General features: G+C 41.5%; 54 protein-coding genes, 1 tRNA gene and 1 pseudogene (2 of these 56 running past the window's edge). 28 read left to right on the forward strand and 28 right to left on the reverse strand.

Annotation, left to right across the window (positions count from 1 at the left end; translation table 11 throughout):
* Window positions 1-437 carry the 3' portion of an FMN-binding negative transcriptional regulator gene (locus NPE20_RS03205; RefSeq protein ID WP_256537155.1) on the forward strand. Its footprint begins 181 nt before the window's first position, so only the last 437 of its 618 coding nucleotides appear in the window; its start codon lies off the left edge, out of view; its stop codon occupies window positions 435-437.
* On the opposite strand, the gene NPE20_RS03210 is transcribed toward NPE20_RS03205, so the two are convergent.
* A complete protein-coding gene (locus NPE20_RS03210) occupies window positions 434-1,684 on the reverse strand; it encodes a cation:proton antiporter (protein WP_256537156.1) in 1,251 nt (416 codons plus the stop codon). The genes NPE20_RS03205 and NPE20_RS03210 overlap by 4 nt on opposite strands.
* Before the next feature lie 37 nt (window positions 1,685-1,721).
* Window positions 1,722-3,020, reverse strand: a complete 1,299-nt coding sequence (locus NPE20_RS03215; protein WP_256537157.1) for an NAD(P)/FAD-dependent oxidoreductase — start codon at window positions 3,018-3,020, stop codon at window positions 1,722-1,724.
* A gap of 215 nt (window positions 3,021-3,235) precedes the next feature.
* On the opposite strand from NPE20_RS03215, the gene argB reads away from it, so the two are divergent.
* Window positions 3,236-4,027, forward strand: coding sequence for an acetylglutamate kinase (gene argB, locus NPE20_RS03220; RefSeq protein WP_256537158.1), 792 nt, complete (start codon window positions 3,236-3,238; stop codon window positions 4,025-4,027).
* A 2-nt stretch (window positions 4,028-4,029) separates the two neighbouring features.
* A complete protein-coding gene (gene proC, locus NPE20_RS03225; protein WP_256537159.1) occupies window positions 4,030-4,845 on the forward strand; it encodes a pyrroline-5-carboxylate reductase in 816 nt (271 codons plus the stop codon).
* Between the two features lie 56 nt (window positions 4,846-4,901).
* Here the strand turns inward: proC and NPE20_RS03230 are convergent, their stop codons facing one another.
* Window positions 4,902-6,083 (reverse strand): threonine aldolase family protein, encoded by a 1,182-nt coding sequence (locus NPE20_RS03230; RefSeq protein ID WP_256537160.1) that lies wholly within the window; start codon window positions 6,081-6,083, stop codon window positions 4,902-4,904.
* Window positions 6,084-6,177: 94 nt separating this feature from the next.
* Between NPE20_RS03230 and NPE20_RS03235 the strand changes: the two genes are divergently transcribed.
* Entirely contained in the window at window positions 6,178-6,951 is a 774-nt protein-coding gene (locus NPE20_RS03235; protein WP_256537161.1) for a GDSL-type esterase/lipase family protein, read from the forward strand.
* A gap of 4 nt (window positions 6,952-6,955) precedes the next feature.
* Here NPE20_RS03235 and NPE20_RS03240 read toward each other — a convergent pair whose 3' ends face one another.
* Window positions 6,956-7,156, reverse strand: coding sequence for a hypothetical protein (locus tag NPE20_RS03240; protein WP_256537162.1), 201 nt, complete (start codon window positions 7,154-7,156; stop codon window positions 6,956-6,958).
* Between the two features lie 383 nt (window positions 7,157-7,539).
* Between NPE20_RS03240 and NPE20_RS03245 the strand changes: the two genes are divergently transcribed.
* Both NPE20_RS03245 and NPE20_RS03250 read left to right on the forward strand, forming a co-directional pair.
* On the forward strand, window positions 7,540-7,665 hold the full coding sequence (locus NPE20_RS03245) for a hypothetical protein (RefSeq protein ID WP_256537163.1): 126 nt from the start codon (window positions 7,540-7,542) through the stop codon (window positions 7,663-7,665).
* 4 nt (window positions 7,666-7,669) lie between these two features.
* On the forward strand, window positions 7,670-7,993 hold the full coding sequence (locus NPE20_RS03250; protein ID WP_256537164.1) for a hypothetical protein: 324 nt from the start codon (window positions 7,670-7,672) through the stop codon (window positions 7,991-7,993).
* Window positions 7,994-8,053: 60 nt separating this feature from the next.
* Here NPE20_RS03250 and NPE20_RS03255 read toward each other — a convergent pair whose 3' ends face one another.
* Window positions 8,054-9,403: a PhoH family protein gene (locus tag NPE20_RS03255; protein WP_256537165.1), complete on the reverse strand. Its 1,350-nt coding sequence runs from the start codon at window positions 9,401-9,403 to the stop codon at window positions 8,054-8,056.
* Between the two features lie 1,335 nt (window positions 9,404-10,738).
* On the opposite strand from NPE20_RS03255, the gene NPE20_RS03260 reads away from it, so the two are divergent.
* Window positions 10,739-11,617, forward strand: a complete 879-nt coding sequence (locus tag NPE20_RS03260; RefSeq protein WP_256537167.1) for a diiron oxygenase — start codon at window positions 10,739-10,741, stop codon at window positions 11,615-11,617.
* A 61-nt stretch (window positions 11,618-11,678) separates the two neighbouring features.
* Window positions 11,679-11,960: a UBP-type zinc finger domain-containing protein gene (locus NPE20_RS03265; protein ID WP_256537168.1), complete on the forward strand. Its 282-nt coding sequence runs from the start codon at window positions 11,679-11,681 to the stop codon at window positions 11,958-11,960.
* On the opposite strand, the gene NPE20_RS03270 is transcribed toward NPE20_RS03265, so the two are convergent.
* The 7 genes from NPE20_RS03270 to ribD all read right to left on the reverse strand — a co-directional run bounded on the left by NPE20_RS03270 (window position 11,961) and on the right by ribD (window position 18,549).
* A complete protein-coding gene (locus NPE20_RS03270) occupies window positions 11,961-12,827 on the reverse strand; it encodes an SAM hydrolase/SAM-dependent halogenase family protein (RefSeq protein ID WP_256537169.1) in 867 nt (288 codons plus the stop codon).
* A 300-nt stretch (window positions 12,828-13,127) separates the two neighbouring features.
* The gene (locus NPE20_RS03275; protein WP_256537170.1) at window positions 13,128-13,442 is read right to left on the reverse strand and encodes a ferritin family protein; all 315 of its coding nucleotides are present in this window, start codon (window positions 13,440-13,442) and stop codon (window positions 13,128-13,130) included.
* Window positions 13,443-13,507: 65 nt separating this feature from the next.
* Entirely contained in the window at window positions 13,508-14,524 is a 1,017-nt protein-coding gene (bioB, locus tag NPE20_RS03280) for a biotin synthase BioB (protein ID WP_256537171.1), read from the reverse strand.
* Between the two features lie 27 nt (window positions 14,525-14,551).
* Entirely contained in the window at window positions 14,552-15,901 is a 1,350-nt protein-coding gene (gene mgtE, locus NPE20_RS03285) for a magnesium transporter (protein ID WP_256537172.1), read from the reverse strand.
* A gap of 105 nt (window positions 15,902-16,006) precedes the next feature.
* Complete coding sequence (locus NPE20_RS03290) at window positions 16,007-16,621, reverse strand: IMPACT family protein (protein WP_256537173.1); 615 nt, start codon at window positions 16,619-16,621, stop codon at window positions 16,007-16,009.
* Window positions 16,622-16,629: 8 nt separating this feature from the next.
* Entirely contained in the window at window positions 16,630-17,487 is an 858-nt protein-coding gene (locus NPE20_RS03295; protein WP_256537174.1) for a DMT family transporter, read from the reverse strand.
* A 9-nt stretch (window positions 17,488-17,496) separates the two neighbouring features.
* Window positions 17,497-18,549 (reverse strand): bifunctional diaminohydroxyphosphoribosylaminopyrimidine deaminase/5-amino-6-(5-phosphoribosylamino)uracil reductase RibD, encoded by a 1,053-nt coding sequence (gene ribD, locus NPE20_RS03300; RefSeq protein WP_256537175.1) that lies wholly within the window; start codon window positions 18,547-18,549, stop codon window positions 17,497-17,499.
* Between the two features lie 33 nt (window positions 18,550-18,582).
* Here ribD and prmC point away from each other — a divergent pair, with 33 nt between their 5' ends.
* The gene (prmC, locus tag NPE20_RS03305; protein ID WP_256537176.1) at window positions 18,583-19,455 is read left to right on the forward strand and encodes a peptide chain release factor N(5)-glutamine methyltransferase; all 873 of its coding nucleotides are present in this window, start codon (window positions 18,583-18,585) and stop codon (window positions 19,453-19,455) included.
* A gap of 106 nt (window positions 19,456-19,561) precedes the next feature.
* Here the strand turns inward: prmC and NPE20_RS03310 are convergent.
* A pseudogene (locus tag NPE20_RS03310) lies at window positions 19,562-19,843 on the reverse strand (GIY-YIG nuclease family protein); the annotation flags it as partial.
* Window positions 19,844-19,971: 128 nt separating this feature from the next.
* Window positions 19,972-20,877: a site-specific tyrosine recombinase XerD gene (gene xerD / locus NPE20_RS03315; protein ID WP_256537177.1), complete on the reverse strand. Its 906-nt coding sequence runs from the start codon at window positions 20,875-20,877 to the stop codon at window positions 19,972-19,974.
* 40 nt (window positions 20,878-20,917) lie between these two features.
* On the opposite strand from xerD, the gene aroQ reads away from it, so the two are divergent.
* Entirely contained in the window at window positions 20,918-21,340 is a 423-nt protein-coding gene (gene aroQ / locus NPE20_RS03320; RefSeq protein ID WP_256537178.1) for a type II 3-dehydroquinate dehydratase, read from the forward strand.
* Between the two features lie 63 nt (window positions 21,341-21,403).
* Window positions 21,404-23,965 (forward strand): mechanosensitive ion channel family protein, encoded by a 2,562-nt coding sequence (locus tag NPE20_RS03325; RefSeq protein ID WP_256537179.1) that lies wholly within the window; start codon window positions 21,404-21,406, stop codon window positions 23,963-23,965.
* A gap of 224 nt (window positions 23,966-24,189) precedes the next feature.
* On the opposite strand, the gene NPE20_RS03330 is transcribed toward NPE20_RS03325, so the two are convergent.
* Together NPE20_RS03330 and NPE20_RS03335 are read right to left on the reverse strand one after the other, a co-directional pair.
* A complete protein-coding gene (locus tag NPE20_RS03330) occupies window positions 24,190-25,248 on the reverse strand; it encodes a glycosyltransferase family 2 protein (RefSeq protein WP_256538666.1) in 1,059 nt (352 codons plus the stop codon).
* Window positions 25,248-26,132 (reverse strand): lysophospholipid acyltransferase family protein, encoded by an 885-nt coding sequence (locus NPE20_RS03335; protein WP_256537180.1) that lies wholly within the window; start codon window positions 26,130-26,132, stop codon window positions 25,248-25,250. Before NPE20_RS03335 ends, NPE20_RS03330 begins: the two co-directional genes overlap by 1 nt.
* Before the next feature lie 35 nt (window positions 26,133-26,167).
* Here NPE20_RS03335 and NPE20_RS03340 point away from each other — a divergent pair, with 35 nt between their 5' ends.
* Both NPE20_RS03340 and corA read left to right on the forward strand, forming a co-directional pair.
* Entirely contained in the window at window positions 26,168-26,779 is a 612-nt protein-coding gene (locus NPE20_RS03340) for a WbqC family protein (protein ID WP_256537181.1), read from the forward strand.
* The gene (gene corA, locus NPE20_RS03345) at window positions 26,779-27,900 is read left to right on the forward strand and encodes a magnesium/cobalt transporter CorA (RefSeq protein ID WP_256537182.1); all 1,122 of its coding nucleotides are present in this window, start codon (window positions 26,779-26,781) and stop codon (window positions 27,898-27,900) included. The genes NPE20_RS03340 and corA overlap by 1 nt, the downstream gene beginning before the upstream one ends.
* A 118-nt stretch (window positions 27,901-28,018) precedes the next feature.
* On the opposite strand, the gene NPE20_RS03350 is transcribed toward corA, so the two are convergent.
* Together NPE20_RS03350 and NPE20_RS03355 are read right to left on the reverse strand one after the other, a co-directional pair.
* On the reverse strand, window positions 28,019-29,134 hold the full coding sequence (locus tag NPE20_RS03350; protein WP_256537183.1) for an acyltransferase family protein: 1,116 nt from the start codon (window positions 29,132-29,134) through the stop codon (window positions 28,019-28,021).
* A gap of 163 nt (window positions 29,135-29,297) precedes the next feature.
* Complete coding sequence (locus tag NPE20_RS03355) at window positions 29,298-30,722, reverse strand: ATP-dependent DNA helicase (RefSeq protein ID WP_256537184.1); 1,425 nt, start codon at window positions 30,720-30,722, stop codon at window positions 29,298-29,300.
* Window positions 30,723-30,787: 65 nt separating this feature from the next.
* On the opposite strand from NPE20_RS03355, the gene NPE20_RS03360 reads away from it, so the two are divergent.
* The 4 genes from NPE20_RS03360 (at window position 30,788) to coaD (ending at window position 33,357) form a co-directional block, all read left to right on the forward strand.
* A complete protein-coding gene (locus NPE20_RS03360; protein WP_256537185.1) occupies window positions 30,788-31,600 on the forward strand; it encodes a DUF3822 family protein in 813 nt (270 codons plus the stop codon).
* Window positions 31,576-32,109, forward strand: a complete 534-nt coding sequence (gene rsmD, locus NPE20_RS03365) for a 16S rRNA (guanine(966)-N(2))-methyltransferase RsmD (protein ID WP_256537186.1) — start codon at window positions 31,576-31,578, stop codon at window positions 32,107-32,109. The genes NPE20_RS03360 and rsmD overlap by 25 nt, the downstream gene beginning before the upstream one ends.
* 15 nt (window positions 32,110-32,124) lie before the next feature.
* Window positions 32,125-32,706 carry a GDP-mannose pyrophosphatase NudK gene (gene nudK, locus NPE20_RS03370; RefSeq protein ID WP_256537187.1) on the forward strand — a complete coding sequence of 194 codons (582 nt, stop codon included), beginning with the start codon at window positions 32,125-32,127 and terminating at the stop codon, window positions 32,704-32,706.
* 189 nt (window positions 32,707-32,895) lie between these two features.
* Window positions 32,896-33,357 (forward strand): pantetheine-phosphate adenylyltransferase, encoded by a 462-nt coding sequence (coaD, locus tag NPE20_RS03375; protein ID WP_256537188.1) that lies wholly within the window; start codon window positions 32,896-32,898, stop codon window positions 33,355-33,357.
* On the opposite strand, the gene NPE20_RS03380 is transcribed toward coaD, so the two are convergent.
* The gene (locus NPE20_RS03380) at window positions 33,326-33,913 is read right to left on the reverse strand and encodes an NUDIX hydrolase (protein ID WP_256537189.1); all 588 of its coding nucleotides are present in this window, start codon (window positions 33,911-33,913) and stop codon (window positions 33,326-33,328) included. The genes coaD and NPE20_RS03380 overlap by 32 nt on opposite strands.
* A gap of 49 nt (window positions 33,914-33,962) precedes the next feature.
* Here NPE20_RS03380 and pyrE point away from each other — a divergent pair, with 49 nt between their 5' ends.
* The 6 genes from pyrE to NPE20_RS03410 all read left to right on the forward strand — a co-directional run bounded on the left by pyrE (window position 33,963) and on the right by NPE20_RS03410 (window position 39,582).
* On the forward strand, window positions 33,963-34,604 hold the full coding sequence (gene pyrE, locus NPE20_RS03385; protein WP_256537190.1) for an orotate phosphoribosyltransferase: 642 nt from the start codon (window positions 33,963-33,965) through the stop codon (window positions 34,602-34,604).
* 7 nt (window positions 34,605-34,611) lie between these two features.
* Window positions 34,612-35,007 carry an SRPBCC family protein gene (locus NPE20_RS03390; RefSeq protein WP_256537191.1) on the forward strand — a complete coding sequence of 132 codons (396 nt, stop codon included), beginning with the start codon at window positions 34,612-34,614 and terminating at the stop codon, window positions 35,005-35,007.
* 359 nt (window positions 35,008-35,366) lie between these two features.
* A complete protein-coding gene (locus tag NPE20_RS03395) occupies window positions 35,367-36,995 on the forward strand; it encodes an ABC-F family ATP-binding cassette domain-containing protein (protein ID WP_256537192.1) in 1,629 nt (542 codons plus the stop codon).
* Window positions 36,996-37,026: 31 nt separating this feature from the next.
* Window positions 37,027-37,851 (forward strand): carboxypeptidase-like regulatory domain-containing protein, encoded by an 825-nt coding sequence (locus NPE20_RS03400; RefSeq protein WP_256537193.1) that lies wholly within the window; start codon window positions 37,027-37,029, stop codon window positions 37,849-37,851.
* Window positions 37,852-38,098: 247 nt separating this feature from the next.
* A complete protein-coding gene (locus tag NPE20_RS03405) occupies window positions 38,099-39,208 on the forward strand; it encodes an NHL domain-containing protein (RefSeq protein ID WP_256537194.1) in 1,110 nt (369 codons plus the stop codon).
* Between the two features lie 301 nt (window positions 39,209-39,509).
* Window positions 39,510-39,582, forward strand: a tRNA-Lys gene (locus NPE20_RS03410).
* Here NPE20_RS03410 and NPE20_RS03415 read toward each other — a convergent pair.
* Both NPE20_RS03415 and NPE20_RS03420 read right to left on the reverse strand, forming a co-directional pair.
* Window positions 39,548-41,095, reverse strand: a complete 1,548-nt coding sequence (locus NPE20_RS03415) for a recombinase family protein (RefSeq protein ID WP_256537195.1) — start codon at window positions 41,093-41,095, stop codon at window positions 39,548-39,550. The two genes, NPE20_RS03410 and NPE20_RS03415, sit on opposite strands and share 35 nt — an antisense overlap.
* Window positions 41,092-41,265 (reverse strand): hypothetical protein, encoded by a 174-nt coding sequence (locus NPE20_RS03420; protein ID WP_256537196.1) that lies wholly within the window; start codon window positions 41,263-41,265, stop codon window positions 41,092-41,094. The genes NPE20_RS03415 and NPE20_RS03420 overlap by 4 nt, the downstream gene beginning before the upstream one ends.
* A 528-nt stretch (window positions 41,266-41,793) precedes the next feature.
* Between NPE20_RS03420 and NPE20_RS03425 the strand changes: the two genes are divergently transcribed.
* Window positions 41,794-42,750: an exonuclease domain-containing protein gene (locus tag NPE20_RS03425; protein WP_256537198.1), complete on the forward strand. Its 957-nt coding sequence runs from the start codon at window positions 41,794-41,796 to the stop codon at window positions 42,748-42,750.
* 28 nt (window positions 42,751-42,778) lie between these two features.
* On the opposite strand, the gene NPE20_RS03430 is transcribed toward NPE20_RS03425, so the two are convergent.
* The 3 genes from NPE20_RS03430 to NPE20_RS03440 are packed head-to-tail and all read right to left on the reverse strand — an operon-like array spanning window position 42,779 to window position 49,983.
* The gene (locus tag NPE20_RS03430; RefSeq protein ID WP_256537199.1) at window positions 42,779-46,453 is read right to left on the reverse strand and encodes an AAA family ATPase; all 3,675 of its coding nucleotides are present in this window, start codon (window positions 46,451-46,453) and stop codon (window positions 42,779-42,781) included.
* On the reverse strand, window positions 46,450-47,676 hold the full coding sequence (locus tag NPE20_RS03435) for an exonuclease SbcCD subunit D C-terminal domain-containing protein (protein ID WP_256537200.1): 1,227 nt from the start codon (window positions 47,674-47,676) through the stop codon (window positions 46,450-46,452). Before NPE20_RS03435 ends, NPE20_RS03430 begins: the two co-directional genes overlap by 4 nt.
* A 12-nt stretch (window positions 47,677-47,688) precedes the next feature.
* On the reverse strand, window positions 47,689-49,983 hold the full coding sequence (locus tag NPE20_RS03440) for an AAA family ATPase (RefSeq protein WP_256537201.1): 2,295 nt from the start codon (window positions 49,981-49,983) through the stop codon (window positions 47,689-47,691).
* A gap of 255 nt (window positions 49,984-50,238) precedes the next feature.
* On the opposite strand from NPE20_RS03440, the gene NPE20_RS03445 reads away from it, so the two are divergent.
* Window positions 50,239-50,964 (forward strand): hypothetical protein, encoded by a 726-nt coding sequence (locus NPE20_RS03445; protein ID WP_256537202.1) that lies wholly within the window; start codon window positions 50,239-50,241, stop codon window positions 50,962-50,964.
* A 362-nt stretch (window positions 50,965-51,326) separates the two neighbouring features.
* On the opposite strand, the gene NPE20_RS03450 is transcribed toward NPE20_RS03445, so the two are convergent.
* From NPE20_RS03450 to NPE20_RS03465, 4 genes are all read right to left on the reverse strand, one after another.
* Entirely contained in the window at window positions 51,327-51,758 is a 432-nt protein-coding gene (locus NPE20_RS03450; RefSeq protein ID WP_256537203.1) for a hypothetical protein, read from the reverse strand.
* Between the two features lie 2 nt (window positions 51,759-51,760).
* Window positions 51,761-52,324: a hypothetical protein gene (locus NPE20_RS03455; RefSeq protein ID WP_256537204.1), complete on the reverse strand. Its 564-nt coding sequence runs from the start codon at window positions 52,322-52,324 to the stop codon at window positions 51,761-51,763.
* Between the two features lie 95 nt (window positions 52,325-52,419).
* Entirely contained in the window at window positions 52,420-53,715 is a 1,296-nt protein-coding gene (locus NPE20_RS03460; RefSeq protein ID WP_354003217.1) for a sigma-70 family RNA polymerase sigma factor, read from the reverse strand.
* Entirely contained in the window at window positions 53,712-54,710 is a 999-nt protein-coding gene (locus NPE20_RS03465; RefSeq protein ID WP_256537205.1) for an NAD-dependent epimerase/dehydratase family protein, read from the reverse strand. The genes NPE20_RS03460 and NPE20_RS03465 overlap by 4 nt, the downstream gene beginning before the upstream one ends.
* Before the next feature lie 298 nt (window positions 54,711-55,008).
* On the opposite strand from NPE20_RS03465, the gene fbp reads away from it, so the two are divergent.
* The 3 genes from fbp to NPE20_RS03480 all read left to right on the forward strand — a co-directional run.
* On the forward strand, window positions 55,009-56,052 hold the full coding sequence (gene fbp / locus NPE20_RS03470) for a class 1 fructose-bisphosphatase (RefSeq protein ID WP_256537206.1): 1,044 nt from the start codon (window positions 55,009-55,011) through the stop codon (window positions 56,050-56,052).
* Window positions 56,053-56,057: 5 nt separating this feature from the next.
* Entirely contained in the window at window positions 56,058-56,525 is a 468-nt protein-coding gene (locus NPE20_RS03475) for an Lrp/AsnC family transcriptional regulator (RefSeq protein ID WP_256537207.1), read from the forward strand.
* A gap of 804 nt (window positions 56,526-57,329) precedes the next feature.
* A protein-coding gene (locus NPE20_RS03480) for a TraR/DksA family transcriptional regulator (RefSeq protein WP_256537208.1) crosses the window boundary here: on the forward strand, window positions 57,330-57,671 show its 5' portion. Its footprint extends 45 nt past the window's final position; only the first 342 of its 387 coding nucleotides appear in the window; the start codon lies at window positions 57,330-57,332; its stop codon lies beyond the right edge, outside the window.

Genomic DNA, 57,671 nt, shown 5'->3' on the forward strand with positions numbered 1-57,671 from the left:
ATCCACAGGCTTTAGCAGCTTTTAACGAGACCTCGCTGGTGATCTTTACCGAACCACACGCTTATATTTCTCCATCCAATTACGAGAAAGAACAAAACGTACCCACCTGGAATTATCTCTCTGTACATGCTTATGGCAAAGCCACTTTAATAGACGATAAAACGCAGGTGGCCGCCCTGCTTGAAAAGATGATAGGCTTTTATGAAGCTGATTACAAGAAACAATGGGATAAACTACCGGATGATTATAAATTAAAAATGATGAATGGCATTACTGCTTTCGAGATAGTGGTGACCGATCTGCAGGCGAAGAAGAAACTAAGCCAAAACCGCACAGAGATTGAGCGTGAGAACATCATTGCATCACTCCGTAATTCGACAGATAAAAATGAGCAGGAAATAGCCGCTTATATGTCATCGCTTAAAAAGGAAGCTTAATCTTTAGGGTTATTTTTATAAGCCACATTTATCACTCTGTTTAAGGTTAGGCCTTGTATAATGATAGAGAATATCACGATAAAATAAGTCCCCGATAAAATAAAATGCCGGTATGGCGACGCCGGTAAAGCCAGTGCCAGGGCAATAGAGATCCCACCGCGCAAGCCTGCCCAGGTTAATATATTGATGCTGTTATAATTAATATTTAATGACCGCCTCAGGAATGTAAGTGGCAGCATAATACTCATCCATCTTGCCCCTAACAAAACCAGTATTCCTATAGCACCGGTAAACCAATAATTTTGTATAAAAGGTAAATTGACCATTTGCAGGCCTATCATCACAAAAAGCATGGTGTTCAACAGCTCGTCTATCAGTGTCCAAAATTTTTCGAGTGCCTGGTGTGAGTGATCTTTATTGTCGACATTAATAGAACGCCCTCCGGCAAGTAAACCTGCCGTTACTACCGCCAACGGGATAGATAAATGTAACAGTGTCGCTACTACCGAGTTCAGCATTACTAATGACAGCGATACCAATACAATGGTCTGGAAATGATCTATAGATTTCATTAATTTGAAAGCCATATACCCGGTTATTGCCCCCATCGCTATTCCGCCAAATACTTCTTGCACAAACAAAATAGCTGCTTTTGCAAAATCTATATTGTCAGTTCCTGATTGTGTTATCTCTAATAACGTAATAAATAATACCAGCCCTATGCCATCGTTAAATAACGATTCGCCGGAGATAATGGTTTCGAGGTTATTGGGCAGCTTAGAACCCGTAATAATGGCTGCAACAGCTACAGGGTCGGTTGGTGATACCAGAGCACCAAACAGTAGGCAGTAGATATAGGGGATCTTAATGTCGATTAATCCGGTCACCCAGTATAGCAGCGTACCAAAAATTGCTGTAGATACAATAACCCCTAACGTGCTTAATATGAAAACAGGGCGCATCTCTTTTTTCAGCTTGCGCACATCTAAATTAAACGCGCTTGCAAAAAGTAGGAAGCCCAGCATAATATTCAAAACCGTGGTAGAAAAGTTTATGTTTTTGGCTAACACCGTTAGGTGATCTGCAATACTTGGGTTAAGGCGATCAACAATTATGGTAAGTACCGATCCAATAATGGCCAGCGTCATGATGCCGATAGTACCGGGTAGCTTTAGCCATCGCGCATTTATGTAAGAATAAATTGCACTTAATATTACAAGAAGCGCGATAATTAAAAACAGGGGCATTTCTGTCGAGTCGGATTAATTTAATTATGTAATATATTTATCGTGCTACAGGGTCGGTCATCATTGTATCTGTTTTAAAATAATGTATGATCAGCCTGTTATCGCTATTGCGGGTAAGGTAATTTATGGCCCAGTTAAAAAATACAATAGCCTTATTGCTAAAGCCCGCTAACGACATCAGGTGAACGAACATCCACAACAACCATGCAAAAAATCCCTGGAAGCGCAGTTTGTGCAGATCGGCCACGGCTTTATTGCGACCAATGGTTGCCATTGTACCCAGATCGGTATATTTAAATGGTGTTGTAGGTTTGCCCTTTATAATGTTGGTAATATTTTTAGCCAGGCATTTACCCTGCTGCAATGCTACCTGCGCCACACCGGGGAAACCTAAAGGATTTGCCTCGGTAATAACAGCTGATACATCGCCAATAGCAAATACATTCTGGAAGCCTTTAACACGGTTTATTTCGTCGGTTTGTAAGCGGCCACCTTTCATAACAGTTTCTTCGGGCATGCCATCGGGTACCTCTCCCCTAACACCCGCGGCCCAAAATACATTGCGAGTATTTATAGTTGTGCCGTCATCTATCTTCAGGATTATACCATTATAACTTTCTACATGTACGCTGTTAAAAATGGTAATATCCATATCGGTTAAAAACTTTTTAGCTTTTATAGATGCCTGCGGCGACATGGCAGCTAACAGTTCTGATTTGCCCTCCACTAAGAATACTTTCATATCCGAGTTGCAAAGGCCTGGGTAATCTTTACACAAAATAAATTCTCGCAGTTCTGATATTGCACCGGCCAGCTCCACCCCCGTTGGCCCGCCGCCTACAATTACAAAGGTGAGCAGTGCATCGCGCTCAGCTTTATCATTGGTAACCAAAGCTTTTTCCAGGTTCTGCAATAAAAGGCTGCGTATGTTTAAAGCTTCGGCAATGTTTTTCATAGGCATTGTGGAATGCTCCAGTTCTTTGTTGCCAAAGTAATTGGTGTTGGCACCCGTAGCAATTACCAGGTAATCGTATTTTATATCGCCTATGTTGGCAGTAATGGTATTGGTATCGGTATTTATTTTTTGTACCTCGGCTAAATGGAAGGTGAAATTCTTTTGCCTGTTAAATATGCGCCTGATGGGGAAACCTATTGAATCGCCCTCTATGGCGCCGGTAGCCACCTGGTAAAGTAAAGGCTGAAAGGTGTGATAGTTATGCTTATCGAGCAATAAAACCTCTACAGGTGCATTTTTTAGTTTTTTAGCCAGTTGTACGCCGCCAAAACCACCGCCAATTATTACAACACGTGGTATAGCGTTTTTTTGTTTATCCATATATAATTAAAAGGTGCAATATAAATATTATACAACCGCTGCTGTATCCTAAGTAACAGGATAAAGTAAATATGTGTTTTAATGATGGATGTTTTTTAACCGGATACACGATCTGTAAAAAATCTCTGTGCCCTCTGTGGTTAAAGTTCGCCTGCTATGCCACCACCCAACCAAATTTTGACTATAATTGCCATCGAACTTATATATAATAAAAAATGCAAGCCCTGCACATTATAAAAATAGGCGGAAACGTAATTGATAACTCAGAGAACCTGCACCGTTTTTTGAAGGATTTCACCGCGCTTGATGGTTACAAGATACTGGTACATGGCGGTGGTAAAGTTGCTACGCAGATCTCGGAAACCATGGGGATCGAAGCCAAATTGGTTGATGGCAGGCGTATAACCGATATTGATACCCTGCGTATCGTTACCATGGTTTATGCCGGATTGATCAATAAAAATATAGTAGCCCAATTACAACGCTATGGTAATAACGCCATAGGCCTTACCGGTGCCGACGGCGATTTTATCCGTGCAAAAAAACGCCCGGTTAAAACTATTGATTATGGTTTTGCAGGCGATCTGTTCGAAGGATCTATCAATCCGCAAAACATTAGTAAACTGCTTGATGGTGGCTTCACCCCTGTTTTTTGCGCCTTAACGCACGATGGCGAGGGTCAGCTGTTAAACACCAACGCCGATACTATTGCTTCTGCACTGGCGGTGGCATTATCAGCATTATTTGAAACAACACTGGTATACTGTTTTGAAAAGAAAGGTGTATTGCAAGATATTAATGACGAAGACTCGCTTATAAGAGAGATAAACCCCGAACGCTACGAGAAATTAAAGACCGAGCAGATCATTCATAGTGGTATGCTCCCCAAAATGGATAACGCTTTTACAGCTATATCTTGCGGGGTAAAGGCCGTTATCATAGGGCATTCTGACGATCTGGGGCAAATAAAAAATAAACAGGGTTTTGGTACACGTTTAAGTAAATAACAATGGAAACACAACAGCATATAGCCATTTTAGGCAGTGGTAATATTGGCCTTGCATTGGCAAAAGGATTAGTAAAAGCAGGAATATTTACCCCGCAGCAAATTACGCTTACCCGCCGTAATATAGCAGCCCTTGCTGCACTGGCAGATGAAGGGTACAACGTAACCAGTAACAATGCCGAAGCCGTTACCAAAGCGGATATTGTAGTACTGGCCATCCTTCCGCAACAATTAAACAAATTACTGGACGAGATAAAACCTGCCGCTAATCAAACCAAACACCTGCTTATATCCGTAGTGTCGGGTGTTAGTTGCCAGGATATTCGCAATCAGCTGGGTTTAGATGTGCAGGTGATCCGCGCCATGCCTAATACTGCTATAGCCATAGGACACAGTATGACCTGTATTGCTACCGATAATGCCTCTGCAGCTAACGTAAGCCTGGTATTATCGTTGTTTGATACAGTCGGTGTAAGCATCCAGATAAACGAGGAGTTGATGACATCGGCAACAGCGCTTTGCGCTTGTGGTATCGCGTTCTTCCTGCGTTCTATTCGTGCCGCATCGCAAGGTGGTACCGAAATAGGTTTCCATGCGCATGATGCCCTTAAAATGGCTGCCCAAACAGCCAAAGGCGCGGCAGACCTGTTATTACAACTGGCATCGCACCCCGAGCAGGAAATTGATAAGGTTACATCGCCAAAAGGCTGTACCATAGCCGGCCTTAACGAGATGGAACACAACGGATTTAGTTCGGCTATGATAAAGGGTATCAAAGTTTCTGCAGAAAAAGCAGGCGCGCTTTATAAAAGCGAGTAATCTTATATCAAAATGTGGTGCGATAGCGAAGATCCTTCGTTATCGCACCACAGAGTTTAAACCTTCGCCACCTTCAAAGCATCGTCAAAGGCACTTATAATTCGCTGGTTATCCTGCCTCAACAAGGTTTCGTTAACGCGGATCTGGGTTGTGCCTTTTTGTGCCCTCAACATTACCTGATACTTATCTGCCAGTGTTTTACTAAACAGCCTGGCATCAACGCCTGTAAGTTCCATATTGAAAATATTAGAACCATTTGGTATGGCGGTAATCTTCACTCCCGGTAACTTATTCAATCCCGCAAAAAGCTCTTTTGATTTATCTGCCGATCTTTTCAGTCGATCCTCCAATCCGTTTAAATTGTGCAACGCCATTGCCGCGTTACCCCAGCTGCTAAAAGTTGTACCGCCATGTATTTTTATAAGGTGTTCCATGTGGCTTATGGTTTCTTTATCGCCACATAAAACAGCGCCGCCGGCCGCGCCCAGATATTTGTAAAGAGATATGTAAACGGTATCAAAGTAAGAGGAATACTCTTTTAGCGATACTCCGTTAAAAGCCATTGCCAGGAATATACGCGCACCATCTAAATGCAGCTTGTATCCCTTCTGGCGGCACCACGCCGATATCTTCCTGATCTCTTCTAATGGCACAAACTTACCATCGCACCTGCGAACCGGATTTTCAATAGCAATAGTGCCTATGCCGCTTTTAAACACCTCACCCTGGTTGTGATAATTAACTGCCTGCTGCAATTGCTCCAACGTGAAATGGGCCTCGCCCTGCGCTACTGGTATTAAACGTTTATTAAAAACAGATTGCGCCGAATCGCCCTCATCACGATAAATATGGCTGGTTTCCTGCACAAATATTTTAGTGTTTTCGCCGCTAAGCACAGATATAGCTAACTGATTAGCCATTGTGCCCGATGGCATGTAGATACTGGCGGGCTTACCGGTCAAACCAGCAAATTGTTCGCATAGTTGTGCAACCGCCCCACCGCCACCATAAAAGTCCATTTTTATGGGTTGGGCAGCGTTTATTTCCTGTAACTTGTTAATGTATTCGGCGGGTTGGTAAAATGGCCCATCATCATTAAAGCTTACGGTTTCATTTGCGGCAGGCTGCAAGTTTGGGCTTTCACTTGCGAATGCCTTTGCGGCAATGCCTGGCAAAAGAGTAGGTAAAACTGTTAAGCCGGATAGCTTCAAAAAGTTTCTTCTTTTTAAGTCGTTCATTGTGCAGGTAGTTTGGGTTAATTGCTTGCTTCTAATATAATGCTTTTGATTGTAAATGATTATTATTGCCCTAACCATTATACAACAACCTATTATGAAAATAAGATGCTCGCAATACATAAAAGTTACTTTACTGCTAAGCATTATTTTATTTAGCGCTTTCCAGTTAAATAAATTCAAAAAAGTAAATATTGTATTCATTGGCGATAGTATTACCGCCGGCTCCGAAAACAAGACCGAAATGCAGCCATCTGTTTATGTGATCGCCTATTTAAAGGACCAAATGAAGATTGATGCTACCCAAAGTAACCAGGGAGTAAGCGGGCATACCACACTTGATTTTTTACCCGGCGACAATGATTTTAAAAACACTATACAAGCGGCAGATGCTTTTTATACCGATAAAGACGCACAACTGATGTTTTCGATAATGTTGGGCACCAATGACAGTGCCGTAAAAGGCACACACGGCGCACCTGTTTCACCAGATCAATATCGTACAAACTTAAATACTATTATTACCGAACTGTTAAAGCGTTATCCAAATAGTAAAGTGATCATTAACCACCCTTTATGGTATAGCCCTAATACGCAAAACAATTCTGTTTATTTAGCCGAAGGATTAGAAAGGCTACAAACTTATTTCCCACAGATTGATTTGCTTGTTAAAAATTATAGCACAATAAACCCAGGCCACGTGTTTGTAGGAGATACACAGGGTTTTGATTACTTTAAGAAAAACTATAAAGATGCTGCGTTACATGAACAAGGACGGCAAGGTATTTTTTACCTGCATCCTAACCAGAAAGGCGCTGCCCGTTTAGGGAAACTTTGGGGCAAGGCCATCTACAAGGTGTTGTATAAGTAACAGGTTAATCCTGCTCGTTTTGTTTTTTATCGGGCGGGGTAGAAACTATCTCGCCAAATTCGTTTACGTAAGCCATCATGCCATCCATATCGCCGCCTGACGAGTTTTCCTGGCGCTCCTGTTTACGCTGAGCCTTGTCCTCTTTCTTTTTTTGCCGGTTTTTTTCCAATTGTTTTTTCATGAAGGTTGCCTGCGATTTTGCCATATTTTATCTGGATTAGTGAATAAAAAAAGCATCCGCTTGGGAAAGCGGATGCTTTGTAAGGTGACAATATAGTCATTTTAAACGGATTTTCGTTTAAATAAAATCCTTTAAGCTTAATTTAAAACCATACTAGGCTGTATATCAGCGCATAGCAATGCGTAACAAATAGCTATTTATAATTTACATTTATTAAATATCTTAAAATCCACCGATTTTAAATAAATAAAGGTTAGCTTTAAGAAATTCCTTCCCATACACAAAGTAATTTATTTAGGCATTGCCAATTTCTGATAAGGTAATATTAAGCTTTGGCTAATGAATACCTGCAGATGATTGCCATTACAAATATTAGCAGATCATAACATCAATTAACACACAATACAATGAGTAAAGACAGAAAAACGGTTAAGGAAACAAAAAAGGCACCTACCGTAAACGTAAACAAAAAGCAATCAGCATATCAATCAGGTAAAGGTTCGGCTTCTTCGGATCTATCAAGCAAAAAATAATTAAATGAGTGAACAAACTATCGAGACACAAACCAAAATGTATCTTTATGATCTGACCAACCTTGCCAAAGAGCATGGTTTTAAGGCAGATGATAATTGGGAATTTAGCATGGTTACCAATGCCGACAGGATAAAGATCCAAAAGAACTACTACCCTACTAATGCAACCAAAATAGTCCCGGAAATATTGCTGCAGGTATTAAATTCGGTTAAAGCCGGGCTTAAACAATCGTATACCCGTGATGATAGCCAAATTGATAAACGGACTATCATTGCCGATGAATTGGATTATCTGGTTGCGTTTAACCCTAAAAGACCAAGAACGTAAGCAGTGCCCTTGTGCACAAGTCTTCGACAAGCTCAGACTGACATTGACGCTGTCAAAATATTACAGCAACTCCGTGGCTAAATTAGCCAGCTCGCTCCTTTCACCTTTTTGCAAGGTGATATGAGCGTAAAGCGGATGCCCTTTCGCCTTATCTATAAGGTACGATAAACCATTACTCTCTGCATCAAGGTACGGGGTATCTATCTGGTAAATATCACCGGTGAACACAAATTTACTGTTTTCGCCTGCGCGGGATATGATGGTTTTCACCTCGTGCGGGGTTAAGTTCTGCGCCTCATCAACAATAAAGAAGATCTTGCTTAGTGTACGCCCACGGATGAATGCCAGCGGGGTAATAGATATTTTATCATTTGCCACTAACTCATCAAGTTTGGCCTGCATCTTTTCATCGTCGACAAACTGATCTTTAATAAATTTCAGATTGTCCCATATCGGGGCCATGTATGGGTCTATTTTTGATTTTATATCGCCCGGCAAAAAGCCAATATCTTTATTACTTAACGGTATTATAGGCCGGGTTACAAATATCTGTCGGTAATGTTTACGTTGCTCCAAGGCACTGGCTAAGGCTAATAGGGTCTTACCAGTACCGGCGTTGCCCTGTATAGTTACCAGCTTAATATCGGGGTGTAGCAGCGCATGTATAGCAAAAGCCTGCTCTGTATTACGTGGAAATATATTCAACACCGGCTGCTCGGTAACTTTTTCCAGTTGCCCGCTTTGGGAATTGTAAAAGCCCGATGCCGACCCATTTTTGCTGTTTAATACATAGAACTGATTTCCAGCCTTGGGGTCGATGCCCAGGTCATTGATGGGCAAGCTATCGTTTTTATTGAGTTTGCCTAATAGCTTTTCGGTAATTTTATTTAAAACGGTTTTGCCGGTATAAAGCTCTTCCAGATTTTTTACCTTACCTGTTTCATAATCTTCTGCATACAGGTTAAGCGATTTTGCTTTCAGCCGCAAGCATATGTCTTTCGATACCAGGATCACTTTCCTGTCGGGATGTTCAAACTGAACACCCAGGGCGGCGTTTAGTATGCGATGATCTATCTTATCAGATCCAAAAACAACTTCGGCATCGGCGCTGGCATTTTTAACATCCATTATCACCTTAAAACAACCTTTGCTTTTACCGTTAAGTGGTAGCCACTGGTTTATAAGCCTGTTGCGCGACATGTCGTCCATTATCCTTATAAAGCTGCGTGCCTCAAAATTGCGGGTATCATTACCGCTCTTCATGTTGTCCAGCTCTTCCAGTACCTGTATGGGTATGGCTACATCATGTTCCTGGAAGTTCTCAAAGGCGTTGTGGTCATAAAGTATAACCGAGGTATCCAGCACAAATATTTTCTTCTTTCCGTCTGTTTTTCCTGTAGATTCCATCATCAAGGCTAAATTAGGTATTTTGGATTGAAAAGCCTCATTCAAAGCCTTTCTCAGCGGTGCAAACGCGTAAAATACTTTCAGCTTAATTAGGAGACTCCTATGGAGCCAAGGGAGAATTCTGATAACCTATAAACAGGATGCTCCCCCGGAGCAAATACGCCAGTTTAAGCGACTACGCTTGAATGAATGCAATTAAGAGTGTCCACGTTCTCATAACAACAAATGATCATTCAGCGTGGACGCTGAATATATTTAAAGTTAAGCGAGGACGCTTGACTTGGCGGGGAAAGAATCGCACAGGCCCATACTTTGCAGAATAAAAAAAGCCCTTAAAATAGGAAAACGGAAGCCTCTTCTTTCGAAATGACTCCCGTTTTTCCCGACTCTATGAATGACCGTAGCCATCATAAAGCATCAAGTTTTGTGTAAAATTAACCGACCCGATCTCCTCTTTGTTGTTGCGAACGCTGATGTCTCTTTATTCAAATGAATTCCGACTCTCAATTGTTAACACGTCTGCTGATTTTGTCTGTCTCCTTGCGGATGTGACGCCTTCAAATTCGTTCCGTATGTATTCTTCTTTCCTCTTGCGAGTGCTGATGAGTCATTACATCTGCGAATATTGATCTTGTCCTTCTCCCTTGGGGAAGTCGACTCTGTCGTTATTCGTGCAACGCTGATCCTCTTTATTCTTATGAATGCCGATGTCTCTTTGTTACGCTAACGCTGATTGCTTCAAGGTCATTATTTTGTTTGCCTTTCTCCGTAGAGTTTTGCAAAGCCCATAATACCTATCTAATCACTTTCCGGGATAAATTGCTTTCGCATTTTATTCCCTTCATGTAATTCAGGTACTTCCCTGATCTTTAGTTCCCCCGAAGGTTCACCCGATTCAGTTTCTGTAATCCTGTAAGGCTGTCAAAGTACGTCGTTCTTGATAAATACAATATCGGGACTATTATTCTTTTTGTCAAGTGTTTTTTGAAATTTCTTTTTAACACGTTATTAACATTTATTAAAGGTTTATCCACAGGTTATATATAGCAATTTACACTTCAAGTAATAGATTTATAAACATCGCCCTTATCCACAGCGACCGGTTTAAACCAAATAATTACTTAAATTAAAAAAGGCGTAAGATTAAGATAAATCAGATTTTTTCAGTCAAATACGTACCATTCTTTAGTTTTGAAAACGGATAAAAGCCTCCAATTCTAAAAAGAAGTATATAGATCAGGACATATTAATAACGGGAAAGTATCGTTTAAAACAAAACGGACTACATCTTATTAAACATGTAGTATCTTTAGATAAAGATTGAATCGCCATAAAAATATGGATACCAGCGAGGTTGAGCGTTTAATAAAAATAAGCAGAGAACACCCTTTACTGCCCGAAACTTATATCCCCTGGCAACTGGAACCCATGCCCGATGATATTTTTTTGCCCGAACTGCTCACCTCTTTACAAGGCCTCGAAATTTATGACACCCTTACCCCCACCCAAAAGCTGGAATTGGGCCGGCACGAACTGGTTCAGGTAATAGCATCATATGCCTGGGGCGAAGGCTTGTTTTGTGTATTTATGACCAGGCACCTGCTTACATTATCGGCCGATAATGTAGAACATCAATTTTTGCTGCGGGAGTTGATAGAAGAGTTTCGCCACCAGGAAATGTTTGCGCAGGCTATAGCCAAATTAGGTGGTAAGCCTATCCAACAGAACCGGATGCATAAGTTTTTAGGTGAGTTTAGTAATAAATACCTGCCGGCAGACTACCTGTTTATGGGCAGTGTAGCGGTTGAACTGGTTACAGATGTTTATGGTAACCATGCCCGGAAATCGCCGTCTGTTTACCCGGTTATAAAGAAGATGTTTGATCTGCATAATATTGAAGAGGCCAGGCATATACTTTTTACAAAAAGCCTGTTAAAAACATACGCCGCAAAAGCGGGGTACATTAAGCGGACCATGTATAGTTATATCATACTATTCAATATTTTATTTGTGCGTACCATGTACGTAAAAAGAGAAATATACGAGCGCATTGGCATGAAGGACCCGGATGCTGTTTATAAAATAGCTGTCACCAACTTTAAACAAAAGTTCGCCGATACCTGCCTTGAAGATATTATAGATTTTGTGGGCGAGTGGAAAGGATTTAATACAACCACGCGCTGGGCATGGCGGTTACTATTGAATGCCAAAGTTTAATTTAACCACAAATAATCTTGTTTTCAACCAGCATTATTATCTTAGCTTTAAATAAATAACAATGACGCCGGATATAGACCCAAGCTTTTGCGAACACTTACAAGCCATAACAGAAGTTAAACTGAGCGATGAGCATGTATGCGAAGAATGTATAAAACAAGGCACCCAATGGTTCCATTTGCGCACCTGCCAAACCTGTGGCATTACACTATGCTGCGATCAAAGCGACGAGACCCACATGACCAAACATTATCATGCCGAGCGTCACCCCGTAATAGCATCGGCACAGCCCGACGAGCGCTGGCTTTGGTGTTATGTAGATGAACAATTTGTGGAGTATTAACTACTTCTTAGTGACTTCCACGCTCCAATCACTACCGCTTCCAATTTTATAGGTATCGGCAAAGCTGCCCATGTTTAACGCGAAGGATAGTTGCATCAGGCTGTTTAGATAAGCTAAGGGCTTACCCTCGGGTACACTGCCAAAAGTTTCGCTATAAGGCGCATCGCTTTCGTGTACCAGTACACCTTTATTAAAAACTTTTAGATGCAGCATATCGCCGTATTTGAGGTTTAGCTTTTTAACCAGTTCGTCGCTGATGTCTGTCCAGATGTTTCCGTACTGCACATCGTGAATATCGATAGTCCCCTTTAGTTTGCCATTTTCAAATACCGATCTTTGGTAAGGAATCTTTATTACCTGCTTTGGCAGCTCGGGCCCAACCTGTTCAAACGTGATCACACCTGAGGCCAGGCGTGCGGCGGTGTATGAATAAACATCCCTGCCATGAAAAGTATAGGATTTACCAGAACCCGGGCGACGGTTTTTTACTTCATCAATTTCCCTTACACCTGCTATGCCATAGGTTTCGGCAACCAAGGTTAGTGTGCCGTTATCTGGCGTAACAATAAACTGGCCTGTATTGGTTTTCAATACTATCGATTTACGCGATGTGCCTACCCCCGGGTCAACTACCGAAACAAACACGGTTCCCTTTGGCCAGTAGCTAATGGTTTGGAATAAACGGTACGATGCCTCCCATATATTATAGTTAGGGATCTCGTGGGTTAGGTCGTAAAGTTTAAGATCGGCAGATACACCGATGGCCACGCCTTTCATTTCGGATACGGCGCCATCTTTTAATCCAAAATCAGATTGGTAAACGATGATCTTGTTTTGCGAGAAAGATGTATTAATGCCAAATAGCATTAATATTAAGACTAAGGGTTTTAGGAGTTTCATTTTGAAAATATTGCGTTTACTTTGGCGCGAAAGTGTTGTGTTAAATTATTCCGAGGGATTACTGCGCAGACGCATACCTTTTATAACCCCATCGGGGTTCAAGGTCGGTAGAAAAAATCAAGTAACATAATTTATGTGCCGTGGGTACATAACCTTTAGTTAAGATATTATTTGTGCAAGGGTATAGTTCTGTACCTACGGCACAGAGCAGATAATCAATTTCTGTGCTACCGACCTTTTGCTACTACGGAGCAAGTAATCTAAAAATTATCCCGATGCTTCTTCTCCCTTTTCGCCCAATTTAACAATATCACCTTCCTTAAATAAAATGGCTTGCAAAGTTTCTCGCCATGCGGGTTTCTTACGCAATAGAAACTCCAGGTCCATGCCAAAGTGTTTAAACTCTTCGTGCTGGGCGTTCTGCATAATGGCTTTAGCCTGCGGGTCTTTCTCTACAGATATGCGTTGCTCGTACCAGTTGATAGCCTCTGCTTCTTCGCCCAGGGATACGATCATGCGTGCAAAGGTCCGGGTTTCGTCCGATAGCTCGCTGGCCGGTTCGTGATATTGATCAAATGCCATGTTATACTTTTAGGTTATAAAAGAATAACATGGCATTTTTGTTTTATGAAGCTTATGGGATGATATTATATCACCTCATTAATACTCATTTCCTTTATCTCTTTTGAAACATTGGGACGACCGTTTTTGAATGCCTTACGTGGCGTTAAGCCCAAAAGTTGGAACATGGCCATGTCCTCATCAAACGATGGGTTTGGTGTAGTTAGTAATTTTTCGCCGGCAAAAATGGAGTTAGCACCCGCCATAAAACACATAGCTTGTTCAACAGTGCTCATTTCGGTACGACCGGCAGAAAGCCTTACAACCGTTTTAGGCATAATAATGCGGGTGGTTGCAATCATCCTCACCATATCCCAAACAGAAACACGTGGCTGATTGGCCAGCGGTGTACCCTGTACAGGTACCAATGCATTGATCGGCACAGACTCTGGGTGCTTTGGCATGTTTGATAATGTTTTCAGCATAGAGATACGATCCTGAGCGGTTTCGCCTAAACCGATGATACCACCGCTGCAAACAGAGATCTTTGCCTTTCGCACATGATCAAGCGTTTGTAAACGATCGTCATAAGTACGGGTGGTGATGATACGTTTATAATCATCCTCAGAGGTATCTAAATTATGATTGTAGGCATACAGGCCTGCATCGGCTAAACGTTGAGCCTGGCTTTCGGTAAGCATACCCAGTGTGCAGCATACTTCCATATCCATGGCGTTAACCGCTTTCACCATATCAATCACCTTGTCAAAGTCGCGGTTGTCGCGTACTTCGCGCCATGCAGCACCCATACAAAGCCTTGAAGCGCCGCCATTTTTAGCCTTTTGTGCTACTGCGATAACTTCTTCTTTAGGCATAATAGCATGCACATCAACCCCGGTATTGTAGCGCGCCGCCTGAGGGCAGTAAGCACAATCCTCGGGGCAACCGCCTGTTTTGATGGAGATCAACGAGCTTATTTGTACCTCGGCATAATCCTTATTCTCGCGGTGAATAGTTGCCGCGCGGAATATCAGATCAAGCAATGGTGAATGGTATATTTTTGAGATTTCTTCCTGTGTCCAGTCGTATCTTACTTCAGTCATATTCGTATTCGTTTTGATGGGTCAAAATTATAATAAAAGCTTGCTTGCCAACCATAATGGCAGAAAAAATCCAATACAATCTGTAAATGTAGTAATGATAATTGACGATGCCACAGCCGGATCAATCCCTACCCTTTTCAAAATCAGCGGGATAGATGCACCTGTTAAACCAGCAACGATCAAATTACCTGTCATAGCTAAAAACAGCACCAGGCCCAGCATAGGGTTGGCATCGTAAAAATAGGCCACCGCGAAAACGATTAATCCGTTGCAGGCACCATTTACCAGGCCTACTAAAAGCTCTTTTAAAACAGTATTATAGGCTTGTCTATCGCTTAGGTCGCTTAACGAGATACGCCTTACGGTTACCGCTAATGCCTGTGTAGCTGTGTTGCCACCCATACCTGCAATAATGGTCATATAGGCTGATATTACGGCCAGGTTCTTTACCGTAGCATCAAAATTACGAATGATAGATGCCGCTAAAAACGCGGTGCCGAGGTTAATTACCAACCATGGCAAACGGCTTTTTACAGCATCGCGCCAGTTACCGCTTAGTTCCTCATCTTCTGATACGCCCGAGATCTTCAAGATATCCTCGGTGTTCTCGGCCTCCATAACGTCGATGATATCATCAACCGTAATGCGGCCCAGCAATTTCATATGATCGTCAACCACGGGTATGGTAGTCAGGTTGTACTGCGATATCAGTTTGGCAACCTCTTCCTGATCAAGCTCAGCTTTTACGTATACAAAGTCGGTTTGTACAAGGTCACGCACCCTAGCTTCGCCACGGGCCTTTATAATATCTTTTATGGATAGGATGCCCTGCAAAGTTTTATGATCATCTACTACGTAAATGGTATAAAACTCTTCCATTTCTTCAGATTGGCGGATGATCTCGTCCAGCGCGTCTTTTTTGTCCAGGTTAATGTTTACACAAATAACTTCCGAGTTCATCAAACCACCGGCGGTATCCTCGTGGTAATTTAACAGGGCACGGATACTGGTAGCATCTTCCTGGTCAATGTCCTCTAAAATTTCTTGCTGGTCTTCTTTGTCAAGCTGCGAAATAATATCCGTGGCCACGTCATAATCCATCTCCTCTACTATCTCCGACCGTTTTTCGGGATGCAGGCCCACCAAAAGATCTTCCGGGTGCGATTCCTCGGTCATCTCCGAGATGACCTCTGATGCAATATCAGTAGGCAGGATATTGATGATACGTTCTTTTGCTTCCTGCGGGAGTTTCTCGAATAGTATGGCAATCTCCGAAGCGTGGTAGTCGTTCAAAACAACCTGTAATTCAGCATCATCCCCCTCAAGGGCGGTTTTAATGCGGAGCAGGTCGGTTTTATCTATTTCAAAAGATTGCATATGCAGGCAAAATAAGCAATTTTACTGAAAAGTTGAGGCTGGAACTGGGATTAATTGGGTTAAATTCCCGTATTACTTCACACATTGTGCTGACTTAATAACTACCTACCCGCTGTATTTATAAACCGCCTTTACACCGTTTACTTTGTTTAGCTTACTCATCACCTGCTCTATCTGTGTTTTACGGACGGAGAATTTTATCTGACAGTTCAACTCTGATACCTGCTCTAAAATTTGCAGCTGGTCATCTTTAATAATGCGCATTACATCATTCATCTGCACATAATCAAATGTGATGGTGTAGATATCGTTAACGGTTTTTTCTATCACCTGCGCCGCGTCCAACGCCATTTCGGTAGCGGTTTTGTAGGCGTTTATTAGTCCCGGTACGCCCAGTAAGGTACCGCCAAAGTAACGGACAACCACCACAAGCACATTGGTAATGTTTCGGGATAGCAAAGTATTTAATATCGGCCTGCCTGCCGTGCCTGAGGGTTCACCATCGTCGTTTACACGGAAAACGGAGCGGTCTATCCCCAGCCTTATAGCCCAGCAGTGGTGATTAGCTTTTGGATGTTCCGATTTTAAGTTTGCTACTATGGCTTTTATATCATTATCAGAAGTAACCGGGTAGGCAAAGCCCAGGAACTTGCTGCCCCGATCGCGAAAGATGCTTTCAACAGGCCGGGCGATGGTTTTATAGGTATCGTCAAATAACATATCACAGATCAGGAAATAGTAATTACTACAATGGCTATAACCGCCAGTGCCACGCCTACTTTGTTGAGGATGCTTAGCCGCTCGTTAAACACCACCAGGCCAACAAGCGTGCCCAAAGCAATTACACCGATATTCATGGCAGAGAATACCGTTGACGGGCTTTTAGATAAGGATGTATGTGCTTTTAAATAAAATAGGATGTTTCCGAAATTAGCTACCCCCAGTATCCAGCCAAACATAATATGCGGCCATGAGAACTTTGTCTTTTTTGTGGCTACCCTAAATATCAGTACAATTAAGGCAATAACAAATGCCAGTATGTAGATCAGGAAAAGCGAAGTGGTGTAGGGTACTTCTTTAAATAAAGCAACCTGTTTAAACAGGATATCAATTATACCTATCCCAAAAAATACAATCAGCAGAAAGATCCATGCGTTTGAATAAACCTTGCGGTTAGCTGTTTTCTTTTGCCACGGTATAGAGCAAAGTATTGCCGCGAAACCAATTATCAACCCAATAACTTTCAGCTTGTTTAAACTATCGCCAAATATTAAGAACGAGGCCAGCAGCGGGATAAACAACGAAAGCCTTTGTGCAACATCGGTACGTACAATACCGGCTACCCTAACGGATGTAGCCATCACCATAAATAGCAGCGGTAATAATACCCCAAGGCCTAAGTAAATATGTATCGGTGCATTTTGCAGGCTGGGTATTGTGGGTTTAAAAAAGAACCAGGTAAGCAGGATAGCCATCGAGTAATTCCATGTAATGGCCTGAAAAACATCTATCTGATAGCGTTTGGCAAGTTTTAGCAATACGGAAACGATAACGCTGCAGCAAATACTTAAAAAAACGTATAACATTATAATAGGTTATGTAGGTAGATTTGTAAAGATCTGTAAACTATTTGCCCCCACTGTATATTCACCAGTATTTGTACCGCTTACAACCGGCGCTTTAATACCATCTTTTAAAACAGATGAGCCGGTAAAAATACGTGCTTCATCCCATAAACCGGCATTAATAAACGAGTTTAGTGTATGTGCACCGCCCTCAATAATTACCGACTGGATATCCTGCAAATACAACTGAAACAAAATATACTGTGGTACAAAGCGATCAAAGTCTTCCAGCGCAATGTACTTGTTCTTTCCGTCAATATCTGTTTTCACCTCGTTAAATATCAACGTTTCAACAGATTGGTCAAACGCGTTCAAAGTTTTGCTTAATTCCAGCCGGCGATCTATCACTACTCGTTTTGGGGATTTCCCTTCCACATACCGTACGTTTAATTGCGGGTTGTCGGCCAGTACGGTATTCTTGCCAACCAATATGGCATCTTCTTCGGCACGCCATTGATGCACCAGTTTCCTTGCTTCGGGGCCGGTTATCCAATGCTGTGTGCCATCTGCCGGGGCAAAAAAGCCATCAGCAGTTTGCGCCCACTTTAGTATGATGTATGGCCTTTGCTTTTGTACACGGGTAAAAAAGCGACGGTTTAGCCATTGACATTCTTTTTCTAATACCCCTGTAGTTACTTCTATGCCTGCGGCCTGCAGTTTTTCAATGCCTTTGCCATCCACCTGCGGGAACGGGTCGCGGCAGCCTACCACTACTTTTGGTATCTGGTGTTTGATGATCAGATCTGCACAGGGTGGCGTTTTGCCATAATGCGCGCAGGGTTCTAAAGAAACATATATGGTAGATTGTTTAAGCAGATCGGCATGATTACCATACCTGTCTGTCACCATTTTAACAGCGTTTACCTCGGCATGGGCTTCACCATATTTTTGATGATAACCCTCTCCTATTATTTTATCATCATGAACTATTACAGCGCCCACCATTGGGTTCGGACTAACCGAACCTGCACCTAAAGCGGCCAGATCAAGGCAACGCTGCATATATATTTCGTGTAATGCCATTGTGCAAAAGTAGGTTTTATGTTACTTTGTTGCATGAAAACTATTAAGGATGTATTCCTGTCCTTTCAGCAAGGCCTTAGTGAAGTATATGATACCCGTGAAATTGAGGCTATTGCCTTATTGGTGCTGGAAGAAATTACAGATATGTCCCGCGCCAAAATAAAGGCTTTCCCCGAGGATGAGGTACCCGGCGAGGCGACTGAAAAGATCCAAAACATTCTTGAAGAACTTAAAACCGGCAGGCCTGTACAATATATTTTAGGCAATACGGAGTTTTATGGCTTAAACTTTTTGGTAAACCCTGCTACGTTGATACCAAGACCCGAAACGGAAGAATTGGTAGAATGGCTGATTTCTTCAGTTGGCAGTTTAAAGTTGGCAGTTAACAGTAGCCTATCTGTTTTGGATATCGGTACCGGTAGTGGTTGCATTGCTATTAGTTTGAAGAAGAACCTGCCAGGTGCAAAGGTCACTGCGATAGATATATCACCCGAAGCTTTACATACAGCTCAACAAAATGCTGTAATTAACGACGTTGAGGTTGAGTTTATTCAAGATGATATCTTAAATACAAAACTCGAAATTGAATATTCGAAATTCGAAGTAATTATATCTAACCCGCCATACGTTACCCTGATCGATAAAGCCCAAATGCACCAAAACGTAACCGGTTTTGAGCCGCACACGGCGCTGTTTGTACCGGAGAATGATCCGCTGATCTTCTATAAGGGCATTGCTGATTTCGCGGTTGAACACTTATCTGGGAATGGCTTATTGTTCTTCGAAATAAATGAAAATTTTGGTAAAGAAACAGTTGAGTTATTAACAGATAAAGGATTTACTGACATTGAGTTGCGTAAAGATATGAGCAGCAGGGACAGGATGGCAAAGGCGGTGAAAGGTTAAATCTAAACCCGCGCCATAACCACCATGTCATTTCGAACGAGCGATAGCGAGGAGAAATCTTTTACACATGCATCCAAACTATCTTGGTTAACACCAAGCGCTCAGACTATTCCTGGTTTATTTCATCATTTAAAAATCGGCGCTTGGGGTTGGTAGAATTAATCAGAGCGTCTTTCTTTTCCCTACGCCACTTCTTGATCTCTTTCTCGCGCTCAATGGCATGTTCAATATTTGTAAAGTGTTCATGGTGGACCAAATAGTAACAGTAGTATCTGCCTGTAAAAGATTTACCAGTGCCTTTATTCTCCTCGTGCTCGTATAATCGTCGACTTAAATCATTAGTAACACCAATATATAATATCGATTTATCGTAATTGGTAGTTATGTATACGTAGTAATTGTGATTTCACATGCTTAAAATTACAAATAGTTTGGCTGCAAAGCGCTCCTTTCTGTTGTAAAAGATTTCTCCTCGTACCCCGTTCGAAATGACAGGGGGGGGGCTCTGTCGCCCCCCTAATTCCTCGGATGAAACTCTATTATTGTACTCTTTAAATACTCCCTGTCCAGGTGGGTGTAGATCTCAGTTGTGGTGATACTTTCGTGGCCCAGCATTTCCTGCACGGCACGGAGGTCGGCGCCGCCTTCTACCAGGTGTGTTGCAAAAGAATGCCTGAAGGTATGCGGACTAATGGTTTTTCTCAATCCTGTCAATTCGGCCAGTTGTTTTATCAGCATAAAAATATAAACCCGGCTCAGCCTGCTACCCCGGCGGTTCAAAAAAACCAGGTCTTCTTCTCCCTTTTTTATGTCGATATGTATGCGTACTTGCTCTATCCAAATTTTAAGCGCTTTTATGGCTTCGCCGCCAATGGGTACTAATCGTTCCTTGCTCCCTTTACCGGTAACCTTTATAAATTCCACGTCCGATTCAAGGAACAAATTAGAGAGCCTTAATTCCGTTAATTCTGATACACGTAAACCGCAGCCGTATAAGATCTCCAAAATAGCTTTGTTGCGTGTGCCCTCGGGTTTAGATAAGTCAATGGCGGCAATCATTTTATCAATATCATGAATGCTCAGTGTATCCGGCAACTTGCGCTGTATTTTGGGTGTTTCTAACAGTTCGGATGGGTCGCTGGTAATCATGTCTTCCATCAGCAGGTATTTATAAAAGGCTTTTATGCCCGATAATACCCGCGATTGGGTTGAAGGTATCATCCCCAATTCGTTTGCCCAATTGATGAAATTACGCAGATCGGTAAGGGTAAATTTTGTTGGCGATAGTTTAGTTTCGAGTGTATCGGCATACTGGTAGAGTCTTTGCAGGTCGCGGCTGTAAGCTTCAATAGAGTTAGCAGCAAGCGATCTTTCTAATTTCAGATAGGTTTTAAACCCTTTTATTGCCGATGGCCAGTCCAATTGATTTTAGTTTTAATGATTTATAGCTAAGTTTGAACAAATGAATATACAAATTATAAACGGGCCAAATTTAAACCTGCTTGGCGTACGCGAAAAATCTATATATGGCAGTGCCGATTTTGAAAGCTACCTTGCCGAATTGCAGCAACACTTTACAAACATCACCATTAATTATTACCAAAGTAATATTGAGGGCGAAATTATAAATAAACTGCACGAAGTTGGCTTTAGTTATGCCGGTATTGTGCTAAATGCCGGTGCTTATACCCACACTTCTATTGCTATTGCCGATGCTATTGCCGCTATTAACACCCCAACAATTGAAGTGCATATTTCTAATGTATATAAAAGGGAAGAATTTAGGCACCACTCTATGCTGGCCGCAAATTGCAAAGGCGTTATAGCAGGCTTTGGTATGCACTCGTATAGGTTGGCAATAGAAAGCCTGCTGCTTAAGTACTAAATCTAAAAACGTACGTCTGAATTTTGGTTAAACCCGAGATTTAAAATTTGAAATTACCCCTGCATGAGTAAAGTATTTAAGATATCGTTTGTTGTACTGTTCGTATTAACTTTATTCGGAACTGATATTTCGGCGCAATCTAAACGTAAACCGCAATCTGTACGTGATTCGTTGCGCAAGGCTATTCTGCGCCGCGATTCAATGATGCGAACCTTTAAAAAGTCTGATACTTCTATCAATAACTTACTGCAAAAGGTAGAGTATTATACCTCATCATTTAACCAGATAAAAACCAGCCTGTCGCGCAATATTGATACGGTGGAGATCAGTCAAAAACTTCCCTCGTTTGAAACCCGTATCAGCCTGATCAAAAACCTGATAGACGACGATCGCTCAAGCACCCTGCGCTACCTTTACGCCATACGTGATATTTTAACCCGGAGTGATGATCAACTGGATATATGGCAGGACAAGTTAGCTGATATAAACTCCAAGCTGGTACAAAACCAAAACGAGCTGGCATCAATGGAAAAGGATTCATCCTTGAAAATTATCCCTGCAGATAGTAGCCTGCTCACCACCTACCTCATCCAAAAAATTGCTATTGATAGCAAGCATAAACGGTTGGATACCACCAACAAAAAGCTATTACTTAAAATTGGTTTGCTGCAAAACCGGATCTCATCCGTTTACATTTCGCTGCTTGATCTTAAAGATCAGATAGATATCAAGATTCGTGAGTTTAACATCCAGGCGCTTAGTGATGAAAATAATAGCATTTGGGAAATGGATGCCAACACCGAAAGCACCTTTAAAACAGCGCTTACTAAAACGGTGAGCATGAATACCAAGTTGCTGAGGTTCTTTATAATCCGCGATCCGCTTATTCACTTTACCGGTTTATTGGTTTTTGTATTGTTTTTGAGCTGGCTATACGCCAACAGGCGCAAAGTTGTCCGGATAAAAGAATCGCCTCAATCGGTATTTAGCCATGCTAAATATGTATCACTTTATCCTATTGCATCTGCTGTAATTATTACTTTCGCTATAGTTCCCAATTTTTACGACCATCCGCCCGTTGTTGTGCAGGAGATGTTTTTTATTGTACTGATACTGGCCATACTTTACCTGGTTAAAAAAACCTGCCCGCAAGCTTTATTTAAATACCTGCACATATTATTCTGGCTGGCAGTAATTTATAGCTTTAGCAACCTGTTTGTAGAGGCATCTAATACCGATAGGATTATCGTATTATTACTGTCCCTTATTACTACTGTCGTCAGCATCCGTTTCTTCACACAGGTTAAAAAAGCCCCCGAAGATTACCTGCCATATACCAAAATCATATTACAGATCTTTATCGGTCTACAGGGCATAGCCTTTTTATTCAATGTATTTGGCCGGGTTACGCTGTCAAAAATTGTAGGCGTTACGGCTATATATAATTTATGGCTGGCGTTAGGCATGTATTACCTGGTGCAGGTAATAATGCAAAGCCTTTTCTTGCAGTTGGAGGCCAACAAAAGCAGTAATGGCCTAAGCTCGTTCATTGATTTTAAACTGCTGCAAAATAAGTTCAGGAGCATTCTAACTATCCTGGCAACTGTGCTTTGGTTGATAATGCTTACACAAAACCTAAGTGTTGAAGACGCGGTATTTACCTATCTGGAGAAATTCCTGACTGAAAGCCGAAGCCTTGGTGGCACAAACACCAGCTTTACGTTTCAGAGTATAATCATATTTATAGCGGTGATATGGCTGTCATCCGTAGCGGCAAGGATCATCAGTTACCTATACGAGGTAGCGGGCAAACATGCCAATGATATTGATGTGCTGAAAAAGAAGAACCGTACTTCTACCTTGCTGATAAAACTGGGAGTATTTGCAGTAGGTTTTCTGTTAGCTGTAGCCGCCTCAGGTTTCCCGCTGGATAAGATCACCATTATCATAAGTGCCTTTGGTATAGGTATCGGTTTTGGCTTGCAGAACATTGTGAACAACCTGGTATCGGGTTTAATACTTGCCTTTGAAAAACCTATACAAATAGGCGATATTATTGAGGTGGATAACCGGTCGGGCACAATTATGGAGATCGGGATCCGGTCCAGCAAACTGGCTACAAGTGATGGTGCCGAGGTTATAATCCCCAATGGCGACCTGATATCGCACCATGTAATTAACTGGACGCTGAGCAATAATAACCGCCGTATCGAGCTGATCATCAGTGTAGCATATGGATCAGATATTGAGAAAGTTAAAACTTTATTGACCGATCTGCTCTCCAACCGGGACGAGATCATGGATAACCCGGCCCCATTGGTATTTGTACATAATTTGAATGAGAGCTCGGTTGATTTCAGGCTATTGTTTTGGGCTGCTGATATTGGCACCTGGTTATCGCTCAAAAGCAATGTACTTACAGATATTTATGCCACGTTTGATAAAGAAGGCATTGAGATACCATATCCGCAACGAGATCTACACCTGAGGCTTACTAAAGAGCAAACGGAGTTATTTGGAAAGGAAAAGGAAAAAGCATCAGAGGAAACAGATACGCCGCTTACCGATACTAACGACACCGATTTGCCGGATACCGATATAGTCCCAAAAGCGCCGGATAGGTAAATCAATCAAATACTCCCTTGTTGGTGTCCTCACCAACAAGCCGCCATGCATCCGGGCTGTGCAATTATAAACCGTTCTAAAGGTTATTGGTAAGGACGGACACCAATAACAGGGAACCTTTGTCGGTCTGAGGCTGTCGAAGACCTATACGAGCGACAATAGTTCGACAAGCTCACCATGACACTGATGTTTTTACGTGTTTGCGAGAAATACTGATTGAATAATTAATGAAGGTCTTTCTTCTCCAGGTCGGTAAATTTCGTCTTCTTATTGATAAAGAAATCCCAAACAATGCTGCGGGAATACGTGCCGGTTAGGTTGGGAGTTTTATGATTGGAAACAATAGCCTGATAATCTTTTGACTTTTGACTTTTAACTTTTGACTTTGAAAACAGCTTCCTTACAAAGTTTTGATGCGCTTTACTTATAGCCCAGGCATCTCTACGTTTACCCTCCATCAAAAAACGGGATAATGCTAACAAATCCATAAAAAAACGAAGACCTATCACCCAAAACGCCCGCCAAAACGGTAAGTTGTTCTTCAGCAGCAAAAGGTTATTGCGAAAGTTAAGGTATGTTTTAAACGGATTTTCGGAATTAAGCGTACCACCCCCAACATGATAAACAACAGACTGCGGGCAATACATTACCTTATGTCCCATGTTTTTTAATCGCCAGCAAATGTCAATTTCTTCCATGTGGGCAAAAAAGGTTTCGTCAAAGCCACCGGCTAAATCCCAGCAACGCTTTTTAATGAACATAGCCGCACCGGTTGCCCAGAATACTTCGCCGGCTTGCTCGTATTGACCCTTATCCTCCTCTATCTCGTAGAATATCCGCCCACGGCAAAATGGATAGCCAAATTTATCTATAAAGCCACCAGCGGCTCCTGCGTGCTCAAAATGGTCTTTTTGGTGAAATGATTTTATCTTGGGCGCGGCCGCGGCTATCTGCACATCACTTTCCATCAGTTCAATAACCGGCTGGATCCAGTTGGGTTCCACCTCCACATCCGAGTTCAGCAGGATGTAATAATCGGCCTCAACCTGTGCCAGTACCCGGTTATAACCGCCGGTAAAGCCATAGTTCTCTTTATTTTCTATTATCCTGATAGATGGGTACCTGCTCCGTAAAAATTCAAGAGAATCATCTGATGAGCCATTATCGCCTACCACAATATCCAAATTAGGATAAGTAGAGGCTAATACCGAGGGCAAAAAGTCGCGAAGGTACTTGATGCCGTTCCAGTTTAATATTACTACGGCAACTTTGGGTGTGTTCATCATTTGTTTATATCCTCCGGTCTGTATTTCCACCTGCGGTGGCTCCACAGCCAATATTGAGGTTTTTCTTGTATTAATTTTTCGAGGTATTGCACATGCGCCTCGGTAATTTCGTGGTCTGTAGTTTGTTTGGGCTGCTCAATTAAGGGCACAAGCGTATAAGTATAATAACCACGGCTAACCCTGTCTATCCGGTAAAATATCACTACAGCATCAATAAGCTTAGCCAATTTTTCTATCCCCAGAAACACCGCTGTAGGCTGGTTCAGAAAAGTGGTGAAATAGTTTATCTCGTGCATGTTTGGTGTTTGATCGCTCACCAGTACGCTAAAGGTAAGATCGTTCTTAAAAGCGATCATGGTGCGCAGCGTTTGTTTCATGGCAACCAGTATGGCCCCAAAACGTGCCCGTACCCGGTTAAACAAATCATTAAACACCTCATTGGTTTGCGGCTTGTAAACTATTATGCGTTTCTCGTTGGTTAATAAACCAAAAGCAAGTGCCGCCATTTCCCAGTTGCAATAATGCCCGGCTGCCGCAATAATGCTTCGGCCCTGTTTAAAGTAATGATTCACCAGTTCGGGGTTTGTTGGCTTCATGCGTTTGCGTAACGATTTTTCTGATACAGTGATCATCTTTATAGTTTCAACCATCAGGTCGGCCATATAGCGGTAATATCTGCGCTCAATTTTGTTGCGTTCAGCCTCTGTCCGCTCCGGGAAAGAGTTTTTCAAATTCAGCTTCACCACATCGCGCCTGTAGCGGATAACGTAGTACAAAAACAGGAAGATAACATCGGCTACGCCGTATAAAAACCAAAACGGCAATAGCGATACCAGGTACAAAAAAAATATACCCGTATTTAAAGCCGCTTTTCTTAACATTTTTACCAATTTTGCCACAAACATAAAAAATATATATGATTGAGAACGGTGCTGTTTTACCTATGTTTTACCTTCCGCCGGTTGAGTATTTCACAAAGCTGATCGCTTTTAAGCCGGATGTGGTATTTGAAAAGGAAGAACATTTTCCTAAACAAACCTATCGTAACAGGGCAAACATCTACTCGCCCGATGGCAGGCAAACGCTTACTGTACCTATTATAAAAGGCTCAAAAAATCACACCAAAACAAAGGATGTGAAAATAAGCTACGATTTTAGATGGCAGCGTTCGCACTGGATGGGGCTACAAACCTGTTACCGCAGCTCGGCTTATTTTGAATATTACGAAGATGATTTTGCACCGTTCTACGAAAAGCAAACTACTTTTTTGTTTGATTATAACCAGCAACTGCTGGAATTATTGCTGCGCCTGCTAAAAATAAAGATGGAGTTTAAGTTTACCGATACTTATGAAGCCACCTACCCCAACCTTACCGACCTGCGCAACGTACTGAACGGTAAAAATGCACCCGATACCGAACAAAAGCCCTACTTTCAGGTTTTTGATGAGCGGCAGGGATTTTTAAAGAACCTGAGCATTGTTGACCTATTATTTAACCAGGGCCCGCAAACTTTAAATTATTTGTAATGGGATATACCAAGCGTGTTCGTTATAAAAATCATAAAAGACATATTAATGCTGGGGCACGCCCAGGTTCTATCATTATCCCCCATGATGCTTTACCTTCTAAAATAACTATCTACTCTTTTAATCAAGACGACCTGCAGGTGAGCAAAGGTGAGGATATGCAAACCATTACCCGGCAAATTGCCAAATGCACCGATCATACCCACTGGATAAGAGTGAACGGACTTGGCGATGCACGGTTGATGGAAGATATTGGTACTTTCCTGAGCATTAACCAACTGGTATTAGAGGATATTGTAAACACCCACCAACGCCCTAAGTTTGACGAGTACGATGGTTACGTATTTGGCACCAGCCGTATCATTTACTTTAATAACGAGACCGAACTGGTGAATTGCCAGTTTAGCGGGATAGTGAAGGATAACATTATTATCAGCTTTGAAGAAAGCTATGTAGATTACTTTGAAGCTATAATCGTTCGTTTAAAAGCCGGTAAAGGGAATATCCGTACCGCCGGACCGGGTTATATTTTTTATACCCTTATAGATACCATACTGGATAACTATTTTGTGCTGCTATCGCAAATTGGCGATCTGATAGACCAAATAGAAGATAAGCTTTACCAAAGCCCCGATAAAAGCATCATGTTTGATGCCCAGCAATTAAAGCGAACCCTGATCATTGTCCGCCGCGCCTGCTGGCCCGAACGCGATAAAATAAATGATATGATCCGCAGCGAAAGCCCGGAAATAACAAAGGAAACAAAGCTATTTCTGCGCGATGCTTATGACCACTGTATACAAGCTATGGATATGGTAGAAAGCTACAAGGAGGTTACCAGCAGTATTATAGACCTGTACCTAAGCATGGTGAGCAACCGCATGAACGAGATCATGAAAGTGCTTACCATTATCTCGGCTATATTTATTCCGCTAACCTTTATAGCCGGTGTTTACGGTATGAATTTTAGCCGGGAAGATACCCACGGCCATGTGATAAAGGATAATATGCCCGAGCTTTATGTACAGCACGGTTATGTATATGCCCTTATATGCATGTTAGCGATAGCCGTTATCCAGATCTTTATTTTTTGGAAAAAGGGTTGGTTTAGTAAGTTGTAATAACAATATCAACTCCACGTCATTACGAGGTACGAAGTAATCCCTTTGAGTAAATCCTTCATGCAAGGTGTATAATTGTCCTAAAGAGATTGCTTCGTACCTCGCAATGACGGTTATATTATACTCTCCCCAAAAACCTTTTCTTCAATCGCTCCCTTATCGGTTCATCGTATAGTTTTAAGGCTGCGTAAGCCAGCAGGATAAAAAAGAAGAACAAACCTATTGCCACCGGGATAACCGTTTGTGGCGATGGTTTGGTTTTGATGATCCAGAAGGTGTAGATATAGATGAACGGATAATGCGTGATGTATATGGGGTAAGAGATATCGCCTGAAAACTTACAAAGCTTGGCCCATCGGCCGCTGATCTGTCCGCCGGCACCCGCTGCTATCAATAGCGGGAACGCGATGATGATACAAGCGGCCTCGTAAAATCCATTCCAGCTATACCATGGGAAAAAGAACAGCGCCGCCAGGAAAAGTGAGCATACGGTATATGCCATTGGAATGCGGATCAGTTTACCTGTGCGGAACAGCAACAACCCGGCAAAGAAAGGGAACATCATCCGTACCGGCGCTACCCAGATATTGGGATACCCTTCGGCCCCGTCCCCGTAAAACCAGTTAGCAATAAAGGCCGATTTTATTTTTGCGTAACCCCAGCCTGTACCCAAATCGCCGTGATCTACAGCCACTACAGTTAGCATAATACCGCTGATGATAACTACTATCCAAAGTATAGTTTTAGTCATTTTGCGACCAAATATGGCGTAGATAATATTGGCAATGTATTCCTGCAGTAAGCTCCAGCAAGGCCCGTCCAAAGGGTGCGTTTCGCTCCAGCCACGTACATCTACCGGTGCTGGCAGCATGGTAAAACCTATCAATGTAACTATAACCAATTTCCAAACATCAAAGTGCAGGTTATCCTTAAATGGATCGAACCAAAAGGCGATAGCACCTATAATTGTACCCAAAATAACCAGCGGGTGCAGCCTCACCAACCTTATCTTCAGGAATTGTTTAATGGTCATGCCCTTTGCCCAGCGATCGTCATATGCGTAGCCCACCACAAAGCCCGACAGCATATAGAAAAAATCTACAGCCAGGTAACCATGGTGCATGGGGTGTTTAGGCATCTCGGGGAAATAGCCCTCAAACAAATGAAATATAACCACTAAAAGCGCGGCTGTGCCACGCAATCCGTCAAGGATGGGGTAATGAGGTTTAGACATAAAGGGCTTATCAGGTTTAAATTGTTAGGCCTTTAAAGGTAATGGATGGGATTGGCATGTGCAAATCTTCCACCCATCCTTGCGAAGCACGGGAGAAACCTTCTACAAGCAGTATGTATGTGCAGCGAAAATCAGGAGAAAAAGTGTGTCCACTATTGGTATGCTATTCCTCTACACCGCCTTTAAAAAACTGCTGATTAAAATTAACCAGGTAAAGCTCATTCGTCGCGCGTGTACAGGCAGTATAAAACCATCTCAGGAAATCGGTATTCACCATTTCATCCGTTAAGTACCCCTGGTCAACAAATACGGCTTCCCATTGGCCGCCCTGTGCTTTGTGGCAGGTTATAGCATAAGCGAATTTAACTTGCAGGGCATTATAATAAGGGTTTAACTTTAGTTCGTTATGCTTGTCGCGCTTGTTTGGGATATGATCGTAATCTTTCATCGCTTCCAAATAAAAGCGTTTCTGATCTATCGATTGCAGGGCGGGCGCTTCCGAATACAGAGTGTCCAGCAGAATCTTACAATCCAGCACTGGGTCTTCGGCATAATCAATAAACTCCAGTTGCACATCGGCAAACCTAAAGCCGTACATTTCCTCTATCCGGCGTACCTTTTTCACTCGGGCTATATCGCCATTGGCAATAAAACCGGTGCTGCCCTCCTCCTGGTCCTGCAGCCAAAAATAGTTGTTCTTCACCACCATTAGTTGGTCGCCGCCGGTTAGTTCTTCCTCGCGCATCAGTATGCGCCCGCGGATCTGCCGGTTATAAAGATTGGCGTTTTTGTTACTGCGGCAAATAATGAGCGTATTATCGTGCCCATACTTGCTGTAGGCATAGTTAAGGCCTTCTTCCAGCAATTCACTGCTCATGCGGTAAACATCTTTATAGCCTTTGGTTACTATTTGCGGCATTACCTCCCTGCCCTGGCGAATAATATCGCGCACCTTAGTCACATTAAACAATATGCCCGAATCTTTTTGTTGGCGCAATACATCGGTTAGTTCATAGCTAAATATGGTTAGGCCAAACTGGTCTTTCATTAGTCTGGCATCCAGCGCCGGGCTATTGTCCGCGCCAACCGGTGGTAACTGGGCGGTATCGCCCACAAGCATCAGCTTACAGTTTTTGGTGTTGTACACGTAATTAACCAGATCGTGTAGCAGGGTTTCGCGGTTGTTACCGGTCAACTCGTCGGATATCATGGAGGCCTCGTCAATAATGAAGAGCGTGTTGGTGCTCATATTTTCGGCGATCATGAAGGATTCATCTACATTTAGCGCCGATTTTTTACGGTAGATGCGTTTATGGATAGTAAAAGCCTTGCGGCCGCTGTAATTGGTGATCACCTTTGCCGCCCGCCCTGTTGGCGCCAGCAATACCGCTTTAAAATGATATTGCGGCAAGGCTTTTACCAGCGCGCCAAGCACGGTGGTTTTACCGGTACCGGCATAACCTTTCAGTATAAAGCAGTCGTCCTCTTCCCCGCTGCTTAAAAACTGGTGGAGTTTGCCAAAAAGTTCCAGTTGCTGCGGGGTAGGTTCGTGCGGAAAACCCTGGCGGATATGATCAATTGTTGCCACATCACAAAAATGCTGATAAGTATGTTAATTAAGTAATTCAAAAAATATTACTTTTGTTAACCTGCATGAGCGAAAACAGACACCACTATACCAGCGATGATTTAAGCCTGAACCAGGCCCACAGCTATACCCTGTTATTACAGGTTGATGCAAACAGCTTTAATTATGCTGTAATTTCCGGCAAACAGCTTTTAGCCTGGGCCGAAAGTTATTCTTTAGACGAACTGCGCAACCCGCGGCAACTGCATGATATTTTAACCGCCAATTACAAACAGGTAATTACAGGTTTACACGCTACAGGCTTCACTCTATTCCCCAATAGCTTGTTTGATAGCAAGCGCATTAATGATATAGCCCGCCTGCTCGACGTACACGAAACCGAAAAAATTTATACAGAGGCGTTAGATAACCAAAACGTTATTATTTACAAGGTTGATGAAGTGTTAACCGATACCACAAAAGACCTTGATAACAACCAAACAGTTTATACTGATGCCGGTTGGATAAAGGCCATTGCCAAAAACCACCCTTTAAGTACCAACCTGTATTTAAACATTGGTAACGATACCGTATCCTTTGTTAATTTCACAAGTGGCAAGCTGCGTTTTTACAACACTTTTACGTTTAAGAACCACGAAGAGCTGGCTTATTTTTGCGCGCTGGTAGCAACCGAACTGGAAATTAAACCCGAAGATATACAACTGTTTGTTAGCGGTGATATTAACACTACCGACAGATATTTCACTTACCTTAAAGACTTTTTTGGCGAGGTAAACCTTAACGGCATACAGGTACTTGACCTGCCTGCACGCGTCGAATCTCACAAAATATTAGGCCTTGCTGCTTTATCGCTATGCGCATCATCGGAGGAAAACTAAAGGGTTTAAGGCTTAATCCGCCAAAAAATTTACCGGTACGCCCAACTACTGACCTTGCCAAAGAGGCACTTTTCAACATTCTGCAAAATCAAATTGAGTTTGAAGATATAAAAGTGCTCGACCTTTTTAGCGGTACGGGCAACATTGCTATGGAGTTTGCGTCGCGCGGAGCGGAAAAGGTTACCGGGGTTGACCGCGCCATACAATGCGTGCATTATTTAAAAGATGCATCGCGCCAGCATGGGTTAACGCAAATTGAAACCTTTAAGGCTGATGTGTTTAAATACCTGGAAATGGAAACAGAACAATACGATCTGATATTTGCCGACCCGCCCTACGACCTGAACAAGATACCCGAGATACCCAAGATAGTATTTGAGAAAAACCTGCTTGTTGAAGGCGGCATGCTTATAGTGGAGCATCAATCGCTGCAAAACCTAAGTAACCACCCTGCCTTTGTAGAGCAGCGTAAATACGGGCATTCGTCGTTCTCATTCTTTAAAGCCTAACCTACCCCCTTTATTATGAATGAAAAAATAAGAAACCTGCAAACCACTGTCCTTTCAGATAATTGGTATGTGTTAAGAAAGGTAACCTATGAATTTTTAGGACGTAATGGCCAATGGCAGCAACATTCGCGCGAGGCATATGACCGCGGCAACGGCGCTACCATCCTGCTGTATAATAAAACTAACCAAACGGTGATACTTACCCGCCAGTTTAGGATGCCAACCTATTTAAATGGTAACGAGCAAGGTTATATGATAGAAACCTGCGCGGGTTTACTGGATAAAGACAATCCTGAAGATTGCATTCGTAAGGAAACGGAAGAAGAAACGGGCTACAAAATATCATCGGTACAAAAAGCATTTGAGGCGTATATGTCGCCAGGCTCGGTTACCGAGATATTATACTTTTTTACTGCCGAATACACTAAAGACATGAAAGTAAGCGACGGCGGTGGCTTAGAAGAAGAAACCGAGCATATTGAGGTATTGGAACTACCATTTGCCAAAGCGCTTGATATGGTAAAAACCGGAGAGATAAAAGATGCCAAAACCATGATGCTGCTGCAATACGTGCAGGTAAATGGATTGATGAATTAATAGTGAGTGTCATTTCGAACGAGGTACGAGGAGAAATCTTTTACAACAAAAAGGCCATCTTGCATATTTGGATGCAAAGTGTAAAAGATTTCTCCTCGCTCCCCGCACTTCCCTCCCCGCTCGATCGAAATGACACCAGAAACAAATAAAATCCTTACTTTTGAAATAAGCAATAACGTTATCACCTATATGAAAATAGCCCTTTTCCCCGGCTCGTTTGACCCTGTTACCAAAGCCCACGTTGATATTGTAAAACGATCTGTAGGCCTGTTTGATAAGGTCTATATTGGCATTGGTGCAAACAGCAGTAAACAAGGTTTGCTTAGCGTTAGTAAACGCGAAGATATGCTTCGTGCTGTTTTTGCAAACGACGACAGGATCCATATTGTTGCTTATGACGGCCTAACTGTTGAATTTTGCAAAAGTATAGGTGCCGATTATATGATACGGGGCATACGTACTGTGTCAGATTTTGAGTACGAAAAAGCCATAGCCCAAATGAACCACGCTTTAGAGCCCGCAATTGAAAGTATTTTTATTGTGAGCAAGCCGGGTTACTCATCCATTAGTTCGAGCATTGTGCGCGAAATAATCAGGTACAATGGCGATGTTTCCCAGTTTATTCCGAAAGAAGCTTTGCCATATTTGTAATCAACTCCTCTTTTTCCAGCACATCAATGATAGACGGGAAAGTATTTTTCACTATAGTGGCTACATCTTCCTTTTTAAACCAGCGCACATCGGTAATACCCTCTTCTAACTGCGGTACTAATTTAGCCTTGCCTTTATAGCCCATTTTAAACCAATGCGTTTTTTTCAGCACTACTTCGCCTTTATAGATATAGGTATGGTAGGTTTTGCAGATCTTTTCTTCCAGGGTGTTTACCTTAATACCGCACTCCTCCTCTACTTCGCGCACAGCTGCTACTTTGGTCTTTTCTTTTTTCTCTATTTTACCTTTCGGCAAATCCCATTTATCGTTACGATAAATAAAAAGGTGTTCACCGTCCTGGTTGGTTACCAACCCACCGGCAGCTTCTATTACCGCGCTGTTTTTGATAACTTTTTTCAGGAAAGCTTTTGCATCATCGCAAAGCACATAAAATAATTTGCCCGGCTGTTTATCCACCCAATGGTAAACAATTTTTAAATCAAAGTGCTCACCGTCAACCTTTTGATATAGCGTTTCGTTTTTGGGTGTTTTCACGGTGAGCAAAATCACTTTTTCGTTAATATAAATTCTGTATTTTTGAGCCATGTTTACTAATAGTGAGACCGAACAGCAAGTAGCGGAATTTCTGCTGCAAATTAAAGCAATAAAATTACAACCTAATAATCCTTTTACATGGGCTTCCGGTTGGAAATCTCCAATATATTGTGATAACCGTATCACGTTATCGCATCCTACTATCCGTACTTACATCCGTCAGCAATTAACATCGGCCATACAGGAAGAGTTTGGCTCGGTTGGCTGTATTGCAGGTGTAGCTACCGCGGGTATCCCACAAGGTGCATTGGTTGCACAAGAAATGGGCTTACCATTCATTTATGTTCGCGCAAAAGCGAAAGAGCATGGCACAGGCAGCTTAATTGAGGGCGAAATATCACCGGGCCAGCGTGTAGTGGTAATCGAAGATCTGATATCTACCGGTAAAAGCAGCTTGCAGGCTGTTCATGCGCTGCGCGATGCAGGTTACACTGTTGCCGGTTTGGCTGCAATTTTTAGCTATGGCTTTGATGTAGCTACAGAAAATTTCAAGGAAGCTAAATGTTCGTTCATTACCTTGTCTAACTATAATGCATTATTAAAGTATGCCGAGCAGCACAATTATATTTCTGCTGCCGATACTGAAGTGTTAAAAAAATGGCGCGCACAACCCTCAACCTGGGGACAATAATATTATTATGAGTGTTTTTGAAAGTACAGTTACGGTTAACAAACCAATAGCACAGGTATACGAGTTTTTAGCTGATATGAATAACCATCGCCAGCTAATGCCCGATAATATTACCGACTGGACATCAACCGCTGATGTGGCCAGCTTTAATATTCAAAATATCACCAGGCTTTCGATAAAGATAGATGAACGTGTGGCTGGTAGTCTTGTCAGGATAATTCCTGCAGAAAAACCGCCGTTTGATGTAGAATTGAAGTGGGAATTAAGAGAGGCCGGTAATGCGACACAGGCTGTGTTCACTATTACTGCAGACCTTAATATGATGATGAAAATGCTTGCTTCAGGGCAGCTGAAAAAACTTGTCGACGAGGAAACAACTAATTTAGCAAACCTGCTAAATTAGTTGAGCCTCGTTTTCCGTGGGTTAAGTCCGTTTAACTTTTAAGTGCTGCACTACCACCAGCGCGTTCACAATAAACAGACTTGTTAATACAATAGTCATATAAAATTAATTTTAGGGTAAACAATTATACGTATCCTTCCGCATAACTGTTGCTTCAAAAGACATTTTTTTTTGCATTTTATTTATTATCATGAAATAATATTCATTAAAAGAAATTTTTTAATTCAAACAAAATATTAAAATATCAAATCTGTTCGCCTTAAGAAGATTAACACTAACAAACATTAAATATCTAAAATATTCTAAGGCTAAAATAAATTAAGTATTTACCGTATTTTTGCGCAAAATATAAGTGCAGCATGATTACGGTATCTAATTTATCTTTACGTTACGGAAAACGCACCCTTTTTGAGGATGTTAATCTTAAATTTAGCCAGGGCAATTGCTATGGTATAATTGGGGCAAATGGCGCGGGCAAATCAACCTTTCTAAAAATATTATCGGGCGAAATTGACCCAAGCAGCGGGTCGGTAAGCTTTACCCCCGGTGAACGTATGGCCGTACTAAGCCAAAACCACTATGCGTTTGACGAATATACCGTGATTGAAACCGTTATGATGGGCCATAAAGAAATGTATGCCATTATGAAGGAGAAAGACGCTATTTATCTTAAAGAAGATTTTAGCGATGCTGATGGCGAACGCGCCGGCGAACTGGAAAACCTTTTTGCCGAAATGGATGGCTGGAATGCCGAAAGCAATGCAGCTACCCTATTAAGCAACCTCGGTATTAAAGAAGAGTTCCATTACAAACTGGTTAAAGACCTTGATAATACCCAAAAGGTACGCGTATTATTAGCGCAGGCTCTTTTTGGTAAACCCGATATTTTATTACTGGATGAGCCTACCAATGACCTGGATATCCACACCATAACCTGGCTGGAAGATTTTCTGGCATCGTACGAGGCCATTGTACTGGTTGTATCGCACGATAGGCACTTCCTGGATACTGTGTGTACCCATGTGGTAGATATCGACTTTGCGAAGATGACCATCTACACCGGTAACTACACTTTCTGGTACGAATCGAGCCAGCTGGCATTAAAACAACGCAGCGATCAGAATAAAAAGACTGAAGACCGTGTGAAGGAACTGCAGGAGTTTATCCGCAGGTTTAGCGCAAACGCTTCCAAATCAAAACAGGCAACCAGCCGTAAAAAAGCGCTGGATAAAATCAATCTTGACGAGATACAGCCATCGAACCGCAAATACCCCGGAATTATATTTAATAACCAGGGCCGCGAGATTGGCGATCAGGTATTACAAACCGAAAAACTTGGTAAAACCTTAAATGGCGAAGTGCTGTTTGCCAACGTTGACTTTATGGCTAACAAGGGTGATAAAATCGCTATCCTGTCGCAAAACAGTTTGGCTACATCTGCCCTATATGATATTTTAACCGGCAAGGACAAAGATTATACAGGCAGCTTTAAATGGGGCGTTACCGTAAATCTGGCCGACATACCTATTGATAACGCTGAATACTTTAAAGGCAAGGATATGAACCTTATCGACTGGCTGCGCGAATACTCGGCCGGCGAAAAGGATGACCAGTTTATCCGCGGCTTTTTAGGTCGTATGCTATTTAGCGGCGAAGAGGTTTTGAAAAAAAGCAACGTTTTATCGGGTGGTGAAAAAATGCGGTGCATGTTTAGCCGCATGATGTTGCAATCGGCCAACATGTTGTTATTGGATGAACCAACCAACCACCTTGACCTGGAATCAATAACGGCGTTAAACAACGGCATGCAAGATTTTAGGGGTAATATCATTTTCACCTCCCGAGATCATGAATTGGTGCAAACTGTTGCAAACCGCATTATTGAAATTACACCAGGCGGCGTAATTGATAAATTAATGAGCTACGACGAATATATTAACAGCGAAGTGGTTCAGAAACAACGCGAGGAAATGTACGCTATAGCGTAACTAATAGGCAACAAACACGTCTTACTCACATATGAAACGAATACTGTTTGTTGCCCTTTTTATTTTCACCTCCCTATTTGCTAAAGCCCAGGTATTTGAAGGTATTGTTAAAGATGCCAAAACCAATACGCCCCTACCCTATGTAAACGTGGGTATCATAGGCAAAAGCGTAGGTACCGTTACCGATAGCGCGGGCCGTTATAAACTTAATTTAGCCAATCATGATACCGATAGCTTAAAACTATCGATGATAGGTTACAAGGCCCTCACCTACGGCGTAGCAGATTTTTTAAAGAAGGCAGACTCTCGTAAAGTTTTATTATTGCAGCCTGTTGTTACCCAGTTAAAAGAAGTAAAGGTTAACAACCACAAGTGGAAAGAAGTGATACTGGGCAATACCACACAATCCAAATCGGGTAATGCCGGTTTCAGGAATAACAGGCTTGGATACGAGATGGGTTCTATTATCAAAATAAAAAAAGCGCCAACCTACCTTAAACAGTTTAATGCCGCCATAGCAAGCGATGTAACAGATTCCGTTAAGCTTCGCCTTAATTTTTATAGTGTTAAAGATGGCCTGCCCGACCAGTTGCTGCAAAACCAAAATATTTTTGTAACCGTAAAAAAAGGTCAGCAGAGTATAAACGTCGACCTTAAACCCTACAATATTTTTGTTGATGACAAGTTTTTTGTAAGCCTGGAGTGGATCCAAAACGCAAAGGGACACGGTGTTATGTTCTCGGCCAATTTAAGCCTGTTTGGCGGCGGCTCTATCATATCCCGCGAAACCAGCCAGGATAATTGGGAAAAAGTAAGTATTGCCGGCATCGGCTTTAATGTGCTGGCCGAATATTAAAGAAATTTCACCTGCGACTGCCAATAGATCGTATTTGCACCCCCAGTAAATAACATCAGTGCCTTGGGTAGTACTTATACTCTCCTTTTTTTATAAATAAGGTTTTTGCCTGTTTTGCAAAAACCTTGCCCTCACATCACGCCTCAATTGTGTGCTTTTTTATGTGTATATGGCTGTTAACCAAGTGGGGTATATTTGTTTAAAAGTTAAAATTACATCTTTACGAAACATCACCAATTCCTGAGCTATGAGAAATATATTCCTTACAGGAGCTGTAATGATGCTCTTATTATTATCCTGTAAAAAAGAACTTGGTACTTCGGTAGACCGCTTACAAGCTGATCAAAAAAATGCTATCCTGGCTACCTCCGACCCAACATTTACTACGGTAAGCACTTACCTTGGAGACAATAGGCGTGAAACTTTAGATGGGCCTCTGAACATTGCAAGGACTTCTCAACCCAGTACAATTACTACCGGCCCGGATGGTTCTTTTTATTTTTCGGCGTTTCGAGGCTCCAGAATACGGAAGATCAGCCCGGATGGGATTGTAAGCACCGTTGCCGGCAGCGGTGTATTTGGTTATTGCGACGGCCCTGCTTTAAAAGCGCAATTCAGTTCTATGGGAGCGCTGGTAGTTACTAATGATGGCATTATATACATGTGCGACGGGGTGTATAACAAAATACGGAAAATCGAAAATGGAATGGTTACCACTTTTGCAGGCTCTACTGCAGGCTCTCCAGATGGAACCCGCGGAGACGTGGATGGCGTAGGTCAGCAGGCAAGGTTTTTTACGCCCACAGGTATGGCCCTGGCTCCCGATGGTTCATTGTATGTGGCAGATGCAAACAACCATAAGATTAAGAAAATTACGCCGGCGGGTGTTGTAACAACAATTGCCGGGAGTACGGAAGGATCTGCCGATGGCCCGGCTTTACTTGCCAAATTTGTTCATCCTTATGCCATAGTAGTTCTTGAGGATGGTACGATTGTAGTGGTTGATAGCAGCGATCACAAGATCAGGAAAATAAGCCCTGCGGGGGTAGTAAGCACTTTTGCGGGGGGAGCAGAGGGATATGCTGATGGTTTGGGCGAAAGCGCCAAATTTAGCAGCCCAAGTGGCATAGCTTTAGCACCGAATGGCACGTTATATATATCTGATAATGGAAATCAAAGGATACGTAAGGTTTCACCATCGGGATTGGTAACCACTATTTCCGGTGGTGCGCTAAGTGGTTTTCAGGATGGCCCCATATTACAGGCAAGGTTTAGTTACCCTGAAGGACTGTTGTATTCAAATGACGCGATCTATATTTGTGATGTATATAACAACCGCATTAGAAAAATCGAATAAAAGCAAGATAGCCGGCTCGAACTATTTAAGAAAGTGAACAATCTAATTCAGGATTTATACTCGCTTTATAAAAACCCATCTTATATTCTCGAATTACTCAAAGCATGAATTGCGAGGAACACCTCGTAAGAAGGCGGTATTGCAGATTTACCACACAAGTTTAAAATTTTTCATAATATTAATTGCTAATCGAGTTGCAAGCTGTTTACAACAGCCAAACTATTGTAAGAGAAAAGATAAAAACATTAGTAGTTACCGGTATAGATTGTATATTTGCATCCCCAATAAAAATACCATTTATGACTTGGTAGCTCAGCTGGTAGAGCAACTGACTCTTAATCAGTGGGTCGAGGGTTCGAACCCCTCCCAGGTCACCTTAGACCGCAAATCAGTTTTAACACCTGTTTTGCGGTCTTTTTTTGGTTCAAAAACAGCTTTTACGCTATCAAAAACGCAGATTGCTTCGTTTATTACGAGAGTTCGATGTTGCTCTCCGTCAAAAGTCAATTTTTGAGGGAACATCGAACTCACTATATGTCTTTTAGCCTCAGAACCAGCACTTTGATATATTTGCGCTAACTTTGACAAGTTATTCAATGCCTTATCAATTAGAGGAACAATTCCTGCTTTTTTCGCAGATGAATCTACAAGTTTACCTTCTAAAATAGTTATTTGTCTTTCGCTATCGCTTTTGATTTTTTTATAATCAGTGCCGTCAAGATCACCAGCAAGAAGCAAATCTCTTGCACGCGCGATCTTGTCCTGATATCCATTAAGTTGTTTTTTATAATTCGAAACCTCACTTCTACCTTGCCCCAACGAAAAATCATAAGCTTCTGCTATCAATGCTTTATAGAGATCGCATACTGCAGGCTCAATTGAATATTTGTTAAGCATTTCTATAAATTTTTCGTTTACAAGCTTTGCATTAAACCTTGCACCACATTTAGAATTACAATGGTAATAATGAAAGTATTTTGTCTTTCCCTTCGACGCGCTACCACTAAGCATTAGTCCGCATTTAGGACAGATTAGGAACCCTCGTAAAGGCAGTTCATCCATTGACCTAATCTTAACTGAAGTTTTTCTTTTTCTACCGTCTAGCACATCCAAAACCTCGTAGAACAGGCTTTCTGAAATCAAAGCTTCATGTTGCCCATCAACTAAATAAGCTTCTTCATCCTTGAATTGCGGAATAATAATTTTTCCGCAGTAAACGGGATTGCGAATTACTCTCCAGAAATTTTTTCTTCCCATCTCCAAACCCTTTAATCTCGCTTCGCGCCAAATTTGATCTATAAAATAATTGCCTGTTGCAAGTTGCTCGAAAACCCATCTCATTATCGAGGCATTCGGTTCCTTAGGTACAATTGATTTCTTTCCTTGTGAATCTATCTTATTTTCGTAGCCAATGAGCGCATGTCCCATCCATCGTCCTTCTTTTTTCGCTCTTCGCATTCCGTAAAACGTATTAAGTGCCCTGCGGTCATTATCAACTTCCGGTTGTGCAAGATAAACTGCCAACATAAGTTTGCTTTCAGGGATAGACATATCAAGTGGTTGTTCAATTGCCTGAGGTTCAACAAACATATTTTTCAGGACATTGATCATTTGATAAGCATCACCAGTGTTCCGACTGAAACGATCCCACTTAGTGAAAAGCACGTAATCTATTTGTCCCTTCTTTTTCTTAAGATCTAAGACAAACTTTTGCCATTCTGGCCTCTTAAATGTCTTAGCCGAATAGTCCTCAAAAATTATATTTCGAATTTCTATATCTCTCAGGTTGCAATAACGGGTCAGAACTTCTTCCTGGCTTCTTTGGGAGTATCCTCTATCAGCTTGTTCATCTGTGCTAACACGGATATAAAGATCGGCAACTTTCATTTTTTCAAATATTCATTTACTTCTAAAATAGCTAAAATACTTAGCAAGTCCAAAATATTTTTTGCTTGTTTTAGTGAAATATCAATCCCCTCCTTTTTTAATATTTCCTTTGCTTTTTCTGGAGTTATCTTAGATTTCCAGTAGACGTTATCAGACTTTCCAGTACCCATAGCGTCAAATATGGGATGGATGTAATTTATATTATGACAAGCTTTTCGGTAGTACCGTTCAATTTACTGGTTTAAAAGCAAGTAAACTTATTATCTAAATTAGGATTTATCAGGATTTACTAAAAAGAGTAAGTGAGGGAGGGATTCGAATCTAATTCCCTATTCCATTGATATTGAGTGTGATATTCTTTAGATTAAACCTTGTTTCAACGAATGTTTCAATCTTATTTTTATAGCCTTTATCTTAATCTATTATACATATAAAAATTGATATTCTGAGTATTTGTCGAATTAAGGACTTATAGACGCATGAATTAAATTGTATCACTAAAAGAATTTATCCAACATAAGTCATACGGTGATACAACTTATTGTGAGATTGTAACATATTGTGTCAAGTCCGATTCGATTAAAAAGCTAACTCCTGAATTAATTTGGCGAAATAGGGTAGTCAACATCTCCATAATATAAAGTATTTGATAAATGAATCAGATTCTGTTATATTAGTACAAACCTTATTGCTATTTGATGAACTTTGTAACGATAGATTTTGAAACGGCCTCTTCAGACCGTGGTACCCCCTGTGAGATAGGTCTGACTTTTGTAGAAAATAATCAAATCGTCGTAACCAAATCTTGGTTGATCAAACCACACTGTTATCCAAATTTCGATTACTTCAATATGCTTATTCATGGAATTACGCCCCAAATGGTAGTTACCGAACCTGAATTCGATGAAATTTGGACGGAAATACTTCCGCTCATTGAGGGTAAATTTCTATTCGCCCACAATGCAGGTTTTGACTTTAGTGTATTACGAAAGACGCTGGACGCTTATGATTTGCCATATCCGAACGTTGCCTATGCTTGCAGTTATATTTTGGCAAAAAATATTTGGCCGGGTTTGTCGTCATACAATTTGAAATCGCTATGCAATGAACGTCAAATTACATTCGATCATCACCGGGCAGGTGCAGATGCCAAAGCAACAGCGGAGTTGATCCTGATAGGTTTGGCAAATAAGGAAATCACTAACATTGACGACTTTAAAATCAAAGGTCGGATGTCCATAGGTAAATTATCCTCCACGGGTTATCAACCTTGTCAAACGATCAGGACTTATACAAAGCCGGATTTTCGCGTTGTCGCTGCTGACACTTCCCATCATGACCGCGACTGTTTATTTTATGAGCGAAATGTTGTCTTTACGGGTAAGCTTTCCTCAATGGAAAGGTCTGCTGCTCAAAAAATCGTCATTTCAATTGGCGGCCGGATAACTGAAGGCGTTACCCGTGACACCGATTACCTGGTAGTTGGGTTTCAGGATTATCGTTATGTTGGCGAAGATGGAATGAGCTCCAAGCAAAAGAAAGCCATTACAATGGTAAATTCCGGCGCTAACTTAGAAATCATGTCCGAAGACGACTTTTTACGAAGTATCGACGGCAAATGGAACAGCATGAAAATCAAAGTCGAAGCTTATTAAAAACAGAATAACTCCTTATTTATTGCTGTTACAATTGTAAGATCTTATCCTGGTAACTTTTCGTACTTATCTTACTCCATCCGCCGGCTTGTTTCGTCACTTGGATTTGTGTCCCAATTCTTTCTTTCAATGCTTCTACGTGAGATATGATACCGACCGTTTTTCCTTTGGTTTGGAGGTTTTCCAACGCGGAGATTGCTTGTTCTAAGGTATCTGCATCCAATGTGCCGAACCCCTCGTCAATGAACAAAGAATTAATTTGTACCTTTCTGCTGGCCAAATCTGAAAGCCCCAAAGCCAGTGCAAGACTAACTAAAAAGCTTTCACCACCGGAAAGCGTCGACATGGGGCGAACGGCATCTGCCTGGTAGCTGTCCACGATGAGCAACTCCAAATCGTTCGTTGTACTTTTCTGGATTTGATACCGTTCGTTTAGCTTGCTCAAATGTATATTGGCCAAATCAGTTAAACGTGACAGCGTAAGTCCCTGCGCGAAGCGGCTGAACTTACGGCCATTATCAGATCCGATCAGGGAAGAAAGCTTCGACCATCGTGATAATTCTGTTTTCTGAAGTGCCTCCTGCTTAACTAATCCAGCAAATTCTTCCTGGATTTTTTTGTCCGTGTTTAGCAGTTGCAGCAACATGCCTATCTCCTGGTTTATGCTATTAAGCGAACTTTCGAGCAACTCCAGTTGCATGACTAATTCGGTAGCAGGTTCGGCGGTCAATTGTTTTTCCTGCTCCGTTTTCAACTCGCTCTGAAGGATTATGATCTGTTGTTTCAAAGCGCCGATTTGTAAATCGAGTTGTTGCTTAAGATCGCTAATTCTTTTTTCATTTTGATCATCCAGAAACCTATCTTCCAGCGCTTGCAATGAACTGATACCAAAAGGCGCCAATTTTAGCAATAGCTGGGTGGATAAAGTGGCTAATTGTTCTTCTTGCTTTAGAACAGCGTTAGTCAGTTGGGTTATCGTGGTATTTGTAATCAAAAGTCGCTCGCTGGAATTTTTGACCAGTTCATCCACCTGCGTTAGCCTTTCCCTTGCGGATTGTAGTTTAGCCGCAAAGCGTTGACGCTCTTTAACCGGGTCTTTATCTCCGAACAAACCTGTACGGACGGTTTTTAACTCGAGCAAATTCTGCTCTTCATGCCTTAAAGTAGATTCGTTATTTAATTGATTAGCTGAGTGGTTTTTGATGGCCTTGTGTATGTTAGCCAGATCGGTTTGTGCCTTAGTTTTGTCTATTTGCAGTTGCTGAAGAGCGAGGTTATTTTGCTGATAATGCAGCGAAAGGGTTTTCAGCTGGTCGTGAAGTTCGGTGAGCTGATCTTCGGTAAATTGGAGTTCAAAAGTCCCAAGCAAGTCAGTTAGGGCTTTGATCAGTTCTAATCTGCGCCCATTCAGATTTTCAATACTGCTTTGTAAACGTTCTACGTGTTCATTTGCCGAACGTATTTTTTCATCGAAAGTTCCGGCTTTACCTTTTTCTATTAAAAGCAATTGCTGTATATTTTCTAATCTGTCCTTTAGGTTGACTATTTGACCGTTAATTTTTCGGCTATCTGTTAACTGCACCCGGAGCTTTGCCAATTGTTGTTGCCAACGTTGACGGTTAGCCAAAAGCTCTGTTAACTTTTCAATAGTTGCTGGCTCAGGTAAATCAGCTTTCTCTTCATCAAATTTTTCCGAAAGTGCCGACAAGGATTTAACATATTTTAATAAGTTCTCTTCTCTAGCCTGAACATTTAAATGGAGGGAATTTACAGCGATCGCGAGTTGATTAAACTCTGTAGTCAAGGAATTTACCAACGCTTCTTGGTCATTCCGTTTCTGTACCGAAAACGCTAATTTGTCAGATACACCGCCCTCGCTAAAAGGATGATGAATCGAGCCACATAGTGGGCACGGTTCTTCCGGCACGAGTTCTTTACGGTCATCTTCATAATTCTTAATGCGCTGTTCCAGTTCTACTAATTGGCGCAAATCAATTAACTGCCTTTCCGCCTTCGATTTTTGCGCAGATCGTTCGGCGAGCAGTGTTTGTTGCGTTACGAATGCTTCGCTTTGTTCTTTTAATTGCGCGGAAACTTCAAGCTGTTCATTCGACTGTTGCTGATGGCTTGTTGCCAGCTGAATAAGCACGTTGAGGCGGTTAATAACTGCCGGCACCTCGTTGGCAGAGGTTTCGAGTTGATCGATTGTTTTATCGTCCAATGTTTCGACCAACTCGCTTTTCAATCTTGCTATTTCGCCCGTGTATTGACTAACAGTAGATTCGAATGAATTTATATTTTGTTCGTTTTTATTTTTCTCAAGTAATTGCGCTGTGGCAGCATGCTCGAAATTCTTTAACTCCTGTTTAGCCTGGACGATTTGTTGATTAGTTTCAGCTAGGTCATGACGTGATCTTTCAAAAGCGACCAAGCTTGTTTGCAGTCCTTGGGCCGCAGCATTTGCGGCTAACCAGGTTTCAATCGTTTCTTGATCGAGCTTTTGCCTGGCAACCACTTTTTCAATTCCTTGTTTCTCTCCGTCAAGTTCCGCCATTTTGCGCCTATTATCGGTGAGTATTGTTGCAGCTTTTAAAGCAATGTCCTGTTGATTTATTATTCGGGTATCTAACTCGCCTACTTTTACAAGCAATGGTTCGGCTTCAGTTGCCTCTTTCCCACATTGAATTACTTCCGCTGATACGCTAACCTGTTGATCTGCAGCTGCGAGCGAGGCCTCTTTATGGACTGGAAGTTGTAAATGCAAGTTTCCCAGGCCGATGTTGCTATCGTCTGCCTGTGCACGGATCGACTTAATTTCCACCAATTCCGGTTTAAATTTTATGGCCTGCTGGTGCGCTTGAAGTAAATTGAATTCAACTTCGTTCGCCCTGAATGACAACTCCAACCCATTAATACGATCTTGAATTTCTGATTCTTTTTGCCTCGCTTTTTCTATTTCTGTTAGCCACAGCAATAATTTATTAAATCGGTCCTGCTCTGATTTGACCTTAGTCAAATTACCATTTAATTCTTCAAGTCGGAATTCGTGTGCCTGGCGGTCCTCGTCGGAGAGTAATTTAAACTCGCCCATTCTTAACTGGAGATGCTCCAGTTTTTCCTTTTCTTCCTTTTGCCGGAAGTATACGAAACGGGATATTTCTGCATAAATGGCCGTATCCGTAATTTTCTCTAAAAGCTCACTTCGCTCGTTGTCCTTGGCCAACAAAAAGCTAGCGAAGTCTCCCTGTGACAGAATCACCGATCGCAAGAACTGGTCATAATCAAGGTCGCATAGATCTTTAATCGCTTGTTTTACGCCTGTTGTGGTATGACCGCCCAAGAATTCTCCGGTAGAGAGCACCGACAATTCCATTTTCTCTCCCTGGAAGGCGCCGTCATTTTTACCGCGGCTTCTTTTCATTGACCATTTCGCGCGATAGGCGATCTCTTTGACTTCAAACTCTACTTCCGCATAGCATTCAGCGGTATAGCGCGACATCATTTCTTTGAGATCTTTATCATGGCGATGTACTCTGCCATATAATGCTGCGGTCATGGCATCTAAAATAGTTGTCTTTCCTGCGCCAGTTGGCCCGGTAATAGCAAAAAGACTGCTTTCCGTAAATGGTATCTCATTCAAGCGGATAGTATGAATGCCCTTTAAGGAATTTAAATTCAAAAAGGATATAGTCAATATTTTCATCGAGCGTCCCTCCCTTCGGCCATTTTCTCCAACACCTCATTAAATGTCGCTATGAGATCTGTATAGTCGGCATCGCCAAATTCTGCTACGCACTTTTTTAGAAAAACATCTTTCGGATCCATATCGGTTAAGGCCATCGCCTGTTCAGCGAGTTGATCGAGGCCAACCGCCGGACGAAGCCGAAATTGCCTGATAAAGAAATGTTCAATATGTTCCTTTCCGACCTTTAACTTATTGATTTGATCCTCCAGATCATGGATAAAACTATCGGTTTCTACCAGCACATCTACCCAGGAAGGGTATTTTAACTGCTGGTCGGTCAAAAGCAGGATTTGGCTTTTGACACTATCGAGATTACCTTTTATTCGTAAAAGGCGGCGTTGGGCAGGTACCGGTAATTCTTCCAGCCTACTCAATTGACCGCCGTTAAATTCAAGGATAATCACTTGCTTATTATCTTTATTTTCAGAAAAACTAAGGGGTATAGGTGAGCCTGAATAGCGGATATGCTCGAGTTTATTTACGACCTGTGGCCGATGAAGGTGGCCGAGCGCGATGTAATTGAATTCAACGGGAAATTGGTTGCCATGGACCTGACCGAGGTTGCCGACATGGATATCTTTTTCGCTTTCAGATGTGCTGGAGCCTGCTGCATACAAGTGCCCAGTGGCTATGACAGGTACATCATCAGCTTTGTATTGGCTGATGCTATTTAGGAAGCGGTGGTAATGTTCTTTTATGCCTTGTTTGATGCGGGTTTCACGTTCTTCGCCGGTTTCGCCCATAACTGATAGCCGAATATCACGATCTCGCAGGAAAGGAACAGCGCAAATTACAATTTCAACTTTGCCAGCTTTATCTTTGATTTCAATGATTTGGTCGGTAAATATTTCAGGAATTCCGCCCACCACATGGACATTAAAGTATTTCAAAAGTTGCTTAGGTGCGTTTAGTGTGCTGATAGAATCATGGTTGCCACCTATAATTATTACTTCGCGGCAGCAAGTATTTTTTACGCTGCGTAAAAAACGGTAATACTGTTCAAGTGACATGTTCGAAGGATTACCGGTGTCGAAGATGTCGCCCGCAATTATCAATACATCAATGCATTCTGAGGTTAACCTTTCGATCAACCAGTCCAGGAAATCTTGATGTTCAAGCGTTCGTTCGTAATTTTGCAGCTTGATGCCTAAGTGCCAATCTGCTGTATGTAATACCTTCATAATTCTACTAAATTAAGCCACGAGGTTGGATTTGCACACTTCTTCCATTTCGTCGTAATGGGCTTTATCCAATTTTTCGACTATTTCCAAAACATGGTGGATGATATTATCACCCTCCCCTAAAAGATTATCAATCGGAGTTTCATGAAACTCTATTTGTTGATTATGTGAATACTTATTTATAAACCGGTAAACTTTTTCCCTAACCTCCGCATCGGAACAGCCGGCCTCAAGGAGTTGATTAAAATCATTCCGTCCTTTTGGGAATTTAAATGATAAGAATGCCTCTAATAATTTTCTTGATAAATTAGCGATAAGGAAAGCTTTTTCAAGATCTAGGCTTATCAAAGACTTTAATGCGTGAAGCTTATAAAAAATGTAATGATATTCAGAATTAAATTCTAATAAAGTACTGTTCGCATTATTTATTGAAGATGTCCGATTTTCCTCCGTAGTGCAATCAATGGAGTAAAAATGTGATTTGATCTTGTCTTTTTTATTTTTTTTAATTAACCAATCCCTTATTAACTTAAAATACTGAAAATTATGGGTAAACACAAAAAGTTGCAACGCCTGTTCGCATTCCTTTTTGAGGTATGAATAAGAATGGAAAAGATGATTACTATCAAAGCTCGAAATTGGGTCATCAACTAGAATGATGCTATTCTCAATCTTATTACCGTTTTCCTTCAGTTTCGAAATAAAGTAAATAAATGCAATAGCTGTTTTCTCACCTTCACTTAAATTAGTTGCCGGAGACGCCTTACCGCCCCGCTTTAATTTGTAGCCTTTCAGAGCAGAATCGAATTCTATTGAAATATCTTTGCGACCTATAAATTTAAACAGACTTTCATTAAAACTATGCGCACCTACCGCTTCGTTTATTAAAATTGCTTCAATTGCTTTAATATTAGCATCGAGTTGGACAAGCGCTTCAGCCTGCACGACTAATTCAACCCTTTGATCTTCAATAAGTTTTTCAGTATCAGCATACTTTTCCGTAAGCAAGATATCACTCACAAAATGTAGCTCAAGTTTTTGCTGTCCCTTTTTAACTTCCTCATCAAACTGCTGGTTTTTGAGATTGTGCTTGTCAATAATTGACAACAAACCCTTTAGTGACTTATTAAAGTTCTCGAAAGTCGCATTAACATTGGAAAATTTATGAGCAATAATTCCAAAGGGCTTTTCTAGTTTAAGTTCAATTTTCTCAACAGCTTCGACTATTAATTTCCCGCATTCCCTCTGATCGAGTTCAAACTGTGCTTTTGCAAGAATATATTCAGGATGGTACTCATCATATAATTCAATAGTTTCAGGACACTTAACATGTACCATTATTGCTAAATGTTCATAATTAACCTTAGCTTTTGCTAAATCGTCTATCAATTTAGTATATTCTACACTAAAATGTTCATTTAGTTTTGAAATAGTTCCAACAGGCAGTTTTTGATTGCAAAATTCACAGTTAGCACTTTTATATTCATTATGGATTGATAGTCCTTCCTGTACCCACAAATTGATGTCCGGATTTGCTATTAACCGCGAGATTTGATTAGAAAAGATACTTTTGGCGACAAGGTTCTCTATTGAATCAAACTCTGCTAAAACATTATTTAGTGACAACTCGATAATATTCTCTTTATAAATATCTTCTTTTTGTGTTGGTTTAATAGCGTTTTTCAAATCTTTTACGATGTCCGGTAAAAGCACTGAATCTTTGCTGATCGCGGCCTTATTGTCTTTTATAAACTTGGTTAATTTTGTGCGGTCATAATTAAGGTAATAGTTATTGTTGGTTTCAATTAATTCAAACGATTTTTTAATACTACTTGCCCATTTGCTTAAAGATTTCTTTAGATCGTCTTCTGCCTTGTTATTGATACCATCGGCCTTTTTATGTGCGTCCTTTTTCGTTTCATTCTCACTAATCAGCTTTTTATAATTGTCCATATCCTCCTTTTTTTCTTCGGAAAGGATGATTATACTGTTAGCTTTAGATTGTTCGAAATTTACATTTCTTTCAATAAAATCCTTATTGAAAACATGGATATTAACGGCGTTCTCTCCAATATTTTTTTGAGTAACATCTACATGGTCTTTTATGGTAACAAGGAATTCGCAGGTATCGAAGTCTTTATGAACTGCTTTGTCGTTTACAGAGTAAAAAAGCTTAGCTAGCGTACTTTTACCGCTACCGTTCCAACCATAGAAAAGATTATTTTTATTAAATGGTAACAAGCCGGGAGTGGGCTTGTAGTTCTGAAAAATTCCAAATTTGGTTAATTTGGCAATACTTTGAATCATTGCGATTTAGGTGAGGTTTTAATTATTAGGTTTTGTCTAAAACTACTAAGAATAATCAGAATAAGAAAGTATCGCACGATATGTTTGAGAAAAAAAGATGGAGATTCGTTCAGGGTGTTAGATAAAAGACTATCTAACACTAAATTTGTTAGCAATCACCCATAATGTTTAAAACTCACACTTTTACAACGGCTTGATTAATTGTATCTTTAGATTAAATACCAAAAACGTTGGTATTTGAAGAAATATTAAAAGATGAGTGTTATCGAAGAAGAAGTAAAAGTCCGTAAAGTTGTTGTAGACCCAAAAATCTCCCTTACGATGATGGCGCAATTGAGCGTTGCCTCTGACAGGGTTAAACTTAGCATTATCAAGAAAAGTAAATATCCGTCGGAATTTGTGCCGGGTTATCATGAAATAGCAAGGAAGAGCATGTGTGACGCATTCGCGTCAAATATCAGTGGTGACTACCATTATTATTTCGAAGATTTCAAACACAGGGCTAAGGCATTAGCTAAGGAAGCTGTTCTTCATCCTAAGAAGCGGGTAGCATATAAGAATCCATTTTATTCAGCCCAAGCCTTGGATAGCATGATTGTGATGGAGGGTATAGTGACACCGTTACTGCAGGATTATACCATGCAAAGCAATACGTCTAAAAGCAAAAAATCTATAGAAATTAATAACGTTTGTATCAGTTCAAGAGCGGATCTTATTTTAGAAGATCAGTATGGTGTAAACCAGGTTGGCTTTTTAAAATTTAATTTTTCTAAAAGCAAATATCCGGCGGACGAAGCTGCGGTTAAACTCCACGTTTTAAAGCGATATTATGATGAAAGGAAACTCGACTTAAATCCCTACGACTGCATTTTGGTGGATGTGGCCGGGCGTCGTGTTTATAGATTAAGCGAGGTGGCGAACATGAAGGATCGGCTGCATAAAGATACGATAATGATCCGGGATACCTGGGAATTGATTTAGCTAACCTACTACGCTCTAACTCCTCATCCCCCCTTTTCTTAACCCTCTTCATTTCATCCAGAAACTTCGTATACCCTAATTACTTGCAGTTAGCGATAGCCTGCCAGCACATGTGAGCTTTACCAATCTGGATGCGAACTAAACCTTCAGATACCTGATTTTCCCAATCGGAACCTTCTTGGAGAATTTGTTCCAAAGATTTTATGTCAGCATAATGATCACATGGTTTGCATCTAGTTCTAGGTTATTACAAGATGAATGTGACCACTAAGAACCGCTAAGTTAAGGTTTACTATCTCTTCGTATCGACGATCGATCTACACTCCATTTTTAATTATCGTTCCCGAAGCTGTAATGACGTTCTATTTCTTTGCAGGCAAATTTTTATTTAGTGTATTAATTTTTCCACATAGCTTAATCGCCAGAATTATAATATTTATCGTCTGCAAAAATGTAAAGGTGCTAACAGCTAAAAATGCGGCAACAGTAAAGTTATAATCCGTCCCAGCCCAACCATATTCCAGTAAATTTTTTACGCTAAGTTTTAGCTCCTTCCAAAATTCTGGGGCAAAAACCGCCGAAAGAATAATGCCCCCGACTAAAAGTGGTAGCATTTTCCCGGTATATATACGTTTTGCGTCTTTTAAGATCGGCGGATTATCCGCTTTCAGGTCAATTTCTAGATAAACTTTGAAATCTATAGCTTCTTTAATTGCCAGGTAAAACAAACCATATAGGGCCGTTAAAATGGCCAGCAAAATACTAGCTGAAGATAACACTTGAGATTGCAGCATCGCTAATTTATTAATTCGTCAACATATTTTTTTAAAGCAAGGTAAGATGAATTTTTCAGTGTAAATTCACCGCCGCTGGTTGTAACTCTTTCCAGCAAGGTTAATTGCGGATTAACATTCGTTATTAAGCGGTTAATTTCATCTTTTAGAAAAGCGCTTCGAAGCGCAAATTTAAAATTTGAGCCATCCTCAGTTGCTGTTGCTAATATATCGGCCAAAGTTTTAGCCACAGTCCTTTCAAGTTCATACTGATATTTTGATGTGATCGCATTAACCAAGCCCTTTGCCTCCGCGATTCTTATCTGGAACAAAGCGCAGATTTCCTGCTCGGAAGGTATTCGACCTTCGAAGTAATGATTGATCAAGCTGAAAAGACGGAATTCTAACATATCTTTGCCGCGGGTAAATACCTTTTTACCCAAAATCATAGCTTTATACTCTTCAGTAGCCGCTTTTGCAATAGCGCTGCATTTGGTTTCAAGTACATTTTTATCCTCTGACTTTAAAATGCGAGAAAGCAGCTTACCCTCTTCGTTCGTAAAGTCGATTTCTATGGTTAATTTCATACTACCATTGATAATATTATTGTTTTTGTTAACATTAAAAGATCACTATAAATTTTTGATAATAAATTAAGCAGGGGGTAGCACGTTCTTAGTTATCATAACGAGTTTATAATTTTATGAGTATTTGCAATCGTCTCAGAAATTATGCCTTCCCAATAATTAACTCCAAAGTCCAAAGCAAGGTTGTTATATGTTCTCCTTAGTTCTGTAATTAACGAAGCTTTATCTCGGCCATCTGCGCGGCCATCTTTTAGAATACTAATTTGCGACGTTATTAAAGCGTTTGCTTTTTCGTTATATTTAGTAAGCAAATTAAACTGCTTAAAATGTCCTTTGATAATTTTAAACTCTCCGGCAGTTATTGCGGCTGGTTTTTTTAAGAAGAAACTAAATCTCGGTGTTGATATTCCCCGATGATGTATGATTTTTGCATATAAGAAACGATATTGAATGAAGGTATCATTATAAAAATGTAAAATTCGTCTATAACCATTTTTTCTCCAATAGTCACCCTTTATTCGATTGCAGTTTTCACAACATGGTATAAGGTTTCTAAACATTGAGTTTGATGAATTTTCTAAGATGTTGAGTGCTACGATTTTGAGTTGCCGCACACGTTCTGTACTCAGGCCAAGTATGGGACCTATTTCTGCAGGAACCATCGGATAAAGGCCATTAAGCCCGTAACTCAGTTCAATGAGTTTACGCTCTCGATCAGGAAGTTTGTGTAGGAGATTTCTTAATTCAAGTATCCTGTCATCATTTATAAAACAAGCGTCTGCCCGATCGTCTGGAGAATAAATTTTATCTAGTAAGGAAAGTTCTTCCCCATCGTGAACTATATCGAGGCTGGACGTCCATTTGGCGTCCTGTAAGGCCCTGCTGATCTTGCCGGCATCCATTTGCAGGTATTCAGCAACCTGCTCTGTTGAAGGCGGACTTTGATGCTGTTGCTCTATGGCATTTACTGCTTTATTGATTTTTGTGATTTCATGAATATTATTTACCGGCAGGCGGATCATCCGCGCGTTTTCGGTGATAGCAGCAATGATACTTTGCCTGATCCACCACACCGCAAAAGATATAAATTTAAAGCCCCGGGTTTCATCAAAACGGTAAGCTGCCTTAATTAGCCCCAGGTTTCCTTCGCTGATCAGATCCGATAAGGCAAGACCCTGGAACTGATATTTTTTAGCGATGCTCACCACAAAACGAAGATTACTTGATGTCAGCTTTTCGAGGGCCTGGCGATCGCCGCTCCTTATTCTTTTAGCCAAATCAATTTCTTCTTCGGCAGTACACATCCGCGCTTTACTAATATCCGCGAAGTATATCTCTACGACAGCGCTGGAATGGGTAATAGATGGAGTTATATGGAAATTCCTCATCATATTGCAGCAACATCTTCAATAAGAAATTCAGGGTAGTGATCTAAGCTGGGTTTTTTAATGGCCTTAAGCGATTCAAACATCGCTGAGGCCATCGCTGCCATATTATACTCATGCGCCCAACCCCAGTCATTCCTTGCTCCGCTGTCATCCATGCTGGCCGGCCAGCTATTGGCGATCACCTGCCGGTGGTCAGGCTGATAAACGACTTTCAGATCTGGTATATATTTGCGAATCTCAGCTGCCAAATCACAGGGTGCAAAACTTATACCTCCCAGGTTATAAGCCGTCCGCACTTTAATTTTTTCAGACGGGGCACTCATGATCTTGATTATCGCCCTGATCGCATCTTTCATATACAGCATGGGCAGCACTGTGGATTCTTCCAGATAACATTCAAAATACTGGTGTTTGATAGCCTCGTGAAATATATTCACCGCATAATTCGTGGTTCCGCCACCGGTCGGTGCTGAAGCAGATATCAGCCCTGGCAACCGAAGGCTTCGAACATCAACACCATATTTTTCATAATAATAGTTACACCAGTACTCACCAGCCCTTTTACTAATACCGTAAACTGTTTCGGGATCGGTACGCGTTTCCTGCGGGCAATTGAATTTCAGCGACCGCGGGCCAAACACGGCAATACTGCTCGGCCAAAATACCTTATCCAATTTTTCGTCACGGGCGATATTAAGTACCGTAATGAGGCTTTGCATATTCAAGTTCCAGGCTGCATTGGCATCCTGCTCCCCTTTGGCTGATAACATCGCTGCAAGCAGGTAAATCTGTGTAACCCCGTGCTGTTTGACAACATGCTTCAAGCGCTCTCCGTCTAATACATCTATCTGCATATAATTTGGTACATCCGTACGATTGGCATATCGGTCCGACGCAATTACATGACTTGTGCCGTGAATTTCCCGCAGGGCTACAGTGAGCTCCCTCCCTATCTGACCACAGGCTCCAAGGATCAGGATAATGGTTTTGTTATTCATAAATTTGGCAATTAGTATTGGTCTTAGTTAGTGATGTAAAGGTTCGGGGATTTGAATAAAAAAACTATAGCGATGCCCATCTTTAGGTAAAGTGCCTGATAAACATCTTTTTTTCAGGTGATCTGCCTGTAAGTGGGAAATTAAAGGGCTTAAAATTGTATTTTATATAATTCCGATACACTTAGATACTTTGATGGCAGGTAATTTTCGTGTTAATTTTTTAATTTTTATACTTAAATATTCCTACTTTCGCAGCACCAATTATTAAATAATATAACGTATTTTATACACTAAGTCAGTGAATAACATCATAACGCTCGGCCAGTTTATTATTGAAAAACAGGCGCAGTTTCCTTACGCCAAAGGCGAACTTTCCCGGCTTTTAAGGGATATTGGCATTGCCGCCAAAATCGTAAACAGGGAGGTGAATAAGGCCGGACTGATGGACATTTTGGGAAGTGCGGGCAGTACTAATATCCAGGGAGAAAGCCAGCAGAAACTGGATGTTTATGCCAACACCCAGTTTATCTCGGCGCTCACCAGTGGCGGTGAATGCTGTATTGTGGCCTCCGAAGAAAATGAAGATATCATCAGGATTGATTCTGCCGTTTCGAAGTCCGCCAGATACATTGTAGCAATTGATCCATTGGATGGTTCGTCCAATATTGACGTAAATGTCCCGGTAGGTACGATTTTTTCTATATACCGCAGGATAAGTAAAGAAAGCTTGCCGGGCTTACCTGACGTATTGCAAAAAGGTACCGAACAGGTTGCGGCCGGTTACATTATTTATGGTTCTTCTACGATGCTGGTATACACAACAGGCCATGGTGTAAATGGCTTTACGCTGGATCCATCCATAGGGGAGTTCTGCCTGTCGCATCCGCAAATGAAAATTCCCGAAACAGGTACGATTTATTCAATAAACGAAGGAAACTATGTGCATTTCCCGGAAGGTGTAAAACAGTATATCAAATATTGCCAGGTGGAAGATGTTAAAAGTTGCCGCCCCTACTCCTCCCGTTACATCGGCTCCATGGTCGCTGACCTGCACCGGAACCTGATCAAAGGAGGGATATTTATCTACCCCAATACGGCAGCCGCGCCCTCAGGCAAGCTCAGGCTGGTTTATGAATGTAATCCCCTGGCCTTTGTCGTAGAGCAAGCAGGCGGCAGGGCTACAAACGGTTTTTCACGAATTCTTGACCTGGAGGTAAATCAATTACATCAGCGCTCACCGATCTTCATCGGCTCCAATCACATGGTGATGAAAGCGGAAGCGTTTATGGCTGGCAATAAATCTAAAAGGCAAATCGGGGAAACAACACTCCAAATATCTTAAATCAAATGGAAAGGAAACTTGACCGTACGGATATCGGCATCCTGAATGCCCTGCAAAAGGATTGCAGGATCTCCAATAAAAAACTGGGATTGATGTTAAATAAAACCCAGAGCCCTATTCAGCAGCGCATACAACAAATGAAAGGACAGGGCCTGATCAAAAGGTTTTCCGCTATCCTTGATCCTAAACTGGTCGGACGCGGGCTGATCGGGTATGTTCAGGTTAATGTAGAAAAACATACAGAAGAAAGCCTCACCGCCTTTATGGAGGAGGCGGCCAAACTGGAAGAGATCATGGAATGTTATCATATGACAGGTGCCATAGATTTCCTTCTACGAATTGCCATTAAAGACATGGATGAATATAGCCGTGTCCTGGTAAAAAAACTGGGCAACCTGCCCGGTGTCAGGCAATTCACCAGCTTCTTTGTTTTGTCAGAGATCAAATCTGAAACTGCCTTTGTGCTGAAATAAAATAATAGACTGCCAGAATAAGGAATTTAGGCTGTGATTTATGTTTTTTAATTTTTAACTGCTTTCAATAAAATTTAAATTTAATATGCTAGTTTTCTCTTACATGGCATCTCCAATCAGCATCGCCGCTAAGAGCGGTTTATCCGCTGTATCTTCTGCGAAGGATGTCGCTCCTATACCTGATGCACCCTTTTGCCTTGATCAGGCTCAGTCCATCTCTTCGTTCTCGCCTCACCAGATCCGCATCACATGCAACAGCCTGCCACCCGAATGCCTTTTTCACCACCTGAACCGGACCATACGCTGCGCTTAACCTGGTCGTTTCATCGCACTCATCCGGGAGGCAGGCACTTGCTTTCCCTAAATTCTTTGCAGTCAACTGATGTGTTCCCGGGCGTTTTCTTCCCTTGATCAGGTTCTTTCCTTCGCTACGCTGTATACATTCACCAGATCCGGTCAGCAGGCAAGAGCATGACTTCGCATGGCTGCCGCGCAAATTCCCGGCGGAGCGTTCGCTGCGCTTAACCTCCCGCCTTCCGCACCCTGCGACGCCACGCACTTGCCGGAACTGCCTTTTGGGTGGGGGTAATAGCTGGCAAAAAGAAAAAGATTGTTTACGATAATTCAGATAAGGAAAATCGATCAGCACAGGCTGAACCAGATTTACTTTACTCCTGGGTATTTGTAATACCTTATATTTTCACAGGCGGATTTCAAACATCAAAAAAATCTTATAATTAGCTACCTGTTTTTTTTTGACTTGGAAAAATAGCAACCTTTTCAGACATTGATTGTTGAGGTCACATGCAACAAGAAAATATTGTTAAAACTAAATATAACGACGCTGAACTGGAAGAATTCAGGGAGTTGATCACCGAAAAAATTAAAGCTGCCAGGGAAGAATTAACTGAACTTGCCAGTGTCTTAAGTTCATCCAATTCTAACGGAGATGATGCCGCTATTGCCGGAAAAACATTAGAGGACGGTTCTGCCACTTTGGAAAAAGAACAGACAAACCAATTAGCCGCACGGCAGAAGAAATTCATCGAACAGCTGGAAGCGGCAATCATGCGCATTGATAATAAATCTTATGGGGTCTGCCGCACCACAGGCAAATTAATACCTAAAGAACGTCTTCGTGCGGTA

The organism is Mucilaginibacter aquariorum (assembly GCF_024498135.1).
In the GTDB taxonomy this organism is placed as follows: Bacteria; Bacteroidota; Bacteroidia; order Sphingobacteriales; family Sphingobacteriaceae; genus Mucilaginibacter; species Mucilaginibacter aquariorum.

Coding starts and splice junctions, on each gene's coding strand:
- NPE20_RS03350 (WP_256537183.1), bottom strand. CDS start 29,134: ATGTCTAAACCTCATTACCCCATCCTTGACGGATTGCGTGGCACAGCC.
- NPE20_RS03335 (WP_256537180.1), bottom strand. CDS start 26,132: ATGTTAAGAAAAGCGGCTTTAAATACGGGTATATTTTTTTTGTACCTG.
- NPE20_RS03445 (WP_256537202.1), top strand. CDS start 50,239: ATGAGTGTTATCGAAGAAGAAGTAAAAGTCCGTAAAGTTGTTGTAGAC.
- NPE20_RS03425 (WP_256537198.1), top strand. CDS start 41,794: ATGAACTTTGTAACGATAGATTTTGAAACGGCCTCTTCAGACCGTGGT.
- NPE20_RS03450 (WP_256537203.1), bottom strand. CDS start 51,758: ATGCTGCAATCTCAAGTGTTATCTTCAGCTAGTATTTTGCTGGCCATT.
- bioB (WP_256537171.1), bottom strand. CDS start 14,524: ATGACTGAAGTAAGATACGACTGGACACAGGAAGAAATCTCAAAAATA.
- NPE20_RS03210 (WP_256537156.1), bottom strand. CDS start 1,684: ATGCCCCTGTTTTTAATTATCGCGCTTCTTGTAATATTAAGTGCAATT.
- prmC (WP_256537176.1), top strand. CDS start 18,583: ATGAAAACTATTAAGGATGTATTCCTGTCCTTTCAGCAAGGCCTTAGT.
- NPE20_RS03435 (WP_256537200.1), bottom strand. CDS start 47,676: ATGAAGGTATTACATACAGCAGATTGGCACTTAGGCATCAAGCTGCAA.
- NPE20_RS03390 (WP_256537191.1), top strand. CDS start 34,612: ATGAGTGTTTTTGAAAGTACAGTTACGGTTAACAAACCAATAGCACAG.
- mgtE (WP_256537172.1), bottom strand. CDS start 15,901: ATGCAATCTTTTGAAATAGATAAAACCGACCTGCTCCGCATTAAAACC.
- NPE20_RS03230 (WP_256537160.1), bottom strand. CDS start 6,083: ATGAACGACTTAAAAAGAAGAAACTTTTTGAAGCTATCCGGCTTAACA.
- NPE20_RS03250 (WP_256537164.1), top strand. CDS start 7,670: ATGAGTGAACAAACTATCGAGACACAAACCAAAATGTATCTTTATGAT.
- NPE20_RS03270 (WP_256537169.1), bottom strand. CDS start 12,827: ATGCTATTTGGCATTAATACATCTTTCTCGCAAAACAAGATCATCGTT.
- argB (WP_256537158.1), top strand. CDS start 3,236: ATGCAAGCCCTGCACATTATAAAAATAGGCGGAAACGTAATTGATAAC.
- NPE20_RS03460 (WP_354003217.1), bottom strand. CDS start 53,715: ATGATGAGGAATTTCCATATAACTCCATCTATTACCCATTCCAGCGCT.
- NPE20_RS03395 (WP_256537192.1), top strand. CDS start 35,367: ATGATTACGGTATCTAATTTATCTTTACGTTACGGAAAACGCACCCTT.
- NPE20_RS03360 (WP_256537185.1), top strand. CDS start 30,788: ATGAGCGAAAACAGACACCACTATACCAGCGATGATTTAAGCCTGAAC.
- coaD (WP_256537188.1), top strand. CDS start 32,896: ATGAAAATAGCCCTTTTCCCCGGCTCGTTTGACCCTGTTACCAAAGCC.
- corA (WP_256537182.1), top strand. CDS start 26,779: ATGGGATATACCAAGCGTGTTCGTTATAAAAATCATAAAAGACATATT.
- NPE20_RS03245 (WP_256537163.1), top strand. CDS start 7,540: ATGAGTAAAGACAGAAAAACGGTTAAGGAAACAAAAAAGGCACCTACC.
- NPE20_RS03400 (WP_256537193.1), top strand. CDS start 37,027: ATGAAACGAATACTGTTTGTTGCCCTTTTTATTTTCACCTCCCTATTT.
- NPE20_RS03275 (WP_256537170.1), bottom strand. CDS start 13,442: ATGGCATTTGATCAATATCACGAACCGGCCAGCGAGCTATCGGACGAA.
- NPE20_RS03340 (WP_256537181.1), top strand. CDS start 26,168: ATGATTGAGAACGGTGCTGTTTTACCTATGTTTTACCTTCCGCCGGTT.
- NPE20_RS03215 (WP_256537157.1), bottom strand. CDS start 3,020: ATGGATAAACAAAAAAACGCTATACCACGTGTTGTAATAATTGGCGGT.
- proC (WP_256537159.1), top strand. CDS start 4,030: ATGGAAACACAACAGCATATAGCCATTTTAGGCAGTGGTAATATTGGC.
- NPE20_RS03405 (WP_256537194.1), top strand. CDS start 38,099: ATGAGAAATATATTCCTTACAGGAGCTGTAATGATGCTCTTATTATTA.
- nudK (WP_256537187.1), top strand. CDS start 32,125: ATGAATGAAAAAATAAGAAACCTGCAAACCACTGTCCTTTCAGATAAT.
- aroQ (WP_256537178.1), top strand. CDS start 20,918: ATGAATATACAAATTATAAACGGGCCAAATTTAAACCTGCTTGGCGTA.
- pyrE (WP_256537190.1), top strand. CDS start 33,963: ATGTTTACTAATAGTGAGACCGAACAGCAAGTAGCGGAATTTCTGCTG.
- rsmD (WP_256537186.1), top strand. CDS start 31,576: ATGCGCATCATCGGAGGAAAACTAAAGGGTTTAAGGCTTAATCCGCCA.
- NPE20_RS03465 (WP_256537205.1), bottom strand. CDS start 54,710: ATGAATAACAAAACCATTATCCTGATCCTTGGAGCCTGTGGTCAGATA.
- NPE20_RS03260 (WP_256537167.1), top strand. CDS start 10,739: ATGGATACCAGCGAGGTTGAGCGTTTAATAAAAATAAGCAGAGAACAC.
- NPE20_RS03325 (WP_256537179.1), top strand. CDS start 21,404: ATGAGTAAAGTATTTAAGATATCGTTTGTTGTACTGTTCGTATTAACT.
- NPE20_RS03265 (WP_256537168.1), top strand. CDS start 11,679: ATGACGCCGGATATAGACCCAAGCTTTTGCGAACACTTACAAGCCATA.
- NPE20_RS03440 (WP_256537201.1), bottom strand. CDS start 49,983: ATGATTCAAAGTATTGCCAAATTAACCAAATTTGGAATTTTTCAGAAC.
- ribD (WP_256537175.1), bottom strand. CDS start 18,549: ATGGCATTACACGAAATATATATGCAGCGTTGCCTTGATCTGGCCGCT.
- NPE20_RS03235 (WP_256537161.1), top strand. CDS start 6,178: ATGAAAATAAGATGCTCGCAATACATAAAAGTTACTTTACTGCTAAGC.
- NPE20_RS03295 (WP_256537174.1), bottom strand. CDS start 17,487: ATGTTATACGTTTTTTTAAGTATTTGCTGCAGCGTTATCGTTTCCGTA.
- NPE20_RS03420 (WP_256537196.1), bottom strand. CDS start 41,265: ATGGGTACTGGAAAGTCTGATAACGTCTACTGGAAATCTAAGATAACT.
- NPE20_RS03455 (WP_256537204.1), bottom strand. CDS start 52,324: ATGAAATTAACCATAGAAATCGACTTTACGAACGAAGAGGGTAAGCTG.
- NPE20_RS03430 (WP_256537199.1), bottom strand. CDS start 46,453: ATGAAAATATTGACTATATCCTTTTTGAATTTAAATTCCTTAAAGGGC.
- NPE20_RS03290 (WP_256537173.1), bottom strand. CDS start 16,621: ATGTTATTTGACGATACCTATAAAACCATCGCCCGGCCTGTTGAAAGC.
- NPE20_RS03330 (WP_256538666.1), bottom strand. CDS start 25,248: ATGAACACACCCAAAGTTGCCGTAGTAATATTAAACTGGAACGGCATC.
- NPE20_RS03475 (WP_256537207.1), top strand. CDS start 56,058: ATGGAAAGGAAACTTGACCGTACGGATATCGGCATCCTGAATGCCCTG.
- NPE20_RS03240 (WP_256537162.1), bottom strand. CDS start 7,156: ATGGCAAAATCGCAGGCAACCTTCATGAAAAAACAATTGGAAAAAAAC.
- NPE20_RS03255 (WP_256537165.1), bottom strand. CDS start 9,403: ATGATGGAATCTACAGGAAAAACAGACGGAAAGAAGAAAATATTTGTG.
- NPE20_RS03415 (WP_256537195.1), bottom strand. CDS start 41,095: ATGAAAGTTGCCGATCTTTATATCCGTGTTAGCACAGATGAACAAGCT.